General features: G+C 51.8%; 48 protein-coding genes and 2 tRNA genes (2 of these 50 only partly in view). 23 read left to right on the forward strand and 27 right to left on the reverse strand.

Going from position 1 to position 57,671, the window contains the following annotated elements:
• A protein-coding gene (locus HND56_11180) for a nitric-oxide reductase (GenBank protein ID QKK06216.1) crosses the window boundary here: on the forward strand, positions 1-1,541 show its 3' portion. It extends 826 nt beyond the left edge of the window; only the last 1,541 of its 2,367 coding nucleotides appear in the window; its start codon lies beyond the left edge, outside the window; it ends in the stop codon at positions 1,539-1,541.
• Positions 1,542-1,669: 128 nt separating this feature from the next.
• Here HND56_11180 and HND56_11185 read toward each other — a convergent pair whose 3' ends face one another.
• From HND56_11185 to HND56_11205, 5 genes are all read right to left on the reverse strand, one after another.
• Positions 1,670-2,479 (reverse strand): ankyrin repeat domain-containing protein, encoded by an 810-nt coding sequence (locus HND56_11185; protein ID QKK06217.1) that lies wholly within the window; start codon positions 2,477-2,479, stop codon positions 1,670-1,672.
• A 445-nt stretch (positions 2,480-2,924) separates the two neighbouring features.
• A complete protein-coding gene (locus HND56_11190; GenBank protein QKK06218.1) occupies positions 2,925-6,092 on the reverse strand; it encodes an efflux RND transporter permease subunit in 3,168 nt (1,055 codons plus the stop codon).
• The gene (locus HND56_11195; GenBank protein ID QKK06219.1) at positions 6,076-7,269 is read right to left on the reverse strand and encodes an efflux RND transporter periplasmic adaptor subunit; all 1,194 of its coding nucleotides are present in this window, start codon (positions 7,267-7,269) and stop codon (positions 6,076-6,078) included. The genes HND56_11190 and HND56_11195 overlap by 17 nt, the downstream gene beginning before the upstream one ends.
• Positions 7,270-7,323: 54 nt before the next feature.
• Positions 7,324-7,716, reverse strand: coding sequence for a hypothetical protein (locus HND56_11200; protein ID QKK06220.1), 393 nt, complete (start codon positions 7,714-7,716; stop codon positions 7,324-7,326).
• Between the two features lie 202 nt (positions 7,717-7,918).
• Positions 7,919-8,008, reverse strand: a tRNA-Ser gene (locus HND56_11205).
• 171 nt (positions 8,009-8,179) lie between these two features.
• Between HND56_11205 and HND56_11210 the strand changes: the two genes are divergently transcribed.
• The 3 genes from HND56_11210 to HND56_11220 all read left to right on the forward strand — a co-directional run bounded on the left by HND56_11210 (position 8,180) and on the right by HND56_11220 (position 11,474).
• Positions 8,180-10,480, forward strand: coding sequence for a fused MFS/spermidine synthase (locus HND56_11210; GenBank protein QKK06221.1), 2,301 nt, complete (start codon positions 8,180-8,182; stop codon positions 10,478-10,480).
• Positions 10,481-10,592: 112 nt separating this feature from the next.
• Entirely contained in the window at positions 10,593-11,042 is a 450-nt protein-coding gene (locus HND56_11215; GenBank protein ID QKK06222.1) for a hypothetical protein, read from the forward strand.
• Positions 11,043-11,474, forward strand: coding sequence for a hypothetical protein (locus HND56_11220; protein ID QKK06223.1), 432 nt, complete (start codon positions 11,043-11,045; stop codon positions 11,472-11,474).
• Here HND56_11220 and HND56_11225 read toward each other — a convergent pair.
• The 7 genes from HND56_11225 to ffh form a co-directional block, all read right to left on the reverse strand.
• Positions 11,469-11,906 (reverse strand): ankyrin repeat domain-containing protein, encoded by a 438-nt coding sequence (locus HND56_11225; GenBank protein ID QKK06224.1) that lies wholly within the window; start codon positions 11,904-11,906, stop codon positions 11,469-11,471. The genes HND56_11220 and HND56_11225 overlap by 6 nt on opposite strands.
• A 22-nt stretch (positions 11,907-11,928) precedes the next feature.
• The gene (locus HND56_11230; protein ID QKK06225.1) at positions 11,929-13,806 is read right to left on the reverse strand and encodes an ABC-F family ATP-binding cassette domain-containing protein; all 1,878 of its coding nucleotides are present in this window, start codon (positions 13,804-13,806) and stop codon (positions 11,929-11,931) included.
• A 93-nt stretch (positions 13,807-13,899) separates the two neighbouring features.
• The gene (locus HND56_11235) at positions 13,900-14,517 is read right to left on the reverse strand and encodes a hypothetical protein (GenBank protein ID QKK06226.1); all 618 of its coding nucleotides are present in this window, start codon (positions 14,515-14,517) and stop codon (positions 13,900-13,902) included.
• Between the two features lie 176 nt (positions 14,518-14,693).
• A tRNA-Ser gene (locus tag HND56_11240) sits at positions 14,694-14,785 on the reverse strand.
• A gap of 83 nt (positions 14,786-14,868) precedes the next feature.
• On the reverse strand, positions 14,869-15,507 hold the full coding sequence (gene rimM / locus HND56_11245) for a 16S rRNA processing protein RimM (GenBank protein QKK06227.1): 639 nt from the start codon (positions 15,505-15,507) through the stop codon (positions 14,869-14,871).
• Between the two features lie 11 nt (positions 15,508-15,518).
• Positions 15,519-16,025: a 30S ribosomal protein S16 gene (gene rpsP, locus HND56_11250; protein QKK06228.1), complete on the reverse strand. Its 507-nt coding sequence runs from the start codon at positions 16,023-16,025 to the stop codon at positions 15,519-15,521.
• 73 nt (positions 16,026-16,098) lie between these two features.
• Positions 16,099-17,727, reverse strand: coding sequence for a signal recognition particle protein (gene ffh / locus HND56_11255; GenBank protein QKK06229.1), 1,629 nt, complete (start codon positions 17,725-17,727; stop codon positions 16,099-16,101).
• Positions 17,728-18,014: 287 nt separating this feature from the next.
• On the opposite strand from ffh, the gene HND56_11260 reads away from it, so the two are divergent.
• Together HND56_11260 and HND56_11265 are read left to right on the forward strand one after the other, a co-directional pair.
• Positions 18,015-18,407 carry a diacylglycerol kinase gene (locus tag HND56_11260; GenBank protein ID QKK06637.1) on the forward strand — a complete coding sequence of 131 codons (393 nt, stop codon included), beginning with the start codon at positions 18,015-18,017 and terminating at the stop codon, positions 18,405-18,407.
• A gap of 14 nt (positions 18,408-18,421) precedes the next feature.
• Complete coding sequence (locus tag HND56_11265) at positions 18,422-20,047, forward strand: phosphoethanolamine transferase (GenBank protein QKK06230.1); 1,626 nt, start codon at positions 18,422-18,424, stop codon at positions 20,045-20,047.
• A 12-nt stretch (positions 20,048-20,059) separates the two neighbouring features.
• Here HND56_11265 and HND56_11270 read toward each other — a convergent pair whose 3' ends face one another.
• The 6 genes from HND56_11270 to HND56_11295 form a co-directional block, all read right to left on the reverse strand.
• A complete protein-coding gene (locus HND56_11270; GenBank protein QKK06231.1) occupies positions 20,060-20,755 on the reverse strand; it encodes a hypothetical protein in 696 nt (231 codons plus the stop codon).
• 18 nt (positions 20,756-20,773) lie between these two features.
• Complete coding sequence (locus HND56_11275; GenBank protein QKK06232.1) at positions 20,774-21,511, reverse strand: hypothetical protein; 738 nt, start codon at positions 21,509-21,511, stop codon at positions 20,774-20,776.
• Between the two features lie 21 nt (positions 21,512-21,532).
• A complete protein-coding gene (locus HND56_11280) occupies positions 21,533-22,171 on the reverse strand; it encodes a hypothetical protein (GenBank protein QKK06233.1) in 639 nt (212 codons plus the stop codon).
• Positions 22,168-23,226, reverse strand: a complete 1,059-nt coding sequence (fliM, locus tag HND56_11285; GenBank protein QKK06234.1) for a flagellar motor switch protein FliM — start codon at positions 23,224-23,226, stop codon at positions 22,168-22,170. The genes HND56_11280 and fliM overlap by 4 nt, the downstream gene beginning before the upstream one ends.
• Positions 23,223-23,831: a flagellar basal body protein FliL gene (locus HND56_11290; protein ID QKK06638.1), complete on the reverse strand. Its 609-nt coding sequence runs from the start codon at positions 23,829-23,831 to the stop codon at positions 23,223-23,225. The genes fliM and HND56_11290 overlap by 4 nt, the downstream gene beginning before the upstream one ends.
• A 170-nt stretch (positions 23,832-24,001) precedes the next feature.
• The gene (locus HND56_11295; GenBank protein QKK06235.1) at positions 24,002-24,208 is read right to left on the reverse strand and encodes a hypothetical protein; all 207 of its coding nucleotides are present in this window, start codon (positions 24,206-24,208) and stop codon (positions 24,002-24,004) included.
• Positions 24,209-24,292: 84 nt separating this feature from the next.
• On the opposite strand from HND56_11295, the gene HND56_11300 reads away from it, so the two are divergent.
• The 7 genes from HND56_11300 (at position 24,293) to HND56_11330 (ending at position 33,287) form a co-directional block, all read left to right on the forward strand.
• Positions 24,293-25,507, forward strand: a complete 1,215-nt coding sequence (locus HND56_11300) for an acyl-CoA dehydrogenase (GenBank protein QKK06236.1) — start codon at positions 24,293-24,295, stop codon at positions 25,505-25,507.
• A 208-nt stretch (positions 25,508-25,715) separates the two neighbouring features.
• Positions 25,716-26,198 (forward strand): single-stranded DNA-binding protein, encoded by a 483-nt coding sequence (ssb, locus tag HND56_11305; protein ID QKK06237.1) that lies wholly within the window; start codon positions 25,716-25,718, stop codon positions 26,196-26,198.
• Between the two features lie 106 nt (positions 26,199-26,304).
• Positions 26,305-27,006 (forward strand): alpha/beta hydrolase, encoded by a 702-nt coding sequence (locus HND56_11310; GenBank protein QKK06639.1) that lies wholly within the window; start codon positions 26,305-26,307, stop codon positions 27,004-27,006.
• Between the two features lie 40 nt (positions 27,007-27,046).
• Positions 27,047-28,030, forward strand: a complete 984-nt coding sequence (locus tag HND56_11315) for a slipin family protein (GenBank protein QKK06238.1) — start codon at positions 27,047-27,049, stop codon at positions 28,028-28,030.
• 86 nt (positions 28,031-28,116) lie between these two features.
• Entirely contained in the window at positions 28,117-29,196 is a 1,080-nt protein-coding gene (locus tag HND56_11320) for a hypothetical protein (GenBank protein ID QKK06239.1), read from the forward strand.
• Positions 29,197-29,308: 112 nt separating this feature from the next.
• Complete coding sequence (ettA, locus tag HND56_11325) at positions 29,309-30,991, forward strand: energy-dependent translational throttle protein EttA (GenBank protein QKK06240.1); 1,683 nt, start codon at positions 29,309-29,311, stop codon at positions 30,989-30,991.
• A 61-nt stretch (positions 30,992-31,052) separates the two neighbouring features.
• Positions 31,053-33,287, forward strand: a complete 2,235-nt coding sequence (locus HND56_11330) for a M3 family metallopeptidase (GenBank protein QKK06241.1) — start codon at positions 31,053-31,055, stop codon at positions 33,285-33,287.
• Positions 33,288-33,423: 136 nt separating this feature from the next.
• Here the strand turns inward: HND56_11330 and HND56_11335 are convergent, their stop codons facing one another.
• Entirely contained in the window at positions 33,424-34,530 is a 1,107-nt protein-coding gene (locus HND56_11335) for a DUF2336 domain-containing protein (GenBank protein QKK06242.1), read from the reverse strand.
• Positions 34,531-34,771: 241 nt separating this feature from the next.
• Positions 34,772-36,112 (reverse strand): glutamate--tRNA ligase, encoded by a 1,341-nt coding sequence (locus HND56_11340; GenBank protein ID QKK06243.1) that lies wholly within the window; start codon positions 36,110-36,112, stop codon positions 34,772-34,774.
• A 201-nt stretch (positions 36,113-36,313) separates the two neighbouring features.
• On the opposite strand from HND56_11340, the gene HND56_11345 reads away from it, so the two are divergent.
• Positions 36,314-37,399, forward strand: a complete 1,086-nt coding sequence (locus tag HND56_11345; protein ID QKK06244.1) for a hypothetical protein — start codon at positions 36,314-36,316, stop codon at positions 37,397-37,399.
• Between the two features lie 77 nt (positions 37,400-37,476).
• Here HND56_11345 and HND56_11350 read toward each other — a convergent pair whose 3' ends face one another.
• Positions 37,477-38,397 carry an elongation factor Ts gene (locus HND56_11350; protein QKK06245.1) on the reverse strand — a complete coding sequence of 307 codons (921 nt, stop codon included), beginning with the start codon at positions 38,395-38,397 and terminating at the stop codon, positions 37,477-37,479.
• Between the two features lie 58 nt (positions 38,398-38,455).
• A complete protein-coding gene (gene rpsB / locus HND56_11355; protein QKK06246.1) occupies positions 38,456-39,364 on the reverse strand; it encodes a 30S ribosomal protein S2 in 909 nt (302 codons plus the stop codon).
• A gap of 679 nt (positions 39,365-40,043) precedes the next feature.
• Here rpsB and HND56_11360 point away from each other — a divergent pair.
• Entirely contained in the window at positions 40,044-41,783 is a 1,740-nt protein-coding gene (locus HND56_11360; protein QKK06247.1) for a hypothetical protein, read from the forward strand.
• 164 nt (positions 41,784-41,947) lie between these two features.
• On the opposite strand, the gene HND56_11365 is transcribed toward HND56_11360, so the two are convergent.
• Positions 41,948-42,436, reverse strand: coding sequence for a glycine zipper 2TM domain-containing protein (locus HND56_11365; protein QKK06248.1), 489 nt, complete (start codon positions 42,434-42,436; stop codon positions 41,948-41,950).
• Between the two features lie 80 nt (positions 42,437-42,516).
• Between HND56_11365 and pdxH the strand changes: the two genes are divergently transcribed.
• From pdxH to HND56_11395, 6 genes are all read left to right on the forward strand, one after another.
• Positions 42,517-43,155 carry a pyridoxamine 5'-phosphate oxidase gene (gene pdxH, locus HND56_11370; protein QKK06249.1) on the forward strand — a complete coding sequence of 213 codons (639 nt, stop codon included), beginning with the start codon at positions 42,517-42,519 and terminating at the stop codon, positions 43,153-43,155.
• Positions 43,156-43,163: 8 nt separating this feature from the next.
• On the forward strand, positions 43,164-44,162 hold the full coding sequence (locus HND56_11375; GenBank protein QKK06250.1) for a threonylcarbamoyl-AMP synthase: 999 nt from the start codon (positions 43,164-43,166) through the stop codon (positions 44,160-44,162).
• Positions 44,163-44,180: 18 nt separating this feature from the next.
• Positions 44,181-45,356, forward strand: coding sequence for a phosphoglycerate kinase (locus tag HND56_11380; GenBank protein QKK06251.1), 1,176 nt, complete (start codon positions 44,181-44,183; stop codon positions 45,354-45,356).
• A 69-nt stretch (positions 45,357-45,425) separates the two neighbouring features.
• A complete protein-coding gene (locus tag HND56_11385; GenBank protein ID QKK06252.1) occupies positions 45,426-46,049 on the forward strand; it encodes an ankyrin repeat domain-containing protein in 624 nt (207 codons plus the stop codon).
• 119 nt (positions 46,050-46,168) lie between these two features.
• Positions 46,169-46,786 (forward strand): thymidine kinase, encoded by a 618-nt coding sequence (locus HND56_11390; GenBank protein ID QKK06253.1) that lies wholly within the window; start codon positions 46,169-46,171, stop codon positions 46,784-46,786.
• Positions 46,787-46,870: 84 nt separating this feature from the next.
• Positions 46,871-48,181, forward strand: a complete 1,311-nt coding sequence (locus HND56_11395) for a hypothetical protein (GenBank protein ID QKK06254.1) — start codon at positions 46,871-46,873, stop codon at positions 48,179-48,181.
• 78 nt (positions 48,182-48,259) lie between these two features.
• Here HND56_11395 and HND56_11400 read toward each other — a convergent pair whose 3' ends face one another.
• From HND56_11400 to HND56_11415, 4 genes are all read right to left on the reverse strand, one after another.
• A complete protein-coding gene (locus HND56_11400; protein ID QKK06255.1) occupies positions 48,260-49,396 on the reverse strand; it encodes a bifunctional 2-methylcitrate synthase/citrate synthase in 1,137 nt (378 codons plus the stop codon).
• A 310-nt stretch (positions 49,397-49,706) separates the two neighbouring features.
• Complete coding sequence (locus HND56_11405) at positions 49,707-50,228, reverse strand: hypothetical protein (GenBank protein QKK06256.1); 522 nt, start codon at positions 50,226-50,228, stop codon at positions 49,707-49,709.
• Between the two features lie 80 nt (positions 50,229-50,308).
• The gene (locus tag HND56_11410; GenBank protein QKK06257.1) at positions 50,309-50,914 is read right to left on the reverse strand and encodes a DUF4402 domain-containing protein; all 606 of its coding nucleotides are present in this window, start codon (positions 50,912-50,914) and stop codon (positions 50,309-50,311) included.
• A 359-nt stretch (positions 50,915-51,273) separates the two neighbouring features.
• Complete coding sequence (locus HND56_11415) at positions 51,274-54,117, reverse strand: carboxypeptidase regulatory-like domain-containing protein (protein ID QKK06258.1); 2,844 nt, start codon at positions 54,115-54,117, stop codon at positions 51,274-51,276.
• A gap of 355 nt (positions 54,118-54,472) precedes the next feature.
• On the opposite strand from HND56_11415, the gene pgi reads away from it, so the two are divergent.
• Together pgi and HND56_11425 are read left to right on the forward strand one after the other, a co-directional pair.
• Positions 54,473-56,053 carry a glucose-6-phosphate isomerase gene (gene pgi, locus HND56_11420; protein ID QKK06259.1) on the forward strand — a complete coding sequence of 527 codons (1,581 nt, stop codon included), beginning with the start codon at positions 54,473-54,475 and terminating at the stop codon, positions 56,051-56,053.
• A gap of 54 nt (positions 56,054-56,107) precedes the next feature.
• Positions 56,108-57,671: the 5' portion of an alpha-glucosidase gene (locus tag HND56_11425; GenBank protein QKK06260.1), read on the forward strand. The gene runs 59 nt beyond the window's last position; only the first 1,564 of its 1,623 coding nucleotides appear in the window; it begins with the start codon at positions 56,108-56,110; the stop codon falls past the right edge of the window.

The raw sequence follows: 57,671 nt of genomic DNA on the forward strand, positions 1-57,671 counted from the left end.
AAAAACTTCTGACCACAACGGCACTGGAAGAAAAGCATATTCTGCCGACACAAAGATCCACCTATAAATTTTTTGTGCTGGCCATGATTTTATTCGGCCTGCAGATTACGGCCGGTATTGTTTGCGCGCTGGATTTTGTCCGGCCTTACGGAATTTTTCTGGGCGATATTCTGCCCTTCTCCGTCGCGCGCAGCTATCATACATTACTGCAGATTTTCTGGTTTTTCATGTGCTGGGTCGGCTATACGATTTTCTTTCTTCCCGGCCTTGCCGGTATCCCGAAAAAACAGCGCCTGCTGATTGATGTCATGTTTTCCATGTGTGTTTTTGTCGCTTGCGGCGCGCTTGTCGGCATCTATCTGGGGCAGACAGGGCGTATCACCGGAGACACGGCTTACTGGCTCGGCAGTCAGGGCTGGGAATATATGGAACTTGGGCGTCTGTTCCAGATCATTCTGCTGGCAGCCTTTATGCTGTGGATTTTCATTATCTATCGTGCTGTCAAACCTTGGCTGACCGCTAAAAATCTATGGTCGGTACCGGCATGGCTGTTATACGGCAGCGGCATCATGGTCTTCTTTCTGTTCTTTGGTCTCTTTATCCTCCCGGAAACAAATTTTGCCATCGCCGATTTCTGGCGCTGGATGGTTGTGCATATGTGGGTCGAAGTCACCTTCGAAGTTTTCACCACCGTGATCGTGGCCTATATGATGGTGCAGATGAAATTTATTCCGCGCATCATGGCTGAAAGAGTGATTTTTCTTGCCGTGATGATGTTTCTTTTTACCGCGACAATCGGTGTTGCGCATAATTTTTACTGGATTGCGAAACCGACAGGTGTGATCGCCTTGGGAAGTGTGTTTTCAACATTGCAGGTACTGCCTCTGCTGCTTTTAACCATTGATGCCTGGCAGTTACGGCGAAAAGGTCAGCACGCCGCATATCTCAAATCGGAAGGCCGGCAAAATACCGCCATGGAAGAAGTCTGGCTGTTTATTCTGGCCGTTAATTTCTGGAATATTTTCGGGGCAGGCGTTCTGGGTTCGCTGATTAATCTGCCTATTATCAATTATTTCGAACATGCGACCTATCTGACCAATAACCATGCCCATGGTGCTATGTTCGGTGTCAAAGGCAATATCGCCATCGGCGGGATGCTGTTCTGCTGTCAGCACCTTTTACCTGCCGCGCGTTGGAACGGAAAACTGGTACGTGTGATTTTCTGGTCGTTGAATACCGGTATTGCCTTGATGATGTTTTTAAATCTTTTTCCTGCCGGTCTTTATCAGCTCTTCGCCGTCTTTGAACACGGCTTCTGGTATGCCCGTTCTGCAGAAATTGTGGAAGGCCCGGTTTTCAAAACACTTGTCACATTCAGAACTTTGGGCGGTATCGTCTTCGTCTGCGGCGGCGTCATTCCTTTAATATGGTTTATCCTGTCAAGACGGCGGGATCTCTTGCCGGAAAGTGATGACACGGCATATCGCGACCAAGGCAGTGCGCAAAAGAATTGGGCACAGGATAAGCTGTTTCAGGATTAGACCGCAGGCCGACGTATTCTCAACTATGACGGCCACAAACCGTATTTTGCCCGCAGCCCCCACCGTATTCTCCTTTGACACGTTCAAAACGAGCCTGAAAAAATCGCAGATAAGTATGGAGTGTCAGACTAATTCTGAAATTTGTTCGGTTTAATACCTGCGGGGGATTTTCTTCTATTGATGCTTCTGGGAATTTTTATGAAGGGATGTTTCGCATTTCCCCCGTTAGCCTGTAACCATTCATATGCCGAAAGTATTTCACGGGGATTATCGTGAAAGGCTGAGAAGGGGCTCTCACTTCCCGCGTATTTATCGTCTATGACATATGCAACCGTTTGCGCATAAAAGTCAAATATCCGGGATAATTTCCCCATAGATCCGACACCAAGTGACTTGATCACAACATGCTCGCCCACTCTTCCATAAGTGCCGTGATCCGTTAATGGGGTAATCCGCTTCTGCTTCAAAATGTCGATACATTCCGCCAGATGCCGCTCCTCGGCAATATCCATAGGCGTATGTCCGCTCACGTCTTTCTTTTCAATGTCGGCACCGTGGTTTTTTAGGGTCATCAAGCACACCGCATGCGCTCCCAGACACGCCCAATGCGCGGCAGTCTTTCCATTTATATCGCAGGCATCAATATTGGCGTTAAAGTTGATAAGAGTTTGCACGCAGTCTGCATGGCCTGCTGCGGCGGCATAATGAAGCGGGGTGTGATGTGACTTTAAAGTCACCTGGTTTACACTCATGCCTTCACCAACGAAGTATTCTATGATTGCGCATTGTCCCTCTTTAGCTGCCCAATGCAAAGCCGATGCCCCATAGCTATCGGTATAGCGCAAAAGATAGGGATTTTGCTTAATTGTCTCGGAGATCAGATTAATATCCCCCTCCAAAATACCCAGCTTTAAAATATCTAATGGTGTTGTATGCATTTTTGTCGTGTATTTGCTAATCTAATAAACAGTACTTTATTTACATATATAATATAACGCCCGCGCTGTATACATGCAATTGCGCAGACTAATCCTGCACCATTGCAGTTACCAAACAAAAAGGAGTGTTTCCTCTATCTCTCTTGTCTGCGATATGCCCAGGCTCTTTTGGTGCAGCGTAGATATCAAAAAGAAAACGGCCTATTTTGAAAAATAACAGCCTCTTAAAAAGATACTGGCGTAGAGGGAGGAAAAAGAACGCCGGATTTTAAGTGATTGATCTGATTGAAACTCCCGTTTCCAATGCCTTCTACTGGTACATCCTATGTACTCGTTTTTGTACCGCAGCGCTAGCGTAGTCAAATTGTTGATTTATGGCGATATGCCTACAGTCCTTCTGGCTATTTTTTCTTCTCAGAGTGATGAGCGCAATGGAGATGATCTGTCATTTCTGCAATCTCCGTTCCTCATCAAAATTTAATGTTTTCTGCATATAAATGGCGTAAATCACAGGCAAAAACACAAGTGTTAGCAGCATGGTCGATGCCATACCGCCAACCATCGGCAATGCAATCCGGCGCATAACATCCGCACCGGGGCCGTCGGTCAGGAAAACCGGTATCAAACCAAGAATGACTGTGCCGACAGTCATCAATTTTGGACGAAGCCTCTGGACAGCACCGCGGCGAATATTGTCCAGTAGTTCTGCTATCGTCGTTGGCGGCGCTATGCGCATCTCATGATCAATGTATATCATCATAACCACAGCAGTTTCCGTTGCAATACCAGCCAAAGCAATAAAGCCGACAGCTACGGCCACGGACATATTATATCCCGCAAACCAAACCCACCAGAACCCGCCAATCAGACCGAACGGAACAGACAGCATCAGCATCCATGTACGATCCCAGCGTCCGAAATACAGATACAGCAAGGTTAATATCGTCAGCAGTGCTGCGGGAATGGCTATGCTTAAACGATGGTTTGCCTCCTGCATCTGTTCAAACTGGCCTGAAATTTTCAGACTATATCCCTGCGGCAGGGCAACTGTTTTTAACGTCTTCTGCAAATCAGTGACATAAGCACCAATATCGCGGTTTTCAATATCGACAAAGACCCAGCCGTTTAAACGGGCATCTTCCGAGGTAATCATTGCGGAGCCGTCATTAACTTTAATCTCCGCAATATCCGTCAACGGTATCTGTGCACCCGAGGGGGCTGCGACCAGAATGTTGCTAAGGTCGGTGATATGTTCGCGATACGGTCTGTCATAGCGCAACATCACCGGATAACGTTCGCGCCCTTCAACAACTTCATCCAGCATCATGCCGCCCAGCACAGTCTGTACCGTCATTTGCACATCCGTCATGGCAATGCCGTAGCGTGCGATTTTTTCCCGGTCAGTGATAATTTCAACAAATTTTCCGCCCTGCACACGGTCCGCAACCGCACTTCTTGTGCCGGTAACTTTCAGTGCGACGGCCTCAATTTCCTTTGCCAAACGGTCTATAATTTTTAAATCCTGCCCGGAAATTTTAATCCCGACCGGCGTGCGAATACCTGTCGTCATCATATCCGTGCGGATTTTAACCGGATAACCCCAGACATTTCTCATACCGGGCAGCCGGACATGTTTATCCATTTCGGCGATCAGTTTCTCCGTTGTCATGCCCTTGCGCCATGTCGAGGGCGGCTTCAGCTCAATCCATGTTTCGATCATCGCCAAAGGCGCCGGATCGGTGGCCGAATTTGATCGCCCCGCTTTCCCAAAAGCCTGTTTTACTTCGGGGATATTCATCAACTGTCTGTTGGTCACTTGCAAAATTTCACGCGCCTTTGCGGGGGACACACCGGGCAAAGTCATCGGCATATAAAGCAGACTGCCCTCGTTCAGCGGCGGCATAAATTCCGATCCGATTTTACTGATCGGCCAGGCTGTGCTGATCAACGCACACAATGCCAGCAACAAGGTCGTTTTGCGAAAACGCAAAGCCGTATTCAAAACGGGCCGATAGCAGAAGATGAAGAAACGATTCAAAATATTCTTTTCTTCGGGTTTGATTTTTCCGCGCATAAAAAACAGCATCAGGACGGGAACCAGCGTAATCGACAAAATACTTGCCGCCGCCATCGCATATGTTTTTGTAAAAGCCAAAGGCGCAAACAGGCGGTAAGACTGCCCCGTCAGCGCGAAAACAGGCAGGAAAGAGGCGGTAATAATCAGCAGAGAGAAAAACAGCCCCGGCCCGACTTCTTTCGCGGCCTGTAACAGCGCAGTCCGGCGTGTTTGTTCCGTTGCGCCATCGGGCAAAGCGGCAAGTTTCCTATGGGCGTTTTCAACCATCACGATCGCCGCATCCACCATCGCGCCGATGGCGATGGCAATACCGCCCAGCGACATGATATTGGCGGTGATGCCTTGCGCCTGCATAACGATAAAGGCGGCAAGAATACCCAAAGGCAATGTGATAATAACGACAAATGCGCTGCGCAAATGCAGGAGGAAAAGAAAGATGACAATCGCAACCATCAGGCTTTCCTCCAATAACTTGCGCTCAAGATAACCGACCGCGCCTTCAATAAGCGTATTGCGGTCATAAACGGTCACAATCTCCACACCTTCCGGCAGGCCGTTTTTGATAAATTCCATGCGTTCACGGATTTCTTTAATCACATTATGTGCATTTGCACCGGGACGCATCACAACAAAACCGCCGACGGCTTCGCCTTCACCGTTCAGCTCCGCAATACCGCGGCGAATAGACGGTGCTTCAACCACGCGTCCTATATCGGCGATAGTGACGGGAACGCCGTCCGTCCCGACCGCCAGAACAGCCTGCTCCAGATCCGTCACGGAATCTATATAGCCGAAGGAACGGATCATATACTCGCTTTCCGCCATTTCAATCGTGCGCCCGCCCGTTTCCTGATTAGCCGCACGAATGGCACTTATAACCTTTTGCAACGGGATACCGTAAGCGTGAAGCTTGTGAGGGCTGATGAGTACCTGATATTCTTTTACAAAGCCGCCGACGGAGGCGATTTCGGCAACGCCGTCAATGCTTGCGAGTTCAAAACGCACAAACCAGTCCTGCAGGGAGCGTAATTCCTGCAGATCATGCCGCCCCGTGCGGTCTATCAAAGCATATTGAAAAACCCAGCCGACACCGGTGGCGTCAGGACCCAATTGCGGCCGGACAGCTTCGGGAAGCTCACTTGAAACCTGTGATAACGCCTCCAAAACGCGGCTGCGCGCCCAATATAAATCCGTTCCGTCCTTGAAGACGATATAAAGAAAGCTGTCGCCGAACATCGAAAATCCGCGAACGGTTTTCGCCTGCGGCAGACTTAACATACGCGTGGAAAGCGGAAAGGTGACTTGATCTTCTATGACCTGCGGTGCCTGTCCCGGCCATGATGTGCGGATAATCACCTGCGTATCCGATAAATCAGGAATGGCATCCAGAGGCGTGTTTCTCACGGCGAATATTCCGGCGATTAGCAGTACAAAACTGCCCAGCAAAACCAGAAAGCGGTTGCGTGCCGACCATCCGATCACACCGGCAATGAATGATTGTGACGGATCATGCGGGCTGTCAGTGTTTCTGTGCATGGGTGCCATCCTCTGCGCTCATGGCGGCAAACCCGCCGCGCAACGTGCTTTCCGCATCAATCATGAACTGCCCCGTGACAACAATATTTTGTCCTTCATGCAAGCCTGATGTGATTTCGGTCATTCCTTTGGCGGTGATACCTGTTTGTACACGCACAGGCCGGAAATATCCCTCTCCCATATCTTCGATAACATATGCGGTGTCTTTACCGTATAAAACAGCCTCAGCCGGAACGGCAAGCCGCATTTTGCTATCCGCCTCAAACATGATATGGACGAGCGTATCCGTTTTGAGCCTGCCATCCGTATTATCGAGCAAAAGCCTGACCATCGCCGTACGGCGCAGCGGATCGGTTGCAGGCAAAACCGTTTCTATGGTCGCGGCGAAACGCTCTCCGGTTTCGTCAATCATCACAACCGCCTTTGCATTTTCATGCAGCATTTGCGTATCCCGCAAAGGCACATGCGCCATCACCCAGAGCTTTTGATAATCCTGCAAAACCAAAACGGTTTCCCCCTCTTTCGCAAATGAGCCCTGACGCATAGGCAAAGCAGAGAGGACACCGTCCGCAGGAGCGTGAAACGGTGTTTTTTCCATGGCACGGCCTGATTTTTGCAGCGCTTTAATCGCCTGATTATCCATACCGTATAAACGCAGCCGCCCTTCCGTATCGCCGATCGGGCGACCGGTGCGCCGTCCGACAAGATAGTCGGCCTGTGCGCTCATCAAGTCAGGGCTGTAAAAGGAAAAAAGCAGATCGCCTTTTTTGACGGTATCGCCAACAGCATCTTTCTCCAGCGCCGTAATCCAGCCGGATGTGCGCACAGCGATAACATGCTGGTCACGCGTGCTGGGCGCGATATGACCATGCGCGTCAATCCGTTTTCCGAATTCGTGACGACCGACCGTCTCCGTTTTCACACCCAATGCCTGCCGGTATGTCGGGGAAATTTTTACCGCCCCTTCCGGTTCAGCACTTTTGTCCTCTTTTTCAGTTTCCGTTGCGCTTTCACTCTCTTGCGGGACAAGGAACATACCGCAAACCGGACAGCTCTCCCCCTTCTGTCCGTGAATATGCGGATGCATCGGACAGATATAGGTTTTTGCATCCTCTGCCTGCACCGCCGGGATCGGCAGGCAAAGCAAGAACATGACAGTCAATAGAATAATACGCATAAAACGACTCCTTAAAAATTCCAAAATTATTCACAAATTGGAAAAGAGTCGTTCTTAAAGGCGCAGGCGGCCTGTTTTCAAAAAGACGGGGGATGAGGACGGGAAAGCGGATAGAGCCGCATAGGGCGGCCCGTGACTGTCATAAAAACGCGCCGGACGCAGAAGGTCATTTGCGGCGACAATCATCCACGGGAATGAAATTTTTTCGACCTTCAAATCAGGTTGGGAAAGAACACTGTCCGTATCGGCCTGTTGCAGCTCGACATTGTAGCAGTCTTTGAAAAATTTGAGCCCGTGATCATCAGCGGGTTGTTTCTGTTCATGGCATTGCGCCGACATACCGCCGCCCATACCGTCGCCGGCATGCGCCACACGCATAAACGGCCCGCACGCCATTGCGGGCGTCAGCATCAGGGCAATCAGTATGGCGCATAAAAATCTTCTCACAATTTCATTCTAACATAAAAATCCGTAATACTTCGCATCTATCTGTTATCCGCAAAGCCGTATCGTAACCACCTACCATTATATACCTGAATTCATTAAAATAAGTTTAAATACGGCGTCGATACCCTTGCCGGAGATGTAACGATAAAGGGAGGGATTACTTTGCTGCGATACACCCGCCAATCCTGTCGGCGTTTTATTCTGGCGGAGAGGGAGGGATTCGAACCCTCGATACCGTTGCCGGTATACCGCATTTCGAGTGCGGCGCATTCGACCTCTCTGCCACCTCTCCTCCATGTGAGGAATATACATACAAAAGAATAGACGGCGGCGCAAGCCGCTTTCGAACCGGGCATAAAACCATTTGGGCGCGCCGTTCATTTCTGCTTGAACTCACTCATCCGTATGCCGTAAAATATTTCAAAATACGCCTGTTTTCAAACAGCCTTCAAGGCGCAATATAATGACAATCCTATCTGCTGCATCCCGGCGTTCCCGTATATCCTACGACATACGCCTCCTCGTGTTTTTATCCGGCTTTGCTGCATTGTCATGGGAGGTCGTCTGGCAAATAAAATCCACATTGGCGCTGGGGGTTTCCGCATGGGGAACAGCGCTGACTCTGGCCACCACAATGGGCGGTATGTCACTCGGCGCCTTGCTGACAGGCCATATTTTAAAAGAAAAAAGCCGCCTGCGCCCCGTACGGCTTTACGGCATATTGGAAATCCTGATCGGATTATCCGGATTACTTCTGCCCGTAGCCTTTCAGACGATTAACCAGTTTGATATCTGGGTTTACGCAAAACATCCTGATTATGCGGCACTGGTTCATATTCTTAGTATTACCGCCGCACTTGGCGTACCGACCTTTTGTCTGGGTGCCACCCTGCCGGTGATCGGCCTTGCCGCACAGCAATATAAAATGTCGCTGGCCCTGCTTTACGGATTGAACACGCTGGGCGCAGCCTGCGGTGTTTTGATCGCCGCCTTTATTTTAATCCCGCTGCTTGGCGTTTCCGGCACAATTACGGCAATTGCCGCCATCAATATTCTGGTCGGCATCACCGCAATCGCCGTCATGGATAAGGGTGTCCTGCAACAGAAAAAAGCGAAAACCGCCGCCAAGAAAAGTAATCCCGCCGCCACCTCTTCCATATCCTGGCCGGCTGCTCTGGTAACGGTTTTTGTAACAGGTTTTGCTACTTTCGCTCTGGAAGTTGCATGGTTTCGCTCCCTGACATCCGCTTTCCTTAGCACAACCGATGCTTTTGCCATCATGCTCTCCGCCGTATTGATTGCGCTGGGAATCGGCGCACAACTGGTCGGTTATTGTAAAAGAACAAACATTCCCATCGGAGCGACCGCTGCCTGGGCGGGCATACTGATTTTACTGGCAACACCGCTGATTGAACGGTTTGACCGTCTCAATTTTTTCTTCGGCACACCGGCCTTAGGCGTTCTGAACTGGTTTAACATGACATTACTCGTGGCCGGCGGCCCCATCCTGTGTCTTGGTATTGCGCTGCCCTGGCTGCTGGACGACCAAAGCTCCGCAAAACGCTGGGGATGGCTTTACAGCCTGAACGCCTTTGCCGCCGTTCTTGGTTCCGTCATCGCAGGCTGGGTGCTGCTGCCCTCTTTCGGTTTTGCCCGTACGGCATGGTTTGTCGGCGGGCTGGTTTTCCTGACCGGATTATGGCTGCTGCCGTCCATCCGCCGCAAAGTGTTTCTGGCGGCAGGTGTCGGCGCTTTGCTGATCGCCGTCTTTTGTGAAAGCGGTATCGGCAGAACACGCGTACAGGGCTGGCCGGAGCAACGCGGGTTATCGGGTGAAATTCTCGCCTTTCACGAAGGGCCGGATGCCACGATTTCGGCGATGGATTACGGTAACGGACGGCGCGTCCTGATTATCAACGGTTTTTTGACGACATCGGAAAGCAGCACCGATAACTGGATCGACTCTCTTCATTATATGCCGTGGATGGGGCATCTGCCGATGCTGATGCATCCCGACCCGAAAAAAGCGCTGGTCATCTGCTTCGGCACGGGGCAGACCGCTCATGCCGTTCGCGTGGAAAAACCGGAAGCACTGCACATCGTCGATCTGAACAAAGAGGTTTTAAAGATGGCACCCGTCTTTACCTCCAATAAAAACGTTCTGGAAGATCCTATCGTGAACACCACCGTAATGGACGGACGCGCCTATCTGCGCCGGACACAGGAAAAATATGATGTCATCACGCTGGAACCGATGCCGCCGAATTTCGCCGGAACAGGCGCCCTTTATTCGCGGGAATTTTATCTGGCCGCGCGTGAGAAAATGACCGAAAACGGCATTATCGCACAATGGATGCCGTTTCACCTGATGTCTGATGTCTCCTCCGCCTCGATTGCCGCCGCGCTGCAATCGGTCTTTCCCAATACCGTTCTTTGGGTTGATCCCCCTTCCACAACGGGAATTCTGATCGGCGCCGTTGATGAGACGATTGATCTGACAACAAGCCTGCCCGGATATGACCGCGCGGGAATAGAACGTGATATGAGCATGGAGGACGTTCGCAAAGCCTTCATTCTTGACCGCAAAGCTGTCGAGACCTATAGCCGTTTCGGGGAAATTGTCAGCGATGATAACCAGATTCTGTCCTACGGCAAGGAAATTCTCGCCACACGCCGCGGCGGTTATTTCAATACACAGGAAAATTTCCGCCTGCTTGAAAAAATCACGGGGCGCAGCCTATACCCTGCCGCTGCGGAAAATTGATGTCAAATCCGCCCGCTTTTTATCCGCAATATCCATATTTCTGTTGACATAAAAAATATTCTCCCCTATGATCGCACGATTATTTTTTAAAATCGGTTAAGGAGATTTCATCATGGCAAAACCCGTAAACTCTTTTTATGACGCTTTTGAAAAAGCCGCAAAACGCAGCGAGGTCTTCAGCGAAGACCATCAGACGCAGCTTGATGCGCTGGCCGAGATCGTGGCGGAAATCAATACGGGCGATACGTTCAGCGCCGAAATCAAAGGCATGAGCGAACAGGTCCCCGTCCTGAAAGTCACACAGAAATCCGACGGTAACGGCCAGACATTTTTTATCGGCTTTGGTTATGACGCGTTCGGCGGTTCGGCAACGCTGCTGCTCTCCACCGGTATGGATAAAAAACCGCTGGGCGGAAAAGAGGACGGCTACAGCCTACAATACGACAATGATCGTGAAGAGTTCCTGAACAAGCTCGGCGCGGAAACGGCGCAAAAATGTGCGAAACTGGCTCTTGGCGCGGAAGCCGTCAAATATGCAGGCAGCCGCAAAGCGGCAAAATAAATGCCGCAAGTTATCGGCGAGAGAATTTTAAACCACAGCCGCGAAAAAGTATTCGCCTGCGCCATCGGTATTGAAACCTATCCGCAGTTTTTATCCTATATCCAATCCGTCGATATTCTCTCACGCACGGAGGACTGTATTGCCGCACGCTTTCATATCGGTGTCGGCAAACTGACTTTTTCCTATAACTGCGAAATCCATATGGAAGAAAACACACTGACCCGCGTCACAACGGATGAGGAGATTTTCTCCGCTTTCAAAGCCGCATGCCGTTACGAGGAGCTGGCGGACGGGCGCTGCAAAATCATTTATGCGCTGGATTGTAAATTCGCCAGCCGCACTTTGGAAATGCTGGCACGCGCCGTTCTGCCCTTTAATACGAAAGTGACCATCAATGCTTTTGAAAAGCGCTTGAACCAAATGGATTTATGACGGTTTATTGCCACGCTTCACAAATTGGCGCAGATTGCGGTGGCGGTTATTATGACGCAGGATTTTTTCGCGCTCTTTCGCGCATTCCTCCCATGCTTTTTCTTCACGGCAGCGGTTCCACTCCGCGCGAAAACGCGTTTGCAGCATTTTCGGAATCTCGTCAAAATCCGCACCGTTCTCCAGCAATAAATAAACAACTTCACTGCGGTTATCCTGCGCCGCCCAGCGCAAGGCATCGGGATCGGTCGGATCGGCACCGTGTTCCACCAGGAGTTTGACAACACCGGCATGACCGTTTTTCGCCGCCAGCCCCAGAGCCAGATTATGCGCATGATCAACATCCGCCCCCTGCTTCAGACAGTCTCTCACTTTCTCTTCATCGCCGCTGCGTGCGGCTTTCAAAAAGACGGAGGATAATTTTGCGGGTGACATCTGTTCTTTATCCTGTCGGTTTTTACGCACCGGCTTCCATTTCGCTTTGGATATCCAGCCAGAGTTTTTCCTGCTGTTCGATATCATTTGAAACCGTCTGATATTGTTGCTGCACATCCTGCGATTTTTGCGCATCCGCATACAGGCTTGCATCGGAGAGCAGTGTCTCCAGCTTTTCTTTTTCCTGCTGCAAAGCGGCAATCGCCTTTTCAATTTTTTCGCTTTTTTTCTGCAAAGCGGCAGGAGTCGCTTTTTTTGCAGGCGGCGCGGTTTTGGCGGCGGATTTTTTCGGCGCTTTTTCTTTCTCTTTCTTTTTGTCTTCGTTGCGGGATTTCACCACAAATTTACGGTAATCATCCATATCGCCATCGAATACGCTGCAGCCGCCGTCTTTAATCAGCCACAGCCTGTCCGCCACGCGTTCCACCATGCCGGGATCATGGCTGACCATGATAATCGCGCCTTCATAATCATTCAGCGCCTGCACCAATGCTTCGCGGGCATCAACATCCAGATGGTTTGTCGGCTCATCCAGCAGCAGCATATGCGGCGTATCAAAACTCATAAAGGCAAAGAGCAAACGCGCCTTTTCCCCGCCGCTCAATTTGCCGATCAGATTATCGGCAAGCTCATGCGAAAAACCGAACTGGCCGAGCTTCGCACGGATTTTCGACTCCCGCGCCTCGCCCGTCTTTTCCCGCACCATACGCGTCATGGCCTGTACGGGTGTTTCATTCACATCCAGCTCTTCCGTCTGATGCTGGGAGAAATAGCCGATTTTCAATTTTCCCGACCGCGTCATTTCACCCGACATCGCCGGCAAACGCCCCGCAATCAGTTTCATCAAAGTCGATTTACCGTTGCCGTTTGCCCCCAGCAGGGAGATACGGTCGCCCGGTCCGATATTTTCAAAAATATGCTGCAAAACAGGTTGGCCTTCCGTATAGCCGACCGCTACGTCACGGAAGGAAATCAGCGGCGGTGCCAGTTCTTTCGGATGCGGAAAGCTGAAACGCACGGCGCGGTCGGCAATGACGGCATCAATAATATCCATACGCTCCAAAGCCTTGATACGGCTTTGCGCCTGCCGCGCCTTGGTCGCTTTGGCACGAAAACGGTCGATAAAGGATTGCATATGGGCGCGGTGCGCCTGCTGTTTTTCATGCATTTTCTGCTGCATGCCCAGCTTTGCCGCACGTTCGCGCTCGAATGTATCATAATCGCCTGTGTACATGGTCATCTTCTGGCGGTCGATATGGATAACGTGATCGATACATTTATTCAACACCTCGCGGTCATGCGAGATAATCAGCAGCGTATGCGGATAATTCGCCAGATAACCTTCCAGCCAGATAATCGCTTCCAGATCCAAGTGGTTTGTCGGCTCATCCAGCAGCAGCACATCGGGCTGTATAAACAGCGCCGCCGCCAAAGCGACGCGCATCCGCCAGCCGCCGCTAAAGGAGGAATAAGGCGCGTGCAATTCCTCTTCCTGAAAGCCGAGGCCTTTCAGAAGAATGGCGGCGCGTGACGGGGCGGAATAGGCGTCCAGCTCCGACAGGCGCATATAAATATCGCCCAGCTTATTGGGGTCGGCTTCGGTTTCCGTCGCTTTCATCAAGGCGGACATTTCCTCATCCGCCTCCAGCACCATATCGATCAGCGGCGTATCGCATTCGGGAATATCCTGCCGCACCTGTCCCAGACGGCGGCGCGCCGAAAGCTGAATATCGCCGCGGTCGGCGCTCAGCTCCCCCGCGATCAGTTTGAACAGCGTCGATTTCCCCGCCCCATTGGCACCGACCACGCCGACCTTCCAGCCATCCATGATATTGGCGCTGCACTCTTCCAGAATCGTGCGCGCGCCGATGGTATAGGTGATGTCGTTGATGCTGAGCATGTGTTTTTTTCATTTTTATAGGGTTTGTGCTCTTCCTTATAACGGGTGGATGGCGGGAGGACAAATGGAATGTGGGGGAAGGTATTGCATGTTCTAAGATAAGTAGTTTATCTCATTTCTGATACTATGCAGAATTTCATAACCTATCTGGCGCACGGATACGCACTCGGCGCTCTCTAAAGGTATTTTCCCACCAGGAGTGCTGACAACCCATCCCATAGAGTTGTTTTTCTTAAGGTCATTATATGTAGACCCAATTTTCGGATCTACATGCGCTCCCCCATCTTTATCTGCCATATTTAAAATTAGATCTCTTCTAGTCATTATTCTAGCTTGATTATCTTTTAAAACGGGTTTCGACCACCATGTTTCAAAATCGGTTTCGCTTTTGTAGTTTCCTTCTCCCAACCGAGCTTTATATAATACTTCACCTCTATTAAATGCTAGAACCATCAAAGGATGAGAAGTAACCAAATTATCAGGATCGATATCCTTCGCAGTATCCAAGAATGGTATGCACTTTTCTCCTAACTGAGACAATAACGATTGCGAATTACGAGTATCATGAACAAGCACTCTCACCGCCACAGCTATTCTCTTAGCTTCGCTCATCATACCTTGATCGAACGCGCTAGATGATGCCTCTAAGAAGCCAATTTGCTCTTTTAGATGGTTTTCAAGCTCTACTCTCGAGATTTCTACTTTTTCCACGATATTGCCTTTTATAAAAAAGAGGATGGGATTACTTTGTTGCGGCACTTCGTGCCTGACAAAGTTGCAACCGCTAGGCGCGTTTCACGCGCCAATCTTGTTGTCGAACCCTGTGGGGTCTCGGCCTCATTCTATCCGCCATAACAAAACACCCCCATTTAGGGGGTGTTTTGTTATGGCGGAGAGGATGGGATTCGAACCCACGATACCGGTTTCCCAGTATAACGGTTTAGCAAACCGCCGCCTTCAGCCTCTCAGCCACCTCTCCGGATATAACCGTATTTTATGGCTCTTAAGAAACCAATTTACGGGGGTTTTGTCAAGCAAAAGCGCGGTGCCCCGATCATTTTCCTAAGAGGGTTTTTTCTCCTCGTCCAGATAGCCTTCCGGCAGATGCACAACAACGCGCCGCGCCGTCATATCAACCACCGGAACACATTCTTTGGTAAAGGGCAGGTAAAAGCTGCCGCCCCTTGCGCTTAAAGTTTCGGATTTGCGGATTTCCAGCAAATCCCCCGCGCCGAAATTCTGGACGGAGACAATCTCGCCGATTTCCGCTCCGCCTGTTTCCGCAAAGACGGGAATGCCGATCAGATCGACATAATAGAAACTGTCTTCTTCCTCAATCACGGGCAGAACGGCACGCGGCAGATACAGCTTTTTGCCTTTCAGCGCTTCGGCCGCATCACGGTCGGTAATGCCTTCGATTTCCGCCGTGTAATCATCCTGTTTGCGCCAATGCAATGTATCGACACGGAACAGGAAATTGCCTTTTTCATCCAGCACGCCGTCTTCACGCAGCAACAGTTCGGGGTCATCAGCAAAAAGCGTCAGATGCACACCGCCGCGCACACCAAAGGCGCGGCCAATGCGGGCGACGCATAGCAATGCGTCATCCTGCGCCGCAGTTTTCTGCGGCACGTCCCCGTCTGTTCCGGCGCCGGAGGGCATGCGCCCTCCGCGCTTTTTCTGCGATTTATCAGCGGACATTCCGGTTGCTTTTAAGCGTCTTCTTTCTTTTCTTCTTCAGCCGGTGCGTCTTCCGCAGCAGCTTCTTCAGCGGGCGCTTCGGCGGCGGCTTCCTCAGCCGGCGCTTCTTCTTCTGCGGCAGCTTCGGCAACAGCCTCTTCAGCAGGGGCTTCTTCAGCCGGTGCATTTGCAGCTTCTTCCGCGGCTTTCAGCTTTTCTTCACGCTCTTTCAAACGCTCTTGCGTTTTTTCGCTCGGTTTTGCTTTTTCCGGGTTGTTGAAGACCGGCTTTTCAATGATACCGGCATTACCGAGGAAAATCGCAACACGATCCGTCGGTTGTGCGCCTTGGCCCAGCCAGTATTTGATACGCTCGTCCAGCAGGCGGACACGGTTTTCATCCGTTTTCGGCAGCATCGGGTTATAGGTACCGACTTTTTCGATGAAGCGGCCGTCACGCGGTGCGCGCGCATCGGCAACAACGATACGGTAATAGGGACGTTTTTTTGTACCCGAACGGGTCAGTCTGATTTTAAGCATGGTCTTATTTCCTTTCTGTTTTTTCGTCTTTTATTTTCTGTTGTGTTTTAAAGTTACTGTTTTCGTTTATTGGTTATTTCTTTTTCGCGCGTTTGGCGGCTTGCGCTTTCTTGCGTTTATTCATCGGCTTTTTGGTGCCGCGGGCACCGCCGCCGCCCAGCGGCGGCATTCCGGGCGGAATACCCATTCCGCCACCTAAACCGCCAAGCCCCGGCGGCAAAGCGCCCATTCCACCGGAGTCCGCGCCGTCATCAAACGGGTTCGGTCCCAGCGGTCCGGCATCTTTTCCGGACAGTTCCGGCGGCATATCACCGCCCATACCCATTTGCGCCGCCATAGCCTCCAGCTCCTTGCCGCTGCCGCCCAGCATACCGCCAAGGCTTTTCAGCAGGCCTTTGCCGCCCATTTTGCGCATTTTCTTCATCATGGTCTGCATCTGCTGGAACTGTTTCAGCAAACGGTTGACATCCTGTACGCTGGTTCCCGATCCGCTCGCAATACGGCGGCGGCGCGAGGCGTTGAGAATGCGCGGGTCACCGCGTTCCTGTTTCGTCATCGAAGACAGGATCGCCTCCTGCTGTTTAATGACGGTATTATCCAGATTGGCGTCTTCAATGGCGGATTTCAGTTTCCCCATTCCCGGCATCAATGACATGATGCCCGAAAAACCGCCCATTTTACGCATCTGTTTCAGTTGGGAGGAGAAATCATCAAGATCAAACTTGCCCTCCTGAAACTTTTTCGCCATTTTCTCGGCGTCTTCTTTTTCAATCGTTTCGGCGGCTTTTTCCACCAGTGAAACGACATCCCCCATATCCAGAATACGGTCGGCAATCCGTTCGGGATGGAAAGGCTGCAGCGCGTCGGTTTTCTCGCCCGTACCGATAAATTTGATCGGGCAGCCCGTGACGGCCTTCATCGACAATGCCGCACCACCGCGCGAGTCGCCGTCAATCCGCGTCAGAACAATCCCGGACAGGCCAAGACGCTCATGGAAATTTTTCGCCGTATTCACGGCATCCTGCCCCGTCAGCGCATCGGCGACCAAAAGCGTCTCGCGCGGTTTGGCAAGATCACGCACGGCGGCGACTTCCGTCATCAGCTCTTCATCAATCGACAAACGCCCTGCGGTATCCAGAATAACAACGTCATAACCGCTCAGCTTCGCTTCTTTCAGCGCACGTTCCGTAATTTCGACAGGTTTCTGGCCTTTAATAATCTCCAGCGTATCAACGTCGATTTGCTGTCCCAGAATTTCCAGCTGTTCCTGCGCGGCAGGGCGCTGCGTATCCAGCGACGCCATCAGGACTTTTTTCTTTTCCTTTTCCGTCAGGAATTTTGCCAGTTTTGCCGTTGTCGTCGTTTTACCCGACCCCTGCAAGCCGACCATCAAAACCGGTACCGGCGGCGTATGGGCGATATCGAGGCTTTCATTCGCCGCACCCAGCATTTCCACCAATGCGTCATGGACGATTTTAACGACCTGTTCCCCCGGCTTGACCGATTTCAGGACTTTCTCGCCGACCGCTTCGGCGCGGACATGGTCAATAAAATCCTTGGCAACCGGCAAAGCGACATCGGCTTCGAGAAGGGCAATCCGCACTTCGCGCAGCGCCTGACCGACGGCTTCCTCCGTCAGAACACCTTTACCGAACAGGCCTTGCATGGCGCTGCCGAGTCTTTCCGTCAAACTTCCGAACATCTATCAATATCCTTCAAAACTGTTATCAGCCAACCGCAAAGCACATAACAAAAACAGCCCCCGTGAGCGTAACTTCACCGACGGGGGGGCGCGGAGCGCAAAGAGGACAAATCTGTATTAAGGGAATCTCTTTGCTGCCTGGCTTTTATACCTGCCGCAAAAATACGGAAAACCCGCCGCATTGTCAAGATTTTTCGGCAGCATATAAGAAAGAGCCGTTTCTCCTTGACCAACAGCCGTCAAAGGCGTAATTTCGCAGCCATTCATCAATGATTGGACAGATGAGCATGACAAAGCCCGTTTCACAAAAAAAACAAGAAAAACCAGCTTCTTCCTCCCGGGGCGTTGCCCGCTGGATCTCCGCTTTCAAGAACTCTCTCAGCGCTCTGACAACCGGCTGGAAAACCGAAACCGCCATGCGCGAGGAAATGCTGCTGGTGCTTGTCGCCGTGCCGCTCGCCATCTTGCTGGGGGATACGGCAGGTGAAACCGTCGCCATGATTGTCAGCATCTTGTTTGTCCTGCTGGTTGAAACACTCAATACCGCCATCGAGGCCACGCTTGACCGCATTTCCGAGGAAATCCACCCGCTGACAAAAATCGGCAAGGATATGGGGTCTCTCGCCGTCCTGATCGCGCTGATCATTGCCGCGCTGGTTTGGGGCGTTGCGCTCTTTTAGATATTAGGCACCGTATGAAAAAATATATTACGCATCAATACCGTCTTATTCTGGCTGTTGCCGCGCTGCTGACACTATTTTATAACCGTGTGTTTTTCGCGAAACTGGTCGCGGCTTTTCCGCTGGATCAAGGCAATACGGGCTTCATCATTGCGGCGGGCGTGCTGCTGTTTCTGGCTAATGCGTTGTTTTTCGCACTTCTTGCCGGACGCTATGTGACAAAGCCTTTATTGATTTTCGCCGTCATCGCCGCCGCAGGCTGCAGTTATTTCATGTCGACCTATGGTGTCGTGATTGATGACACGATGCTGCAAAATGTGCTGGAAACGGATGCCGGCGAAGCGGCGGGATTGATTAATACAAGCATGGTATTGCAGATGGTGTTCTTCGGTCTGCTGCCCGCCGTGCTGATCTGGCGGTTAAAGCTGGACTATGCCCCCTTTAAAAAAGAGATCCTCTCAAAAGCCGTAATTCTGGGTGGAACGCTTGTTTTTGCCGCCGTCACGCTGCTGTCTTTCAGCGCAAGCTTCGCCAGCTTTTTCCGCGAATATAAACCGGTGCGCTATTACATCGCGCCGCTTTACGCTTTTTATTCCGGTATTCAATATGCCGTTGCCAGCCCCGCCGTCAACACGGGCCCTGCCAAACCGGTCAGCCCCGATGCGGAAATTATTGAACCGCATGATGATAAAGCCATGCAGGTTCCCGAACGCGAACTGATTTTTCTGGTTGTCGGAGAATCCGCCCGCGCCGATCATTTTCAACTAAACGGCTATGCGCGCGAGACCAATCCCGCATTAAGCAAGATGGACAATATCGTTTCCTTCACGCAATTTCATTCCTGCGGCACGACAACGGCGGTTTCCGTCCCCTGTATGTTTTCCCCCGCCGCACGCAAATCATTCGACAGCGGTGATATTTATGAATATGAGAATGTTCTGGACGTACTGCGCCGCAGCGGTGTCAATGTCATCTGGCTTGACAATAATTCCTCCTCCAAAGGTGTCGCGGACCGCATGGAATATCAGGATTTCCGGCACACGCCGCATCCGGAATGCGGCGAAGAATGCCATGATGATGCCATGCTGCAGGATTTGCAAAACTATATTGATGACCACCCTGACGGCGATATCCTGATTGTTATGCACCAGCTGGGAAGTCACGGTCCGGAATATTACAAACGCTATCCCGAAAGCTTCGAATATTTTAAACCGGCCTGCAAAACCAACAAGCTTGGCGACTGTACGGAAGAAGAGATTATCAATGCCTATGATAACACGATCCGTTACACCGACCATTTTCTGGCAGGTATCATCAATCTGCTGAAAAAGAATGATGATTATTTCGAAGCAGGCATGCTGTATGTCAGCGACCATGGCGAGTCTCTGGGGGAAAACGGCATTTATTTACACGGCATGCCTTATGCCATTGCACCGGAGGCGCAGAAACATGTCGGCGTTATTCTTTGGGGCGGCAAATATTTCGATTTTCCCGTCAAGAAAATTCTTCCTCTCAAGGATAAGGACTACACGCAGGATCAGCTTTACTGCACATTGCTGGCCATGTTCGAGGTCAAGACAGAGGACTGCACAAGCGATATGATGATCTTCCCCCCGGAACTGGCCGCGCATGATGACTGACGCGATGTGCGCCTAACGCCCCGAATAAATGACCAGTCTCAGACGCGGCTCAGGCGCTGCATGGCTGATAATCCTGATCTGCCCCTTATAGCCTTTCGCCGTAAACAACCCCGCCAGAACGCCGGATTGCAGGATTTTGGTTTCCAGCCTGTCGGGCGCACCGAATAAAACAATATCCATGCGGTTTTGCAGATGCCCCAGCGTTCCGGTTAAAAGCGCCATGGTTTCACGACCCGTTGCACTAAGTTCCCGCGGATCATCCGCATCAAACAGGCTGTCATAAGGCAGGGTCAAATGTGTTTCCCGTTCGAAACTTTCGAAATGCGCCGTTGACAAAAGCGCGTTATTTTCCTGCAAGCGTTTCAACACGGCAAAAAGATAATTGGTGCTAAGCGCGGGCTGGCGGCGGATGCGGTCCATATCCACCGTTCCGTAAAGACCTGTGCTTTCCTCTCCTTGCGATGCACTGTTTTCTTTCTGCCCTTGCGACATGCCCTGCACCATTGTGACCCAGACATCCTCGTCGGGTTGGGACATTGCAAACAGCATCACGAAAAAAACCAGCATCAGCGCAATAATATCGGTAAAAGACAACAGCCAGATATTGGACATGCTGCTGTTATACTGACGGACGGAAAGCCCGTCGCCCAGCGACACATCCTGTGCGTTTTCCCGCATATTTTTCATTGTTTCCTGATAAGATGCCATTCTTGCCTGTCCCCCGCCTTACAAAATATGTGCGTGGGGCTGGAAGTAAAGATGCACTTCCCCCCTGATCCGCGGTGTAAACCCGTAGGAAACGACCTCATCCAAAAAGCCGAGATGTTTTAAAGAGCTCTGATATTTTTTCAACGCCTCGATCTCGCTGCGATGCGGTTTGCCCGGATCATCGGTATTGCTTTGCACCGTCATATGATAGCCATATTGCCCTTCGCGCGGCGCCAGCATCACCGAAAGCTGCGTAAACAGTCGCGCATGGCGGGCGTAGATATTTCCGGGTTTCGGCTTCCCCTGCACGATGGCACCTTCGACAGCCTGTGAAAGTGCTTCATCAAAATCACGGCGCGACAGCACGACAATAAAAATATCATCACCGTCAATCTTACGTATTTTAAACGAGATGGATGCGGCGTTAAAAATTCCCGTTACCACATCCAGTGTTGATCCCGGTCCCTCCTGCCCCTGCGCATCCACATCCGACGGTGCCGCACCGGTGCTGAGCTGGAATTGCTGTTCCAGACTGGACATGACAGGACGGACACGTTCCGTATCCACCTCGGAATGCACATTCAACACAACAAAAAAGGCCAAGAGCAGGATAAAAATAGACAGGTTCAGATATTGATGACCATCCGCCGTGCTTGTCGGTGCGTTTTCCGTTGTCACATATAAAACCGCTTCCCGTCCGCCGTTCCTGCGGCGGTCGGATTCCCCGAAATCATCCAGTTTTTTATCATCCGCCATGATGCGTGTTTCCCGCAAATATTATTTCTGGGGCAGGTTCAGTTCCGGCAGTTTTCGCTGTTCGGCCAGCCGTATTGTCACCGCGCGCGCCCTGTCCGGCGTCATATTGGCCAAAATCGGCGCACTGCGGCGTTCGCTCATCCGCCCGATCACATCCAGCAACACACCCATCTCCAGCGTATTCATGATCGTTGCGGCTTCTTTCGGCTTCATATTCTCGTAGATTTTCACAAGACTACGCAGACGGTTTTCCTGCACATCCGTCTGTTTCCCGAGCAGTTTTTCGATTTCCGCCCGCAATGCTTTTAATTCGGAAATTTTATTATCGACCTCTGCCTCGGCAACATTCAGCAGGGCTTCGCGCGTGGCCAGTTCTTTTTCACGTTTTTCCAGTGCTTCGCGGCGTTTGGCCAGCGATTGCAGCACATCAATTTCCGCATCGGAAAAATGGGTCTGCTGCAAAACTCCCGGCGCATCCTGATACGGGCTTTTATAGCTGTCATCCGCCAGCGGATCGGCGTTCTTGACAACAGGCTCTTCAATAGCTGGCGGCTCATCCGTCACGGCTGTCTGCGCCTGCGCCTTTTGCAGCGGCAACGCAAAAGCAGCCAGCATACCCAACAGCACAAACAGAGCCCCGATCTGCCGCATATGCTTCATGAACGCTTGCCTCCGCCGCTTCCCGGTGCGATATAGGTTTCGACATTGACGGCAATACGTCCCTGACGCTGCCCCGTTTTGGCGGTAAACATCGGATGTTCGCCCACACGCAATTCCACGGAATCCTCAACGCGGGTATTGAACATCACCGTCGCCCCCGGCTCCCAGTTCAGAATATCATGCAGGCTGACGGTGGTTTCCCCCAAAATGGCCTGTACTTCGATATCGGTCATATACAGCTCATTCGTCAGGTGATTTTCCCAGATGGAATCCTGACCGAATTTTTCCCCCATAAACATTTGCAGCAGCAGCTCGCGGATCGGCTCCAGCGTTGCATAAGGGATCATCACTTCCACGCGGCCGCTGCGGTCACCCATATCAATGCGCATCCGCACCAGCACACCGGCATTATTGCCCTGCGTAATCGTGGCAAAACGCGGATTGGTTTCAATACGTTCCAGACGGAAATTCACGGGCGAGAGCGGATCAAAAGCCGAGGTCATATCGCCCAGCACCACATTGACCATGCGTTCAATCAATGTCGTTTCAATCGTGGTAAAGGGGCGGCCTTCAACGCGCATCGCCGATGTGCCGCGCCGCCCGCCCAGCAGAACATCCACCACCGAATAAACCAGCGCGGAATCCACAACCAGCAAACCGTGGTCATCCCATTCCTCGGCCTTGAAAATGCAGAGCATGGCAGGCAGCGGGATGGAGTTCAAATAATCGCCGAAACGGACACTGGAAATATGGTCAAGGCTGATCTCGACATTATCCGAGGTCAGATTCCTGAGACTGGTCGACATCAGCCGCACCAGACGGTCAAAAACGATATCCAGCATCGGCAGGCGTTCGTAATTGACCAGCGCCGAGTTGATAAGCTCCATAATGCCGGTGCTTTGCAGCTCATCGGCATCCTCGTCAAAACCGAGGAGCTCGTCAATCTCGTCCTGATCAAGAATGCGGCCTTCTTCATCCGTCATATCCAGATCACCGGGCGCCGGCCCGGCTGCGGATTCAATCTCTTCTGCGCTGTTATCGCTCACGTCACTCATTGCTGTATCAAAATCTCCTGAAACAGAACATCGCGCACATCCACGCCGGGAACGGCGGTCATAACGCGCGCTTTCAGCTCGATCCGCATCCGGTACAGACCGGACGAGCCTTTCAAATCCTCCAGCCGCAGCTCCCGCAAATAGGTCTGGAACTGGTCGACAATCCGCGGCATCGCCGCTTCCAGCTTCGCCTGATCGGCGGCATCAGCGACCTCGATCTGCACACCCAGCTTCAAAAAGCTCGGGCGGCCCGATGAACCGCTGAAATTCACAATAATATTCGGGATTTCAAAAAACGCCCCCGGCGGCAGTGCCGCGCCTGCCTCCCCCTCTTTGCCTCCGGCCAGGCATTCTGCGGGGATATTCATCTCCGCGCCGTCTTCGGCATTACCTTCCTCGATATCCTTCAGGATTTTCTCGCAATTCGGGCCTTTATGCAGAAATCCGTCCAGCATGCCGGTAAAATACAGACCCGCGCCGACACTTCCCAAAAGCAGCACCGGCACGCCGATAAATAGCAGGATTTTCTTTAAACCGCCGGTTTTCGGCGCGTCTTCCGCAACTTCTGCGCCTTCCGCTACAACGGCTTCAAGGTCATGTTCCATTTGCTCTTCGGCCATGGCATCACGCTTTCTTTTTCTCTTTAAGTACCTGTCTTCTCACGCTTTTCCTGCAAAGTAGCCGGAAAGGCGGTCTGCTCCATTTTTAAGAGTAACATTAGATAAGGAGTTTGTTAACAACGGATTGCCCCAAAATGCCGTAATTTTACGGTTTTTCAGGCAATATGGCCTTTTTTGCGCAAAACATATTCCAGACGGCGCAGCGCATTATTTTCCAGCACGTTTTTGGACGCAGCCAGCGGCCCCTGAATGGAAATTTCCGTCAATGTCGCCGTATCCATCGCTGTGACTTTCATCACATTGCCAAGCGGGATGAATTCAAAAATCACTTCACGGCCCTTCATGGGAGAATTCACAGTCATATTCCGGTCTTTACCTCGTCTTCGGCTCTGATGTATGATAGCGCATTCAAAACGGATTGTAACCCAATTGCAAGGATAACGACAATGACAGCACAGCCCGCAGAAAAAGCCGGAAACGCCGCCGCCCGCCGCCCCGATTTCCAATGGGAGGACGCCCTGTTTCTGGAAGACCAGTTAACGGATGAGGAACGCATGATCCGTGATGCGGCGCGCGACTATTGTCAGGACAAGCTGATGCCCCGCATTCTGGAGGCCAACCGCCATGAAAAATTCGACCGCGAGATTATGCGCGAAATGGGCGATATGGGTTTTCTGGGCTGTACACTGGAAGGTTATGGCTGCGCCGGTATCGGTTATGTCGCCTACGGTTTGATCGCCCGCGAGGTCGAGCGTGTTGATTCCGGTTACCGCTCCGCCTTTTCCGTGCAATCCTCGCTGGTCATGTATCCGATTTACGCCTTCGGCACCGAGGAACAGAAACAGAAATTCCTGCCGAAACTCGCCACGGGTGAGCTGATCGGCTGTTTCGGCCTGACAGAGCCGGATGCGGGCTCCGACCCCGCCTCGATGAAAACCCGCGCCAAAAAAACCGATGGCGGTTATATCCTCAGCGGCGCGAAAATGTGGATTACCAATTCGCCGATCGCCGATGTTTTCGTGGTCTGGGCAAAAGATGACGAGGGGAAAATCCGCGGCTTCATCCTTGAAAAAGGCATGAAGGGACTGACCGCACCGAAAATCGAGGGCAAATTTTCGCTCCGCGCCTCGGAAACGGGCGAAATTTCGATGCAGGACGTCTTCGTACCCGAGGAAAACGCCTTCCCTGATATTCGCGGTCTAACAGGTCCGTTCACATGTCTGAACAGTGCGCGTTACGGCATTTCATGGGGAACGCTTGGCGCAGCGGAATTCTGCTGGCATGCCGCACGGCAATATGCACTGGACCGCACCATTTTCGGCAAGCCGCTGGCAGCCACGCAGCTGGTACAGAAAAAACTCGCCGATATGCAGACGGAAATCACGCTCGGCCTGCAAGGCGCGCTGCGTCTTGGACGTTTGAAAGATGAAGGCCGCGGCGCCCCCGAAGCCATTTCGATGATGAAGCGCAATAATTGCGGCAAGGCACTGGATATTGCCCGCACCGCCCGCGATATTCACGGCGGCAACGGCATTGCCGATGAATATCACATCATCCGTCATGTCATGAATCTGGAATCGGTCAATACCTATGAAGGCACGCATGATATTCATGCGCTGATCCTCGGGCGGGCGCAGACAGGTTTGCAGGCTTTCGGATAACCGCGCACCCGTCATTGCGAGGAGCGTCAGCGACGCGGCAATCCATATATCAGGCGATCCGCAGCCGTCATGGATTGCTTCGGCTTTTACAAAGCCTCGCAATGACGCGGGAGCAAACGGCGTTATATCCGCCTACAGGCTTGCATTTGCGCTACGGCTTGATTATTCTGTCTTACAGAATCATCAGACCCCTAAAGGAGAAAACGACATGGCCGGAAGCGTCAACAAAGTCATTTTAATCGGTAATCTCGGGCGTGATCCCGAAGTCCGCACCATGCAGAACGGTGGCCGTGTCTGCAATCTGTCGATTGCGACAGGTGAAAGCTGGAAGGATAAAAACACCGGCGAACGCAAAGAAAGAACCGAATGGCACCGCGTTGTCATTTTCAATGATGCGCTGGTCGGCATTGCCGAACGCTTCCTGAAAAAAGGCTCGAAAGTCTATCTGGAAGGTACGCTGGAAACCCGCAAATGGACGGATAACGACAATGTCGAAAAATACACGACCGAAGTCGTTCTGCGCCCCTATCGCGGTGAGCTGACGATGCTGGATGGCCGCAGTGAAGGCGGCAGCGCCTATGGCGGCGGCAATGATGACAGCTATGGCGGATCACAGCCAATGGCGGCAACCGGCACCGATGGCGGCCCCGCCCCGCAGCTGAGCGATATTGATGACGACATCCCGTTCTAGGCAACGGCTGTTTTAAGCAATGGCTTTACAAAAATTCTCACCCCGAGACGGCGTGGAAATCGCCTATCACAAAACCGCAGCGACGGATGACACGCTGCCGGGCGTGGTGTTCTGCGGCGGTTTTATGTCGGATATGACGGGCAGCAAAGCCGTGTTTCTGGAGGAATTCTGCAAAAAACGCGGACAGGCTTTTCTCCGTTTTGACTATACCGGTCACGGCTCCTCAAGCGGCAAATTCACGGACGGCACCATCGGCAGCTGGACACAGGATGCGCTGGATGCCATCGATAATCTGACCGAAGGGCCGCAAATTCTGATCGGTTCGTCAATGGGCGGATGGGTGTCGATGCTGGTAACGCTGGCGCGCCCCGAACGCATCGCAGGGCTGATCGGCATTGCCGCCGCCCCCGATTTTACCGAGGAAATCTATTACGGCACGCTGACCGATGACCAGAAACGCGAGCTGGATGAAAAAGGCATCATCCATATCCCCTCCGATTACGGCGAGCCATATCCCGTCACCGAAGGGCTGGTCAAGGAAGCCCGCCGCCATCTGCTGCTGGGCGGTGATCTGGTCGATATCCGCTGCCCGATCCGCCTGCTGCACGGCAAAGAGGACACCGTCGTGCCCTGGGGAAAATCCCTGCGCATCAGCAAAGTCGTCGCCTCGAAAGATGTCGAAGTGCGCTTTCTGGACAGCGGCGATCACAGCCTGTCCTGCGAAGAGGGTCTCAAAATGCTCGGTGACGCCGTCGCCGAACTCACCGACACCGCCACCTCCCGCGTTGTCAGCCTGCATAGCGCGTAATATCCTGCTTGCACTTCATAACATGTCTGCTACACTTTGAGTGTTTTTCGGTAAAAAGCACCGTATTACACATCTGTGTTTACTGCGTGCTGTAAAGAAGAACACGGTTCAAAACCGCTATGGAACAGGGGTTCGATTCCCCATTTGCAATGGTATTGTATTGGTTCTGTTCCGAGCGCTATCAATAGAACACGGTCTTGCGGATTTAGATCCCCACCGTCTCTATATGCACTCGGAACAGTTCTTTTCGAAAGGATATACTATGTGGGAATCCGTTCTTTTTCCTCTCATACTTTCTTTGGCACTATTTTGGGGGATTTCTCTTGTCTGGAAATATTTCTTTTCCAGTGTCACCGTCTACGAATACGAAACAGTATTAATGTATAAAAAAGGTCAATTTGCAGGAAAACTGAAAACCGGCAAACATCGGTATAACAAATTCCATACGGAAATTTTTCGCGAAGATAACCGCCTACGCACAATGATTACAGCGGGGCAGGAAATTTTAACCCAAGACCATATCAACGTAAAAGTCAGCTTTGTCATGTCATGGCAACTGGAAGATTTTCAAAAAGCCAGAGAAATCAGTCGTGATTTTTACGGCGATCTTTATACGCAATTGCAAATGGCGATCCGCCAGTCATTGGAAGATTTTACATTGGATGATCTTTTAGAAAAAAAACATGACGCTTCCGAGAAAGTCCTGACGCTGGTTCGCCCCTTTGCCGAAGATTTAGGTTGTTCCGTAAAAACAGTCGGTGTACGCGATATAATGCTGCCCGCCGCTTTGAAACGTGCATATTCCGGTGTCATCGAAGCCAAAAAAGATGCTGCCCGTGAAATGGAAAAAGCGCGGGGGGAACAAGCCGTTTTAAGAAAACTGGCTAATCTGTCCCAAATGGTCAGCAGCAATCCAGGACTGCTGGAGCTGCGCACATTACAAGCCTTTTCCAACAGCGATAATGTCAGTGTTATTCTGGGTGAAAACGCCTTGACAGTTCCCGTCCAAAAGAAAAAAGCTTGACCAGATTAGAAGAGCGCAGAAAACCAATATTCTTAACTATCTCCTCATTTTAACGCGACTTTAACCTTGCTGCGCTATAATTTGCTATGGAAAAAGAAGCCAGCAAATTTCAGTCCCCTTTGGCCCCTGCGGAGATTGCGGAGAAATCCGTGCAAAAGGCCGTCGAATTTGCCGATCAAGGCCAAAGCCCTATTCTGGCATTGGGGGAGCAGCATTACACGTTTTCCCATCAGGTGTCGCAGGCGCTCACCTTAAAGCAGCTGACGGAACAACAGCAGAAAACCACCCTGTTCATGGAATATCCGCATAACCGCATCTCCACCATACTGCTGGATCGCGGCTATGACGCGGGTGACGCGCAAAAACTGGCGGATCATATTCAAAAAAACGACCCGCACGGCCATATCGCCGCCAAGGCGGTGATCGGCGGCAATCCGGAGTCATTGCGCGGCGGCAATTTCCACCGTTTTGAAAGCATGCTGCCGCTGCAGGCCGCCATTCATCACGGCATGGATATCGTTTTTGCCGATGCCGCCCGCGTTTATCCCGATGATTTCTGTATGGATTACGGCGATGCCGCAACGGAAAAAATCGCGCAGGATTTGCATGCGCGCAAAGCCCCCGCAGGTGAATGCGGACCCGATGACATGCTGATCCGCAATACCCATATGGCGCAAAGCATTCAAAATACGCTGGTGAAAAGCGGCGGGATCGGCGTCCTCGCCACAGGCGCCGCCCATACGCTGGGTGTTGAAGATACCGCAAACGGGCAGCATTGCTATCAGGACAGTCTTGCCAAACGCTTTCAGGAAATGGGGCTGCCCGCCATCATCGCCAGATTATGCGGTCACAACGATCTGCCATCCGATTACGAAGCACCGGAAAACGGGCAAATCCATCTTTTTGATAAGCCCGATCCGCAAGTGCTGATTGACGATATGTCCGATAAGGACATCCATGACTGCATGACGAAAAACGGGCTTGACCCCGCCATCTATGACCCGCGCAATTTCGCCGAAAGCTACCGCGCCGCATTCGATACGGTGCTTAGAAAAGCGGAAAAAGATCTGGGCATAAAAACGCCCGCAATGCCGCAAAAAACCGCCACTCACGCCCGTGAAGGCAACAGCCAAAGCGCAAAAGCGGCAAAACCGCTCTCCGTCTAGCATGTCACACCTAAGAAAGCGCGGAAAAGCGCAGATTCTTCTTGATTCCGGCGGCGGGACATACCAAAATAGCCCTTGATGAATGAATCCGTAAAATAGAGGAAAATTACCAATGGCGTCCTACCAATATGTCTATGTCATGAAAAACCTGTCCAAAGCCTATACGGGCGGCAAAAAGGTTTTGACCGATATCTATTTAAGCTTTCTGCCCGGCGTAAAAATCGGCGTTCTCGGCCCCAACGGGTCAGGTAAATCGACGCTGCTGAAAATCATGGCGGGGATCGAGAAAGAATATCAGGGCGAGGCCTGGGCGGCCGAAGGCGTAAAAGTCGGCTATCTGCCGCAGGAGCCGCAGCTCGACCCGACCAAGACCGTACAGGAAAACGTCATGGAAGCGCTGGCCGATATTAAAGGCGTGCTGGACCGCTATAACGAAATCAGCGAAAAATTCGCCGAGCCCGATGCCGATTTTGACGCGCTGCTGGCCGAACAGGGCGAATTGCAGGAAAAAATCGAAGCCGCAGATGGTTGGGAACTGGAACGCACAATCCAGATCGCCATGGACGCACTGCGCTGCCCGCCCGGTGATATGGCAGTGGATAAGCTGTCAGGCGGTGAAAAACGCCGCGTTGCGCTGTGCCGCCTCTTGCTGGAAAAACCCGATCTGCTGCTGCTGGATGAGCCGACCAACCATTTGGACGCCGAATCCGTCGCATGGCTGCAGCGCCATCTCGCCGACTATACCGGAACCGTTGTCATGGTTACCCACGACCGTTACTTCCTGGATAATGTCACGGGCTGGATTCTGGAACTTGACCGCGGCAGCGGCATTCCTTACGAGGGCAATTACACCGCCTATCTTGAAAACAAACAGAAACGCCTGCATCAGGAAGGCCGCGAACAGGCCGCCCGCGAACGCACATTGGCGCGGGAGCTGGAATGGGTACGCCAATCACCGAAAGCCCGCCAGGCCAAAAGCAAGGCGCGTATCACCGCCTTTGACAATCTGGTCAGCGAAAGTGAAAAATACGCCAAGGCCGATAATGCGCAGATTATTATCCCGCCTGCGCCGCGTCTGGGCAATCTGGTTATCGAAGCCGAAAAGCTCAATAAAGGCTATGGCGACCGATTGTTGATCGAAGACCTTGATTTCCGTCTGCCGCCCGGCGGTATCGTCGGTATTATCGGTGCCAACGGTGCAGGTAAAACCACGCTGTTCCGTATGATTACCGGACAGGAAACTCCCGATAGCGGCACAATCCGCATCGGTGACACCGTACAGCTGGGCTATGTCGATCAAAGCCGTGACAGCTTAAATGACGGCAAAACCGTCTGGGAGGAAATCTCCGACGGTGACGACCTGATCTATCTGGGCAAGCGCGAGATGCAGTCCCGCGCCTATGTTTCGGGCTTTAACTTCAAAGGCCCCGACCAGCAGAAAAAAGTCGGCATGTTGTCAGGCGGGGAGCGTAACCGCGTCCATCTGGCAAAAATGCTGCGCAAGGAATCAAATGTACTGCTGCTGGATGAGCCGACCAATGATCTGGACACGGAAACACTGGCGGCGCTGGAAAACGCGCTGGAAAACTTTGCCGGATGCGCTGTCGTGATCTCGCATGATCGCTGGTTCCTTGACCGTCTGGCAACGCATATTCTGGCCTTTGAAGGCAATTCACAGGTTGTCTGGTTTGAAGGCAATTACGAGGATTACGAGAAAGACCGCAAGAAACGCCTTGGTGAAGACGCCGACCAGCCCACGCGCATTAAATACAAACCGCTGCGCAAAGCCGGATAATCTTTATAAGACGTTAAGTTTTCTGCGTTAAGATAAGAAAAAATTAAAGGAGAGAAAAACGATGGCTGTACAAAAACCGCTGAATAATCCGTTGGTTGATAAATCCCCGCACAAGAATGATGTGCCGCCGCTGGATAAAATTAAACCGGAACATTTCCTGCCCGCAATGGATTGGGCAATTGCCGAAGCGGAAAAAGACCTGCAGGCCATCAAAGATGTCAAAGACCCCGATTTCGACAATGTCATCGCCGCATTTGATGATGCGGGCGCGGCATTATCCCGCGTTGCCGGTGTTTTCTTCAGTTTCGACAGTGTTGTTGCGACCGAGGAAATCAAGGAACTGGGCGAGGAAATCAAAACAAAATTCGTCCAGTTTGAAACCAAAAAATCTCTGGATGAGGATTTGTTCAAACAAATCAAAGCCGTCCATGACAAAAAAGACGAACTGCTCCTCTCCCCCGATCAGGAATTGCTGCTGGATGATATTTATAAAAGCTTCACCCGCAACGGTGCGCTGCTGAATGCGGAAGACAAAAAAACCCTCAGCGACATTGACGAAAAACTGGCACAGGCCGGCAATAAATTCGGCAAAAACGTGCTGAATGCCACCAATGCTTTTGAATATTTCGCCGATGAAAAAGAAATGGCGGGTCTGCCCGACTGGTTCAAAGAAAGCGCCGCGGAAGACGCCAAAGCCAAAGGACAGGATGGCAAATATCTTCTGACCCTGCATGCGCCCAGCGTTATTCCGGTACTGACCTATGCCGAAAACCGCGACCTCCGCGAGAAAATCTGGCGCGCCTTTTCCACCCGCGCGAAAGAACCGCCGCATGACAACAAACCGCTGGTCAAGGAAATCGTTGAGCTGCGCCACAAACGCGCACAGCTGCTGGGTTATGATACCCATGCCGATTATGTGCTGGAAGAACGCATGGCCAAAAGCAAAGATGCCGTTTTCGACATGCTGAATAATTACAAAGACACGCTGAAAGATGTCGCCAAACAGGAACATGAAGAACTGAAAGCCTTCGCCCAATCAAAAGGCGGACCGGCTGATCTGAAACCTTGGGATATCGGCTTTTATTCGGAAAAAATGGTGCAGGAGAAATTCGACTTCGACAGCGAAGAGCTGCGCCCCTATTTCCAGTTTGAAAAAGTCCGTCAGGGCGCTTTCGATGTGGCCTCGAAACTTTATGATATCAGTTTCGAGAAAAACGAAGATTACCCCGTTTATCACGAAGATGTCGAAGCCTTTGATGTGATCGACAATAAAACCGGTGATCTGATCGGCACGCTTTATACCGATTACTTCCCGCGCGACACCAAACGCGGCGGCGCATGGGAAAACACCTACCGTTCCCAGGAACGCAATGCCGACGGCAGCCGCAAGCCGCCGATTGTCGGCAATCACGGCAATTTCACAAAGCCGATAAAAGCGCGTAAGCTGACGGAAGAGGAAAAGGCCGAATGGCTGGAAAAAGGTCGGAATCCCGAATTTGACCGCTCATTGAAGGACAAACCTGCGCTGTTGTCGCTGGATGAAGTTCTGACCCTGTTCCATGAATTCGGTCACGGGTTGCACGATCTGATGTCAAATACGCAGTATAAATCACAGGCCGGCACCAATGTGAAATGGGATTTTGTCGAGCTGCCTTCACAGCTGATGGAAAACTGGGCAAAAGACGAGGAAGTCCTCGCCATGTTCGCCAAACACTATCTGGCCGGAGAAACGGTTTATGCTGATGACGGCTCCGACAAACTGGAGACGATCAAAGGAGATCTGCCGAAAGAGTTGATCAAAAAAATGCATGATGCGGATAATTTCCGCGCCGCCTCCGGCTTTATGCGCCAGTTGCAGCTGGCAACGCTGGATATGATGTGGCATACGACCGACCCGTCAAAAATCGACGATGTCGAAGCCTTCGAGCGCGAAGTCTGCAAGGATTTCTATATCCTGCCGCCTGAAGGCGGGCTGACCTCAACCTCTTTCACCCATATTTTCGACGGCGGCTATTCCGCCGGCTATTACAGCTATAAATGGGCGGAAATCCTTGATGCCGACGCTTTTGAAGCCTTCAAGGAAAAGGGGCTGTTTGACGATGACACCGCACAAAAATTTCGCAAGCTGATTTCCAGCGGCGGATCAAAAGACCCGGGAGAACTTTACGAGGACTTCCGCGGGCGGGCCGCAGATCCGAATGCGCTGCTGCGCCGTGACGGGTTACTGCCTGAAAATGATAACGATAACCGGAAAAAGCAGCCGGTGTCTCCTGCCCGGAAGCACCCGAAGCCCTGATTATCTAAATAAGACAAAAAAACACCCGCTATCAAGCGGGTGTTTTACTTTTGCCTTGCGGGCATCTTCACGCGGCACAACCGCAAAAGCGGCTCACTGCGATCTGCCCTTTTCCTGCCCTCTCGCTAGGAACCCGTCAAAAGCTTACGCCTCTGTCCTCATCATCTTCACCGGCATCATCCGCCGCCATTTCTTCTTCAATGGTTTTTTTCCAGCTTTTGATCACCCGTTTTGCATCATCCGCCGACACATTGTCAAAGAAATGGATAATTTTCAAAAGATTGCTTTGGTCAACATTACGCTCTTTCGAGTGCATCGCACCGCTGAGCAAATATAATGTCGCAAATTCCGTTTTCACAATGCCGAGTGACCGGCAGACCAGCGCAAAGGCTTTCCCCGAATCGCGTTCGATAATCCTTTTAAAGACAGGAACATCCATATCCGTCCACACCGACAGAAGTGCCACAAAAAACGGCAACTGGCCGCGGCGCAATGTCCGCGTTAACAGTCCCGTACTCATTTCCTCGCGGTCGCGGAAAGAACGTGCCAGATTCAGCATTTCTTCCGTCACATCCCAGGGACGGTGGCCACCCTTGTGCAATTCGTCCAGCAAGCCCTCAATGGTTTTATCAAGCAGCTGCTGATTAATATTGTAGTCGTTCAGAATTCTTTTACGCAATTCCTGCGATACGAACATATAAAGCGTCAAGGCAATGTCGTTACTGACCTCGGGCCGGTTTAAAAGCGGCATATGCAGCCTGTCGGAGCGCAGTGCCAAGACGCTTAAATCATGCATATTATCCTGTGACAAAGACGCCGTCAGATTACCGACCAATGTGATTGCCGTTTCAATATCTCCCGTACCGATCAGGCTTTCCGCCACAGTGGGGCCAAGATTCTCGCGTTGGGCAATCGTGCGCCAATGTTGCTGGCCTTTGCTTTGCACAACAGCTGCCAAATCCAGCTCACTGATATGTTTGCTTTTCAACAACACATGCGATGCAACGGCGATATCATCATGGGCAACGCGCAAATCAATCTCCGCCTGCTGCAGAAGCAGCATCAAAACATCATTGGCAATCTGCCGTTCAATATTTGACAAATCACCATCCGCATAGATATCCGTGATTTCCTGTGTCAGCTTTGTATAGGATTCTTCGCTTCTCTCCTTGGCGTAATCAAGAAGCCGCTTTGCATCCACTTTGGGCAATTTCTGTTTTACTTCTTCAAAAACGATATCCACATCGTATCCCCTTATGCGTGTCCCGTCGATTTCATTACCTGAAATGCTATAGACCGCATCTCCGGTACACCGATTCTCCTTACACCACTCCTTACAAGCGACTCACAATACTACATTCTCATTATACATAATCTACTTTAAATGAAGATTAAACTTTAACGGTATTTATCTAAAATTTTATCTATTACGCAGAAAGCGTAAAGGAGGGTACGGTCGGCCACTTGTGTTAAAGCGGGGAGCTTTAAGCGGCTGACTGTAAACGTTTGAGAACACGGTCGCGACCGATCAGCAGCAGCAGATCCTTCAGCTCCGGCCCATGATTTTGTCCCGTGATTGCCGCACGCAGGGGCATAAAGAGGTCTTTACCTTTGCGTCCGGTCTTTTCTTTGATGGCATTCGCCCATTCCATCCATGTTTCTTCCGTCCATGGCGTTTGCGGCAGTAATTCCGCAGCAACTGCCGCAAATTCCGTATCTTCGATCACCGGCTCGACAGGACCGTTGGCCACTTGCCACCATTCCTTCACATCAGACAGTTTTTCGATATTCGGACGCACCGTCAGCCAGAATGCTTCATCCGCATCCGTGACTCCCATCGCAGCCAACCGGTCTTTGACATCATCAAATGCCAGCCCGTGCAGAATTTTGGCGTTCAGACGGTAAACATCTTCAATATTGAATTTCGGCAGGCTGCGCGAGAATTTCGAGAAATCGAAATTGGCAATCGCCTCATCCAGCGTTTCCACGGCCTCAATCGGGTCAGAGGTACCGATCCGCGACAGCAGACTGACCAGCGCCATCGGCTCCAACCCTGTTGTTTCACGCAGATCGCGCAAATTCAGGGAACCGATGCGTTTGGACAGCTTCTCGCCCTCTTTCCCCGACAGTAGCGTAATATGTGCAAATCCGGGCGGTTTTGCCCCGAAAGCCTCAAACATCTGGATATGGCAGGCGGTATTGGCGACATGGTCTTCGCCGCGCACAATATGCGTGATGCCGAAATCAATATCATCAATGACCGAGCAGATGTGATAAAGCGGCGTGCCGTCTTCACGCAGCACAACCGGGTCGGACATTGTCGCGCCGTCAAAGGCCACATCACCGCGCACGTCATCTGTCCATGTAATCGGCTCATGCAGCAGTTTAAAGCGCCAATGCGGCTTGCGGCCCTCTTTCTCATAAGCGGCAATTTTCTCATCGCTCAGCGACAAAGACGCGCGGTCATAAATCGGCGGCAATCCGCGTCCCAGCAGGGATTTCCGCTTCAAAGCCAGTTCTTCCGGTGTTTCATAACAGCGGTAAATACGGCCTGACTCTTTCAGGGTTTTAATGGCCTCTTCATAACGGTCAAGGCGTTTGCTTTGATATTCCAGCCTGTCCCAGTCCAGTCCCAGCCATTTCAAATCTTCAAAAATCGCTTCCGTGCATTCATCGCGGGAGCGTTCGACATCCGTATCGTCAATCCGCAATAAAAACGTGCCGCCGGTTTTACGGACATACAGCCACGTAATCAACGCGGTTCTGGCATTACCGATATGAAGAAAGCCTGTCGGGCTGGGGGCAAATCGCGTAGCGGCGCTCATTTCTTGCTTTTCCTGTTCTTATCCTGTAGGGTGCATGTCCTGCGTTGACGCTGGCACCGTGATAGCATAAGCCATTATAAAACAAAAGCAAGATGTAAGGTAAAGTGCCGTTTTTGCACAGAAAACCCCTGCCGGCCGTGAAGCGCACTTAAGCTTTTTGCAAAACTATGCTATAGTGCAAAAGGCGACATAGATAAAACAATGAAAAAATTGATAAAAAACATACGCCACCTCTTCGGAGGGCTGGCATCGAAAAAGAAGAAAACCGATCCGCGCGCGGAGCTGGAAAAAGCCATCGCCCGCCTTCCCGGTCTTGCACAATCCCTGAAACTGCACAATCTTGACCTGTCGAAAGAGGATGCCGTCCATGTTTTCGGCTATGGCTCCCTGCCCGGAAAGCCCCATTATCCGCCCACGGAAATGAATACCGCCTATCTGCCCGGATACCGCCGCGATTTCTGCTGCCGTAGCATTCGCTCCGGCACAAACGAGTTCAGCGGCTTGACGCTTGGCCTTGTCAAAGACAAGGAAGCCGCCGTTAAAGGCAAAATTATGAGCTATCGCGGCTTAAAAACATCCGAACTGATCGATATGCTTAACGAATTCGCTTCCCGCGAAGTGCCCTCCACCGCGATTTACGTCTTCCAAATCAAAAAAACAGTCGATGAAAACGGTCAAAAAGCCCTCGCCATTACCTGCGTTGCCGATACAAAGGCACCGGGATTTGTCGGCGATGCGCTCGGTAAGGAAGTACGCGAAGTCCTGAATGAAGAGGAACGCAAAGAAGCCAGCCTGTGGAGAAAAGCCTCGATCATCTCGCAGGCCGCAGGTTATCTGACCCAGGGCAAGCGCCACACGACCAATAAAAGCTATATGGACCGCTTTGTGCGCTACAATCTTGATAACCATCCGACAGAAATTGATGAAAATGCCGATCCGGTGCAAAAAGAACTGCAGAAAAAAGTCATTCACGGCGAAAAGCAAATGCGTGAACTGATTGATGCCGTGGACAAAATGCGCGGCATGCTGAAACCCGCCACACGAAAATGGCTGGAAAAAATAGAAGCAAAACAATGGGATCACTTCCTGAAAGACCAAAAAATTCTGGATGAAAAAGCCGCAAAACAAGCCGCAGCAAAACAGGCCGCCGCCGCGAAAGCCGCCGCCGAAAAAATCAAAAATGATCCCGACGCCCCTGAAAACAACGTGCCGCCGCCGCTGATCCCCGATGATAAGAAACTTAATCTCAGCACGCGCACGAAGGATTCCTTTTTTCCGTCTTTATAATCCCCCTTTTAAAGGCAGCATAAAAAAAGCCGCGGACAATGCCCGCGGCTTTCATATTCTATTGTTTTTCGGGGCGATCAGCCGGCCATAGAGGCCACTTCCGCTGCGAAGTCATCTTCGCCGCCCTTTTCAACGCCTTCGCCCAGCTCGTAACGGACATAACCCGTCAGCTTGACATCAGCGCCCAGATCTTTACCGGCTTTTTCAAGCACAGCCGAAACTTTGCTTTCGCCGTCGATCACATAGGTTTGCTCCAGCAGAACAACCTGCTCGTAATATTTACGGATACGGCCATCCATCATTTTCTCAACGATATCAGCCGGCTTTCCGCTGGCCAGTGCCTGTTCTTTCAGAACGGCACGCTCGCGATCCAGTGCTTCGGAATCAACATCCGCGATATTCAGTGCTTCCGGACGGGCTGCGGCAATATGCATCGCCAGTTGGCGTCCCAGCTCGGCCAGTTTATCGGCATCGGCTGTGGATTCCAGCGCAACCAGCACACCGATTTTACCGGCACCGGGGATCAGCGCATTGTGCATATAGCTGGCAATCACGCCGTTTTCAACGGACAGTTTTGCCGCACGGCGCAGCTGCATGTTCTCGCCGATTGTCGCAATCAGATCCGTCAGGCGGGATTCAACCGTTTCACCGTCCATATCAGCTGTTTTCAGCGTCTCAACCGTCTCGCCATTCGTCAGCGCCAGTTTTGCCAGCGCCACAACGAATTTCTGGAACTGCTCGTTACGGGCAACGAAATCGGTTTCGGCATTCAGCTCGACAACGGCACCGGATTTACCGTCCGTTGTAATCGCAACCAGACCTTCGGCTGCAACACGGCCGGATTTCTTCGCCGCTGCCGCCAGACCTTTTTTGCGCAGCCAGTCAATTGCCGCTTCCATGTCACCGCCGGCTTCGCCAAGCGCCTTTTTGCAATCCATCATACCCGCGCCGCTTCTTTCGCGCAGTTCTTTGACCATTGCTGCTGTAATTTCTGCCATTTTTCTTTAACCTTCCTCTTTATATATATGTATTGATCCGACTGCCGCGCCTTTAAAATCAGGCGCTGGCGGTTTTGGCTTTCACTTCCTCACCGTCTGCGGCGGGAACGGCAGCTTTGGCATCTGCGTCATCAGCAGGCTTTTCTTCGGAAGCCGCGTCTTCAGCAACCTTCTTTTCTTCTTTTTTCGCCTTTGCCGGAGCTTTCTTGCCTGTCAATACACCACCGTCTTCACGGGTACCGGTATCTTTGCCCGATGTTGCCAGTTCCATTTCCAGACCTTGCAGAATAGCCGCCACGAACAGGTCGCAATACAGTGCAATCGCGCGGGAGGCGTCATCATTGCCCGGAACCGGGAAGTCGATCTGGTCGGGATCGCAATTGGTGTCAACAACCGCAAAAACCGGAATACCCAGTTTACGCGCTTCGGCAACAGCCAGATCTTCTTTATTAATGTCCAGAATGAACAGGGCATCCGGCAGACCGCCCATTTCTTTAATACCGCCCAGCGCACGTTCCAGCTTTTCGTATTCGCGGGTCAGCTGCAGCAGTTCTTTTTTGGTCAGCGCTTTGCGCATCTCGTCATTGGCAAGCTGTGCATCCAGCTCGTGCAGACGTTTGATCGAATTGGAAACCGTTTTCCAGTTCGTCAGCATACCGCCAAGCCAGCGGTGATTGACGAAGTACTGGCCGCTGCGTGCGGCAGCTTCGGAGATTTTTTCCGCAGCCTGACGTTTCGTGCCGACGAATAATACGCGTCCGCCCGCGGCAACGATCGTGCGCAGCGCGGTCAAAGCTTCGTTGAGAAGCGGAACGGTTTTTTCAAGATCAAGAATGTGAATGTTGTTGCGGGTACCGTAAATGTAAGGTTTCATTTTCGGGTTCCAGCGGCGGACATGGTGTCCGAAATGGACGCCTGCCTCTAAAAGCTGGCGCATCGTAAAGGGAGTCTGTTGTTTTGTAGCCATTGTTCGGTTTTCCTTTCTTTACCGGTTCTCTTGAGGGTTTCCCCTCATCCTCTGCGGGAGCGGTTGTCAGTTTCCCGTGCGAATCGTTGATCTTTCGCACAAAAAACACCGGAACGGTCATAGACATTGCCTGTTTTGCAGGAATGTCAGGCCGCTTATGCGCCCGCATGTGTTTTGCTAATATAAAGGAAAGGGGCTTAATACCCCTTGTCCCGTGCGCATTATGTAGCGCAAAAAGCGGTTCTTGTCTAATGTTTTTTAAGGAAAATCACCCTTCCGGCGCGGTTTTTACGCTTTTTACCGGCGATTCTCTCCGCCATATATATCCTCCGGCACGATTCGCCTCTGCCGGGCGGCGGCAGGGGTTATGAATGATTATCGCAATACAATCTCAATAATATCTTGTGCAAGCCGCAGATTTATTATATAAATCGGGCATCTGACCCATTGACTGACGATCCTTTTTCATATTTTTTGTTGACATAATCACAAAAAACATGTAAAACGTTAATAGATCGTTAACAAGACGATTTGTTCGTCGGGATATGGATGTCCATATATTAAGGGCACAGCACCCGCACAGCAAAACGACCTTCAAAAGCGGATGATTCGCGATGCGAGCTGCGGGTGGAGGGGGAGTGAACAAGATTTCTTATTTAAGGAAAAGAGGAGAAGAGTAATGGCTGATAAAGACGATTTCGATTTTGACGAGAAAGACACCGACGCTTTTGATATGAGCGATGATGAGCTTTTCGGTGATGACGCCGAAGAACTGAAAGCGGATACTGACGATGACGAGCCGTCAGGTTCCAGCGATGAAGATTTTGGCGATGATGTCGAAGGACGCCGCGCCGAACAGGAAGCCCGTAAAAATCAATCTGTTCAAGCCCGCGAAAAAATGGGCTGGACGATCCCGAGCTACCAGCAAATGAACACCGAGCTTGCTGAAAAAGAGCCGACCCTGAAAACACTTATTCAGGATTATAAGGCGCTTCAGGCAAAGAAAAACCCGTCTGATGAAGAACAGGCAAAAATGGATGAATTGAAATCCGAAGTTGCCAATATCCGCCGCCTGCAAAAAGACATTCAGGCGATGGATGCGCATATTGATACGATTTTGGCCGCACCGGCTGATTTTGACAATATTATCAATTACGGCAGCTCGGTCACCGACCAGCTTGGCGAATTGACCGACAAGCTTTTGGAAATCCAAAGCAAATCCACGGATAAATTCACCGTCTTTAATGACACAATGTCGCAGGTTCGCGGTATTGTCGAAGACCGTGACTTTGAACAAGGCCTTGCCTTCCTGAAAGACCGTACGCTGACCAACGGTAAGCGCGTTCTGAACCAGGCAGGTGATGCAGCCAAGGAAGTCGGAAAAGTCGGTAGCGGCATTCTGAAAAGCACATGGCGCGCTTTGACATCCAAAAAAGCCGACCGTGAAGAAAAAGAGCGTACGGCAGAACTTGAGCGTGAAAACGCCCTGCTGAACGAACTTCCGGAAAAGCGGAAACAGCTGCAACAAGCTGCCGACGCCATTGAAAAACTGGAAAGAAGCTTGGTGAACCACGCTATTCAGGTTGAAAACCTCGGTAAAACAAACCTGAATGCCGTTAACGAGCTGCGCCTTTACATTGCCGCAGGTGATGAAATCCTCCGCATTTATGACGAGGAACTGATCCCGGCTGCAAAAGACCGCTTCCAACGTGAAAAAACGCCGGATTCGGAAACAACGCTGAAGAACCTGCAGACCTCTGCATCGGATTTCTTCGATCAGGTTCTTGAACTTGAAGTCGTTATGTTCCGTGCACGCCGTGACGTTCTGGAACTGGCACAACAGGCCAAAACGAACCGTGAGTACATCAAAACGATTAAAAAGATGCGCAAAAACGGTATCAACCAGTGGAAAACGGCTCTGGCAAAAGCTGCCCTGCAAGGTCAGTCGATGAAACAAGGCCGCGCAATCCTCGAACATTCACGCTTCGGCGCCGAAACGGACGATCTGTCGATCGAAATCCAGCAGGCTTCGGCAAAGAGCGCGAAAGCAATCCAGGAAAGCCGCCTGAACGAAATCAGCAACCTGCTGGACAACCAGCAAAAGCTGAAGAAAATCATCGAAGGCTCTCTGCAGAACGACGCAGATTTCGAGAAAAAACGTCTGGCCGGTCGCCAGCAACTGAAGCAGGCCGAGGAGGAATTGGCGGAACTGACGCACAAATCCAACAAAGCTCTGGCTTCAAAAGGCGACAATGTCAGCCACAAAACAGAGCGCGATACCGCGAAAACGAAAAAAGACGACGATTTCGATACCACACCGGCAACGGACGGTACGAACGACAACAACGATACGGGCGTCGACGATATCGCAGCTCAGGTTCGCAGAAACCGCAAAACCGGTGCCGGACCGAAGAAATAAGACAGACACTCCTCTGTACCGTAAGCGACCGGTTCTTGCAAAAGAGCCGGTCGTTTTCTTTGAGAGCACCCATCATTCAATCTGGGCTGCGGTGTTTCATCAAAAAGAAAAAACGGACGACATTGCTGCCGTCCGCTTTCTTAATTTTTCCGGATTACACGGTCTTAATTGACCAGAACCCATGTGCCGTCAGCCTGTTTGCAGGCTGTGCCATAGGCCGTTTCAGCCTGACCGTCCACAACGATGGTCTGCTGGTATTTACGGCAGTAATCACCGGCATTGGTATAGCCTTCTTTCACCGGCGTGATCGACCCGCGGTTACCGCTTTCCGGATTTTCCCATGTAATGGTTTCACCCATCGGCGCGGTGTAAGCCTGTTCCGTTGCGCGGCTGGCATATTGCATATCGGCACGGTCCAGAGATTTTCCGACTTCACTGCCAAGGAAGGCACCCAGAAGCGTCCCCGCACCTGTTGCCCAAAGCTGGCCTTTACCGCCGCCGACATTTGATCCGAGGATACCGCCGATCACCGCACCGCTGGCGGCACCGACCGTTTGTTTCGTTCCCATGCCCCATTGGCCGTTTTGCGTACAACCTGCCGCCGGCAAAGCCAGCGCAGCGACAAGAGCGACTGTCATTAAAGATTTTTTCATTCCTTCATTACCCCTTTTTTCAAGACAACACTGAGCATATAGTATTAAACTGATCGCGGTTTCGCAAGGGAATTTGAAAAATGTCACAGCAGACGCATAATGAAATTTTTGAGGCAAAAGGCGCAGAGCTCGACCCTTTTGCCGTCTTTGGTTTATGGCTGGAGGAAGCGAAGGAAAAAGACGGTTTTTTCGACGCCACCGCTTTTGCATTGGCCACTGCCGGAGAAAACGGCCTGCCCTCCGTACGCATGGTGCTATTGAAGGATTTTGACGCAGACGGTTTTGTTTTTTACACCAATACGCTCAGCCAGAAAGGCCGCGAACTGGCTGAAAATCCGCAGGCCGCACTTTGTTTTCACTGGAAAAATCCCGGCCGCCAGTTCCGCGCCCACGGGCCCATCATTCCGGTCACAGAGGCGGAAGCGGATGATTATTTCGCCTCCCGCCCCTATGGCAGCCGCATTGCCTCCGCCGCATCGGATCAATCCGCCCCGCTGGCGCAGCGGCAGGATTATCTGGATAAAATCGCCGCACTGAAAAAGCAATATCCCAAGGAAGACAACAACGTGCCGCGCCCGCCGCATTGGTCGGGCTACCGCATCGCACCGCTGGAAATCGAATTCTGGGAGGAAGGCAAATACCGCGCCCATCAGCGCCGCATCTTCACCCGCAGCGATGTCACCGCCACAACATGGCAATCAACGCTGCTTTACCCTTGAAATAAGTTATGAGCAAAATCTTCCCCGCCACAAAAGACGCGATTGAAAAGGCCGCCACCCTCCTGAAGGATGGTGCTGTCGTTGCTTTCCCGACCGAGACGGTTTACGGCCTTGGCGCAGATGCGACATCGGAAGAGGCTGTTTTGGGGATTTTCGCCGCCAAAAACCGCCCCGCCGTCAATCCGCTGATTGTCCATGTCACGGATTGGAAAATGGCGGAAGACTATGCCGAAACCAATGCCCGCGCAAAATTGCTGGCGGCAAGTTTCTGGCCGGGGCCGCTCAGCATTATTTTAAAACGCAAAAAAGACACAAAACTGGCGCAAGCCGTCAGCGCGGGGCTGGACTCCGTTGCCCTGCGCGCCCCCGCCCATCCTGTCGCGCAGCAATTAATCGCCGCGCTCGGGCGGCCTATTGCCGCGCCCAGCGCCAACCGCTCCGGCACGCTAAGCCCGACAAGCCCGCTGCATGTTGAAAAAAGCCTCGGTGATGCCGTGCCGATGATTCTGGCAGGCGGAAAATGCGCCATCGGGCTGGAATCAACCGTCGTTGATATGACGACGGAGACCCCCACCGTGCTGCGCGCAGGCTTTATCCTGCCCGAAAGCATTACCGCTGTTCTGGGGGAAGAGGTTCAGACAGCTTACGAATATGTCGCCGATGAAAACACCGCTGCGCCGCATTCCCCCGGACAGCTTCTCCGCCATTACGCGCCGGATACGCCGCTGCGGCTGAAAGCCGTTGATATTACAGAAGGCGAAGCCCTGCTCGCCTTCGGATCGACACGGTTTATGAGCCTGCGCGACACAGGACATGTGCCTGAGCAGGATATTTTCAATCTCAGCAAAACAGGTGATTTAACCGAAGCGGCGGCAAATCTGTTTGCCATGCTTCACGAAATCGATCAAAAAGGGTATAAAGGTATTGCCGTCATGGATATTCCCGCAACGGGGCTGGGCATTGCCGTCAATGACCGTTTGCGCCGCGCCGCACGCGCCCAACAATAAGGAAGAGGATGCAGAAAAATGACCATCAAAACACTTGAAGATCTTGGTGATCTGGGCGGCAAAACCGCAGTTTTACGCGCTGATTTCAATGTCCCGCTGAAAAACGGCATTATCGGTGACGATACCCGCATCCGCGCAACGGTGCCGACGATCAAAACCCTGCTGGAAAAAGGCGCACGTGTTGTCATTCTGTCTCATCTTGGTCGCCCTGACGGCAAACCCGCGCCGGAATATTCGCTGAAACCGCTGGTCTCCCGCCTCTCCGATCTTTTGGGCGAAGATGTCGGCTTTACCGCTGACTGCATGGATCCGCCCGCCGGACAAAAAGTCGTGCTGATGGAAAATCTGCGTTTTTACGCCGAGGAAGAAGAAAATGACCGCGCCTTTGCCGAGCGACTGGCCGCGCATGGCGATATTTTCGTCAATGACGCCTTTTCCACCGCGCACCGCGCCCATGCCTCCACCCATGCTTTGGCGGAACTGATGCCTGCCTATGCCGGACATCTGATGGCGGAGGAAATCGCCGCATTGAATGCCGCGCTGGAAGAACCAGAACGCCCCGTTGCCGCCGTTGTCGGCGGTGCGAAAGTTTCCACCAAGCTCGATGTCTTAAACCATCTGATCCATAAAACCGATGTGCTCGTGCTGGGCGGCGGCATGGCCAATACTTTTCTGGCCGCCAAAGGTTTTGCCGTCGGCAAATCCCTGCATGAACCAGATATGCTGGACACCGCCCGCAAGATCATGACGGCGGCACATGCCGCAGGCTGCAATATCGTGCTGCCCGAAGATGTCGTGGTTGCCGCGGAATTTGCCGAAAACGCACCGTCAGAGACGGTCACGGTTGATGCCATCCCCGCCGATAAAATGGCACTGGATATCGGCGAAAAATCAATCACCCATATTATTTCCGTCCTCGAAGACTGCAAAACCGTGCTGTGGAACGGCCCGATGGGAGCCTTCGAGATTCCTCCCTTTGACAAAGGCACGGTCAAAGTCGCGCAATATGTTGCCGAACGCACCGAAGACGGCACATTAACCAGTATTGCAGGCGGTGGTGATACCGTTGCGGCACTGGCGGCGGCAGAGGTGAAGGACAAATTCAGCTATGTCTCCACCGCAGGCGGCGCGTTTCTGGAATGGATCGAGGGCAAAATCCTGCCCGCCATCGCCGCGCTGGACAAAGCAGCTTAATATTGACATAACCATAATATTTGTGTAGTCTCGGTCTTCCCTGACACGAAGAAAAGACCGGACCCGTCAATGGTAAACACCTTAAATATGGCGCTTTTAAGTGCCGTTAAAAACAACGACCCCGCCGCCATTCACACGGCGTTGCAGAACGGCGCCGATCTTGAATTCCGCGATATTTCCTTTTACACGCCGCTGATCTGGGCGGCACGCGAGGGCAATGCCAAAGCCCTGCAATATCTGATTGAGCAGAATGCGGAACTGGATGCCCAGAATGAATATGGCGAAACCGCACTGATTTTCGCCACCACCACCCGCCATACGGATTGTGCAAAAATCCTGATTGCATGCGGCGCTGATCTTGACGTCAAAACTTTCAGCGGCTGCACGGCGCTGATGTGGGCGGTACAGCGCGATGACGCGCCGCTGGTTGATGCGCTGATTGCCGCAGGTGCGGGGCTCGACATCACGGATGACAGCGGCGGCACCGCCCTGACATGGGCGGCGGAGCAGAACAACCACCGCATGATTGCCAAATTACTGACCGCCGGAGCTGACCCGGAAGCGGCATATCCCGAAAAAACCGGCAAATATGCCGCCGTCTTTGCCGAAGTTGCCGCCAGAACCCTGCGCGAGAAGGCACAGAAGCACGAGAATCTGCGCAGCTATATCAAAAGACACAAACCCTCTCCCTGATTTTACCGTGCTAAAAACCGCTTTTTTACCCCCTGCCGCGGCGTTTACAGCTGTGCGCAAATATGATTGAATAAATCTGCTTCAAATCGTCACATGCAACACAAAACCAAAGGCAGGTCATGGCTTCTCTCTATTTCAAATATTCCGCGATGAATTCAGGCAAATCCACGCAATTGCTGCAAGCGCATTACAATTACCGCGAACGCGGCATGACACCGCTGGCCGTCACTGCCGCCATTGATGACCGTTACGGTATCGGCAAAATCACCGCCCGCATTGGTCTGGAGCTGCCTGCGGAGCTGTTTGCAAGCGATACCGACCTGTTTGCGATGGTCGATGATAAAATCACCGCAGGCGAGAAAATCCACGCCGTACTGGTGGATGAAGCGCAATTCCTGAACGAAGAACAGGTCGCGCAATGTGCAAAAATCGTTGATGAAATCGGCATTCCCGTCATGGCCTACGGGCTGCGCACCGATTTTCTGGGAAAATTCTTCCCCGGCTCGGAAGCGCTGATGCGTATGGCGGATAATATTGAAGAGATCAAGACCATCTGCTGGTGCGGAAGCAAAGCCACCCATACCGCCCGTATGGATGAAAACGGTACGGTCTTGAAGGAAGGCGAGCAAATCAGCATCGGCGGCAATGATGTTTATATCGCCCTGTGCCGCAAGCATCACACGGCGGGACAAAGCCATCCGGAAGAAAAACAAAGCGTTTTAAACACCGCTGCCTGATTCCGCAATATATTGACATAGTGGCAATCTATCCTTACAGTAAAACCGCTTTACAAGTAATTTTACGATAGAAGGAGAGAGCAAATGGCTGATAAGCGGGAACGCAAAACCTATACGGTTGCCCAGATCAAAGAGGAATTCTTTCAGGAATTTCCCGAACTGAAAAATACGGTCAAAATTCTCGACCCCCGCGATTATGACGGCATTGACGACATCATCGCCGATGTCCGCCCCGATTTTCAGGAAGAGGCAAAAATGCCCGGCCAAAACCCGATGCTGCCCGCCATGCGCGAAAATATGCTGCGTCAGGTGCTGAAAATGGGCGCGCCCGTTGCCATGATGCTGGGTGTTGACCCGAATGCCGATACGATCGGCGGCACAAAACGCCTTGTTTTCGGCGGCAATGAAGATTTGCATTTCGATACGCTGGTCTGGCGCGGCTTGTCCCCCGGAACAGCCAATCTGATCGCCCAGTTCGATAAGGATTTCGAAGAAAAACTGCAGGAAAAGGTCAAAGGCACCTATCACCTGCCGCCCGAGCTGGATGACCCGAATATCCTGCAAAGCTTCGTGCTCGATCACGAGCTGGGTCACGCCGCCACCGCGCATATGATCAAACAGGATAAAGCGCTGACCCATGACGTGCCGCAATATTGGGAATGTATCGCAGACAGCTATGCGCTGATCCGCCATTACCAGCGTTACGGTGAAGACAGCCAGTTCGGTGAATATTGGGCGGCTTTCCGTTCCTCTGCCGCCGTGATGGTTCCCGACCCCGTGCATTGGACGGCGGAAGCGATGGAGAAAGTCATTGATCTGAACAAACAGGGTAAAATCAAAGACCTGACCCCGAAAGAGGCGATTGATCTGGCGGTGAAAATCGCTGATGAATGCGGTTTCGGTCTGGATGAAAGCCCGAATATTTCCAAAGCTTTCGGTACCTCGCCGTTAAAAGACGCCTTTATTGAAAGCGTCGGCAAAGGTGTTGTCAACACCTTGAAAGATTTGTGGAAAAAATCGAAAAATCCCGAGATCATTCCGGTCGAACAACCGGCCAATGACAAGGAAGAAGGTCTGTTTGACGGTATCCAGAAAAACTTTTTCAAACATTGCACCGACCGTCTGGACAATAAAGACAACACCGTGCGTAAAATCGGTGATATCGCGATGAAGACGCAATCTTCCGTCGTTTACCGCGTTGCGAAGGATTTCGTCAACACGGTCGAGAGAATCTGGCCCGAACTGGATGCGCAGAAACTCGCCGCTGTGAAAAAAGCCGTTAATACCCGTACGGATATCCCGAAAAGCGAACCGGGACGCTCGATGGCGGAACGCATGGCGCATGACATGAAAACGAAACATCTGCGTAACAAGAAATTCGGCAACGGTTCTTAAAAGCCGTCGTTTTTCAACAAGACAAAAAGAAACAAGCCCCGCAAATAACGGGGCTTGTTTTTTTATAATATCACCGTTTTATGCGGCTTTTTTGCGTTCTTCCGGCAGATCGCGCTGCGGCAAGCCACTGTAAAGGCTTAAAGGACGCATCAGCTTGTTATCGTCCAGCTGCTCCATAATATGCGCTGTCCAGCCCGTAATACGGCTCATCACGAAAATCGGCGTAAAGATCGGAATATCAAAACCCATCATGTAATAGGTCGGACCGACGGGAAAATCGAGATTGGGATAAATGCCTTTGCGGTCAACAAAGGTTTTTTCGAGAATATCGGAAATCTGTACCCATTTCTCGCCGCCCTTGATTTTGGCAACATCGTGATAAACCTCCGTCATATAAGGTACGCGGCTGTCACCGTTGCGGTAAACGCGGTGACCAAAACCCATAACGACTTTCTTGTTTTCCAGCGCATCATCAATCCAGCCCTGCGCCTTGGCGGGGTCATCGATTTCCAGCAGCATATGCATCACGGCCTCATTCGCACCGCCATGCAGCGGGCCTTTCAGGGAACCGATCGCCGCCGTCACCGCAGAATAGATATCCGACAATGAGGAAATCACCGTCCGTGCGGTAAAGGTGGAAGCGTTAAAGCTGTGTTCCGCATAGAAAGTCAGGGACATATCAAAGGCTTTGACGATTTCCGGCTCCGGCACTTTTTCAAAACACATATGGAAGAAATTCTCCGCCAGCGACAAATCATCGCGCGGCGCAACCGGCTCTTTACCGTTCCTGATGCGGAAATCGGCGGCAACCAGTGTCGGCAGCTGCGCCAGCATTCTCAGCGATTTCTGCAAATTGGCGGCGCGGCTGTTATCCACCCATGTCGGGTCATTTGCACCAAGAAAGCTGATGGCAGTACGCAGCGTATCCATCGGATGCGCGTCTTTATCCATCAGGCGCAGCACGTCAAGGCAAGCCTCGCTGACAGGGCGCAAAGCGCGCTCTTCTTTTTCCATTGCGGCCAGTTTCCCCGCATCGGGAAGTTCGCCATACCACAACAGATAGGCGACTTCTTCAAAACGGCAATATTTGGCAAGTTCCTGCACGGCATAGCCGCGATAGGTCAGCGTATTGGTATCCATCACAACGGTTGAAACGGCGCTGTAATCGGCATAAACCCCGGCGAGGCCTTTGCAAATAGCATCAAGTTCCGACATGGGCGTTCTCCTTCATATTTTATGATTATTTTGGCGCTAATATCGCAAGGAATCACGGTTTTGTCGAGAAAAAACGCCCCGCCGCTTCTGCGCAAGCGTAACGGAAGTAGATGACGGTGACAAACAAAAAGCCGTCATTCCCGTGCAAACGGGAATCCATCAGCCCTTGCCGTTTTCATACGCCCTATGGACTCCCGCTTTCGCGGGAGTGACGGAGAATATGGTCGCAAGCCACGCAGTCATTCCCGCGAAAGCGGGAATCCATTCGGCAATGGCGGTTTGCACGGAAATAACAGTAAAGCGGAAAAAATTAAATATAGGCGACTTCCAGAGAGATATAACGGTGTTCGCCGTTTTTCGGGAACATATCTTTTGTCATCGCAACGCCGGTATTGGCACTGTTACCGGAGCCGAATGCCTGCGGCTTGCTTGGCCCGCTACCGTCGCAGGCCAGAGATGCCGAGGCGGCGTTGCGGCGACCGGGGAAGAGCGCCTGTTCCGGAACAACATCACAGAACAAAAACGCCGTTTCACCGTCGGCACCGTGTAAAGAAACCGCCGCCTGCCGGAAAAAGACTCCGTTATCGGTGCCTTCATCCTGCGTCAGCGGCATTTGGAACTTTTCATGTTCAACTGTAATGAAAACAGCACCGCGGAACTTTGCCCGCACATCAATCTGCACAGTATCGCGGGATACAGTAATTTTTTGCGGTTGATGCCCTTTGAAATCGGCAGCATCCGTCACATGCGGCGGCAGCAGGGAAAGGAGAATACCCGTTGCCAACGCGAGAGCCGCGATTTTCGGTTTAATTCCTGTTAAGGCGCGTCGCATATTACTTACCACCCTCTCAGTCGGTTAAAGGAAGGACAAGGAAGGCATAAAACCATGCCTTTGCCCTCTTTTAATTCTGATCAAGGATAAACGACCTGAACATTAAACGGTGTACCGCCCGTTGCCGTTGAGTAATCACCATCTGTAAAAGCGACCGCCGCACCACCATCAATCCGTCCACCGAATTTGAGCTGATCCGTTCCCGATCCCAATACGTAAATATGAGGCGTTACGCTGGCAAGCCCATCACAAGCCGTAGCCGTACCAAATGCACCCGCATTATCGGTATCCGTAACTTCCAGTGAATCGACTTCAATCGAAGCACCGGCACCGTTACTCATAATTGCCGTTAAATCGCATGTGACATGAACGGTTTCGCCGGACGTACCCGTTGCGATATCAACACTACCCGCCGTTCCAGAACCTGCGGAGCTGGAAAACACACCTGCCACCGCGATACTACCATCGGTTCCCATACTAACCGTATCAGCACCGCCCGGTGCTGCAGAATATTCAATGGTACCGAAAGCAATTGGTGTCGCATTTGCCAAGGTAATCGTTTGTAAAAACTTTGCCGTCGCATCAATCGTTGTCGAGGCGGCATTTACCGCGAGAGGGAATGCCACGATTCCTGTCGCAGCGAGCATCATCAGCTTCTTGCTGTGTTTCTTGATAAACATTTCCACGGGTCTCCTTTCCGTTATATGGATTTGGTAAGACGTAAAAGACACTATATTTAAAGACTGTTTTGCCGGAAGGGGCTTAGATGTGCTATTTGGTGTCGTATTCTTCGCACCCATCCTGACAAAAGCGGCTTTACCGTCTTGCCTTTTCGGGTACTGCCCTACTATTGTATGCCAATACCCTATCTTCATTCAAGCATGGAATCCCTTTAAAAAGAGTTAATTTTTATTAACACAGCCTAAAAAATATGAAAAATTTTATCTAAATTTCAGGCAATTTTACCGCGTTTTTTATCTATTGGCGGTTTTCCGCGGTTTATAAAGGGTTTCATAACAAATAACCGCCGTATTTTTCACCTGTGTCAGGGCATGCGTTCCTCCGTATTCAGCCCGATAAAGCCGAGTTTTTCACCCGCGGGGCGTTCCGCAGCGCTGCTGCGCTCCATGATTCGCTCGCTTTCGGGAAAGCTTTGATAAAAATCAATACGATGCGGTGCAATAAACACATCACCGTCAAACCAGTCGGGCTCTTCTGACGTAAGTTTGAAAACAGGCCCCGTCCCTTCCCCGACATACCATTTGTCGCGGGTTGTGTTTTTTGGGAAAAACATCTCGTATTCTCCGATGGGAAGGGACGGGAAGACGTAAAATCCGTCATACTCCGTATAGACGCGGGCAACTTCTTCACCCTGCTTGTTTTTCAGGACAATCAGCAGATTTTCAACAGCTGTTTCCTCCTGATCGATATGGTTATAGGCTGTGACCGTCCCGCTGATTTCTCCGGTTTTCACAAGCGGGAAGTCAATCGGGCCGCTGATGCCTTGTTTACCCAGCACACGCAGCTCGTTTTTCGGTGCGCGCATATAAATATCGGGCAGGCTGGCCTCTTTCAGCAAAATACGGTTGATCGCATTGGGGGAAATACCTTTCATCGACAGCATACCGTCCGGTCCCGCCGCCATTTCGATGCCGCGCTGGGCATTGCGGAAGGCCACGCCGGGGATCAGCTCTTCACCCTCATCGCGCACGCCGTTGCCGTTACTGTCAAGGAAGGGCTGAATCATCAGATTACCGCTGGACAGATCGGCGGCATCACCGGACATTTTGTAATCGCCTTTCAGGCTTTGCGGTACAAGATTATAGGCAACATTCACCCCCGTGCGGACATCACCGTCATCATTCAGCGAGGCCGTCACACCCAGACGGTATTTCTTGAAAGTCATATCCAGTGTAGAGCTGAGCGTATTCAGCGGCGTATCACCGAAAGTACTGTTCAGGATCGTGTTCAGGAACATTTTATCGCTCAGCTGGTTTTGAAACTGGATTTCGATACTGTCCAGCGTTTGCGCATCGCTTAAATTGTAATTCAGCCTGCCGCGGAAATTCCCGATCGGCAGGCGGCGGCGGATGGTCAATGTCCCCAGCACATTATCCTGCGCATTGCTGCTGACAATATTATATTCGATTTCATTGGTCAGGCTGAAACCGAGGAACCCCGCAGAAAGGCGGTTGGTCAACACGGTTTCCGTTGTGCCGTTTTCACGCAGCTGGCGGCGGACATCAAAGCCGTAACTGCCGCTGGATAATGCGGGCAGGGAAAAATTATGCGAGAAACCCAGAAAACTCTCCCGCAGAATTTCACGCTGATTCATTGCATAGCCGCGATGTTCGGTATGACCGGCATTCCAGATAATCTGCTTGCTGAGATTCCCTGTCAGAGTAACGCTGGCCGAATGCCCGCCATCCAGACTTTGAAAGAAATTCCCCTGCGCAAACATACTTGCCCCCGACATACGAATACCGCCACCGACCCCCTGCATATCATCGGCAGCGAAAGGACCGGTGAAAAAGCCGAGATTGGCGGACAGGTTTTTGCGGATACCGTATTCGCCGATCACCGAAAAAGTCGGATCGGTATCCGGCTGCGGATTTTTGCTGGGGTCAAACAGCGGGCTGGATGATTCCAGCGCGGACACCTCGTAAACGAGCTTTCCGGGTTCCACCATATTCGCCCCCAGATAAACGCGTTCGAATTTCTCGCGTTTCTGGCCGTTCGGGCCGTAGAAAACCAGACGGAACAGGTTAAAACCCTGCCTAAGCGGCAAGGCTTGAAAACTGTAACGCCCGTCACTGCCGATGGTAAAGAAATCCACCAGCCGCTCATCCTGATAAACCTCCATATCCCAGCCGACTTCACCAAAACCTTCCAGCAGGTAACGGTCAGGGTCACGGACAAAATTTGCCGGACGGTTGCTCAGCGTCACGCCGCGCCCGCGCTGGCTGCCGCCGGCCAGAGGAAAATTATAGGCGGTCGTATCGCCGATTTCGATCTCCGTAGCCTTCAAAGGGCCGAGAAGATTTCCGTCCAGATCGGTTTTTGACAGCGTGAATTCGGCATTCTGCAGCTGGTTATCCCCGTCGGAAGCGGTCGTCAGCCCGATACCGCTGCGCATATCCATATAAAGAAAATCGCCTTGCAGCTGCAGGGAATGGTTGGAATTATGTGTGGACACACCGCCGGTTTTTGCCGCGCTCATATTATGATTAACGCTGATATTCGGCGGCGCGAATTTGCGGTGCGGCAGGCGGATAACGCTGTCATCAAGTTTCAGGGTCGGCGGTGCCGATACCATTCTGGCGCGTTCCCATTTTTCACGGCGGGCGGCTTCCTCCTGAAACGGCAGTGCCTCCTCCGTGGAAAGATACAGCGCCAATTCGTTGAATTTGAAAATCAGATTGATCGGGAACCATTTTTCCAGCAGCCTTTTATTGACGTAAATATCATCTTCATGCAGCTCGACCTTATCCTGCCCTTCCAGCACAATTTCCTGCCCGCCGATCGTGATGCTGCCGAACGGGTATTTCAAGGAAAATGTGTTTTCCTCCCGCACGAACCAGCCTTGCGCCCGTCCCGTTGCGGGCGTGACCTCAATCGGGAATCCGAGCATCTCCGACAAAACACCCAGCGGTATCAGAATATCGTCTTCATCAAGATAAACCAGAAAGCCTTCATTCAGCAGCTGGTCATCCACCACCAGCGCCACAATCAGTAACTGGTCATCGGGCCTTTCGGTAAATTGCAGCTTTCCGGGTTTTTCCTCCACAGCGGTAATACTGTCAAGATCCCGGTAGGCTTCCGTACTGTCATCGGTGTTAAAACCCAGAAAACCGCCATTCTGCTGCTGCGCCGCCGGTGTTTCAGGCAAAAAAGGGTCCTGTGCCGTTGCAGATGTTGCAAAGGCGCAGAACAAGGCTATCATCAGCCCGAATGCAAGGACGGACCTAACGGCGCATGAAACGCGCCCGGTCCCGCACAGATATGTCATCGTCTAAAACAGACTTTGCTTCGATATACGATTTTTAAAACCGCAGAACGCGGCTTTAAGATATTTTTCCCGCAACCAGAATAACAAAAAAGCGAATCGAATACAAATATATGTTTTTTCACAGTCTTTCCGCGAAAAAAACAGGCCGTAAAATATTTCCGCTGGAAGCAGGAGGAAAGCTGCGCTAGAGTCTGCTCTCAAGAGTAACAGCGACAAAAATCTGCGGGAGTGTGTGATGAACAGTAAAAAAGAAATCTGGCGGAATTTATCCGCACATCAGAAAAAAATGCAGGATATCCGTATGGGTGACCTGTTTACGCAGGATTCCGCACGGGCGGAGAAATTCACCATATCCTATGATTCCCTGACGCTGGATTATTCCAAAAACCGTATCACGGAAGAAACGCGCAGCCTGCTGCTGGAACTGCTGGAAGCGTCGGGATTTGAAGAAAAACGCGCCGCCATGTTCGCAGGCGACCGTATCAATACCACCGAAAACCGCGCCGTTCTGCATACGGCTTTGCGCAATGTTGCCGAACGCCCCGTGCTGCTGGATGATGAGGATGTGATGCCCGAAGTTATCGCCGTCTGGGAACAGATGCAGGCTTTTGAAGACTCCGTGAATTCCGGTGACTGGACAGGCTTTTCCGGTAAAAGAATCACCGATATCGTCAATATCGGTATCGGCGGCTCCGTGCTTGGTTCGGATATGGTGATTGACGCGCTGAAGGATTTTCATACCGGAAAGCTGCGCTGCCATTTTGTCACCAATGTCGATGCGACGGAAATCAGCGATGTGATGCAATCCCTGAACCCTGAAACAACCCTGTTCCTTGTCGCTTCGAAAAGCTTTACCACGCAGGAAACCATGGCCAATGCCCGCACGGCGCGGGACTGGCTGGTCGCGCATTACAACGGTAAGGAAGAGGCTGTCGCCGACCATTTTGTCGCCATGTCCACCAATGAAGATGCCGTCAAAGCTTTCGGCATTGATATTGATAACATGTTCCCTTTCCGTGACTGGGTCGGCGGACGGTACAGCAGCTGGTCATCCATCGGCCTTGCCACTTGCCTGATGATCGGTTTTGACCATTTCAAATCATTGCTGGAAGGCGCCTATATGGCGGATATGCATTTCCTGAAAGCCGCTCCCGCGGAAAACATTCCTGTGACGCTGGCGCTGATCGGCATCTGGTACCGCAATTTCTGGGATGCGCCCTGTTACAGTGTCGTACCGTATTTTTCACGGCTGAAAAAACTGCCGCTCTGGCTGCAGCAGGTGGATATGGAGAGTAACGGCAAATATGTCACCGCAGCAGGCAAAACCTCCGAAACCGCCACAGGGCCGATCGTTTTCGGCTATCCCGGCACCGATGCGCAGCATTCCTATTTTCAGCTGATGCATCAGGGTACGGATATGATTCCGGCGGATTTCATCGGCATCCTCAAACCCGGCCATAAAATATCCGCACAGCATGATATGCTGATGGCCAATATGCTGGCACAGGCCGAGGCGCTGATGCTGGGACAGGAAAGCCCGAATGACCCCGCCCGTTATTTCCCCGGCAACCGCCCGACCAATACGATGCTGCTGGAAAAACTGACACCCTATACGCTTGGCCTGCTGATGGCGGTTTATGAGCATAAAATCTTTGTGCAGGGCATCGTGTGGGAAATCAACAGCTTTGACCAGTTCGGGGTCGAGCTGGGTAAGGTTCTGGCCGACCGCATTCTGGGCGAGGTCGCCGCAGATGCGGTAGGGGCGCATGATTCCTCGACAATGGAACTGTTTGCGCGCTGTTTCAAAAAATCGTAACATTTTGCTTTCCGGTTCTCCGGTATCAAAGCCGATATGAAGAAAGGACAATCTATGAGTGAATGGTGGCGCGGCGCAGTCATGTACCAGATTTATCCCCGCAGTTTTTGTGATGCCCGCGGTGACGGCGTCGGCGATCTGAAAGGGATTACCGGAAAGGTTCCCTATATCGCCGCACTGGGCGTTGACGGCATCTGGCTGTCACCTTTCTTTCAATCGCCGATGAAGGATTTCGGTTATGACGTCTCCGATTACCTCAGCATCGACCCGCTTTTCGGGACGATGGAGGATTTCGAGGAAATGCTCGCCGAAATGCACAAGCACGGGCTGAAACTGATTATTGATCTGGTTTTAAGCCATACCTCCGACCAGCATGAATGGTTCAAGGAAAGCCGCCGTGATACGCATAACGCAAAAGCCGACTGGTATGTCTGGGCCGATCCGAAGCCCGACGGCAGCCCGCCGAATAACTGGCTCAGCATTTTCGGCGGCGTGGCATGGGATTATGAAGGCCGCCGCGGCCAGTATTACATGCATTCCTTCCTGTCCTCCCAGCCCGATTTAAATGTCCGCAATCCCGAAGTGCAGGATGCGCTTTTGGATGTTGCGAAATTCTGGCTGGAAAAAGGTGTGGACGGCTTCCGCCTTGATGTCGCGAATTTCTACATGCATGACGAACAACTGCGCGACAACCCGCCGCAAACCGAGTTTGAACCGGGTAAGGTTTATAACGGGCTTTACACCAAGCCCTTCCCTTATGATATGCAGCAGCATCTCTATGATAAGTCACAGCCGGAAAATCTGCTGTTTATCGAAAGGCTGCGCGCCCTGACCGACCAGTATGACGGCAAAATGATGGTGGCGGAAATCGGCGATGATAACAGTATGAAAACCTGCACCGAATATACCAAAGGCGATAACCGCCTGCATACGGCTTATAATATGGAGCTGCTGGGCTGGCATGACGGCGCGGAGGAAATTCACGAGCTGTTCACCCGCTATAACAGCTATGAAGGCGGCTGGCCGGCATGGGCTTTTTCCAACCATGATGTTTTGCGTATTGCCTCCCGCGGCAAACAGGATGATGCGGCGCTGCAAAAACAACGCGTCAAAATGCTGACGGCGCTTCTGACCAGCCTGCGCGGCACGATTTTCCTGTATCAGGGCGAGGAGCTGGGACTAACCGAAGCCGATGTCCCTTTTGAAAAACTGCAGGATCCTTTCGGTATTTTTCTGTATCCCGACAGCAAAGGCCGCGACGGCTGCCGTACGCCGGTTCCCTGGACAAGCGCAGAGAAAAACGCCGGTTTCTCCACGGCAGAGGAGACATGGCTGCCTATCCCGGAAGAGCACCGTCTTGCCGCTGTTTCAGCGCAGGAGAATGACCCGGATTCCGTGCTGAATTTTGTCCGCCAGTTTCTGGAATGGCGTAAAAATCATACGGCGCTGGTCACGGGTGAAATTGATTTTGACATCGCCAAAAACAATTTGCTGGTGTTCCGTCGTCAAACCGGTGATGAAACCGTGATTGCCGGATTTAATCTGGGCAGTGATGTCAAAACACTCGACAAGGATGAAAGCTGGCAATTGCTGGACGGGCACGGACTGCCCGTCACCG

The organism is Pseudomonadota bacterium (assembly GCA_013285465.1).
Taxonomy (GTDB): domain Bacteria; phylum Pseudomonadota; class Alphaproteobacteria; order Micavibrionales; family CSBR16-224; genus CSBR16-224.

Coding starts and splice junctions, on each gene's coding strand:
- HND56_11210 (QKK06221.1), top strand. CDS start 8,180: ATGACAATCCTATCTGCTGCATCCCGGCGTTCCCGTATATCCTACGAC.
- HND56_11185 (QKK06217.1), bottom strand. CDS start 2,479: ATGCATACAACACCATTAGATATTTTAAAGCTGGGTATTTTGGAGGGG.
- HND56_11385 (QKK06252.1), top strand. CDS start 45,426: ATGGTAAACACCTTAAATATGGCGCTTTTAAGTGCCGTTAAAAACAAC.
- HND56_11215 (QKK06222.1), top strand. CDS start 10,593: ATGGCAAAACCCGTAAACTCTTTTTATGACGCTTTTGAAAAAGCCGCA.
- rimM (QKK06227.1), bottom strand. CDS start 15,507: ATGTCCGCTGATAAATCGCAGAAAAAGCGCGGAGGGCGCATGCCCTCC.
- HND56_11295 (QKK06235.1), bottom strand. CDS start 24,208: ATGACTGTGAATTCTCCCATGAAGGGCCGTGAAGTGATTTTTGAATTC.
- HND56_11395 (QKK06254.1), top strand. CDS start 46,871: ATGGCTGATAAGCGGGAACGCAAAACCTATACGGTTGCCCAGATCAAA.
- HND56_11350 (QKK06245.1), bottom strand. CDS start 38,397: ATGGCAGAAATTACAGCAGCAATGGTCAAAGAACTGCGCGAAAGAAGC.
- HND56_11375 (QKK06250.1), top strand. CDS start 43,164: ATGAGCAAAATCTTCCCCGCCACAAAAGACGCGATTGAAAAGGCCGCC.
- ettA (QKK06240.1), top strand. CDS start 29,309: ATGGCGTCCTACCAATATGTCTATGTCATGAAAAACCTGTCCAAAGCC.
- rpsP (QKK06228.1), bottom strand. CDS start 16,025: ATGCTTAAAATCAGACTGACCCGTTCGGGTACAAAAAAACGTCCCTAT.
- HND56_11270 (QKK06231.1), bottom strand. CDS start 20,755: ATGGCATCTTATCAGGAAACAATGAAAAATATGCGGGAAAACGCACAG.
- ssb (QKK06237.1), top strand. CDS start 25,716: ATGGCCGGAAGCGTCAACAAAGTCATTTTAATCGGTAATCTCGGGCGT.
- HND56_11275 (QKK06232.1), bottom strand. CDS start 21,511: ATGGCGGATGATAAAAAACTGGATGATTTCGGGGAATCCGACCGCCGC.
- HND56_11260 (QKK06637.1), top strand. CDS start 18,015: ATGACAAAGCCCGTTTCACAAAAAAAACAAGAAAAACCAGCTTCTTCC.
- HND56_11320 (QKK06239.1), top strand. CDS start 28,117: ATGGAAAAAGAAGCCAGCAAATTTCAGTCCCCTTTGGCCCCTGCGGAG.
- HND56_11280 (QKK06233.1), bottom strand. CDS start 22,171: ATGAAGCATATGCGGCAGATCGGGGCTCTGTTTGTGCTGTTGGGTATG.
- HND56_11265 (QKK06230.1), top strand. CDS start 18,422: ATGAAAAAATATATTACGCATCAATACCGTCTTATTCTGGCTGTTGCC.
- HND56_11340 (QKK06243.1), bottom strand. CDS start 36,112: ATGAGCGCCGCTACGCGATTTGCCCCCAGCCCGACAGGCTTTCTTCAT.
- HND56_11330 (QKK06241.1), top strand. CDS start 31,053: ATGGCTGTACAAAAACCGCTGAATAATCCGTTGGTTGATAAATCCCCG.
- ffh (QKK06229.1), bottom strand. CDS start 17,727: ATGTTCGGAAGTTTGACGGAAAGACTCGGCAGCGCCATGCAAGGCCTG.
- HND56_11400 (QKK06255.1), bottom strand. CDS start 49,396: ATGTCGGAACTTGATGCTATTTGCAAAGGCCTCGCCGGGGTTTATGCC.
- HND56_11220 (QKK06223.1), top strand. CDS start 11,043: ATGCCGCAAGTTATCGGCGAGAGAATTTTAAACCACAGCCGCGAAAAA.
- HND56_11290 (QKK06638.1), bottom strand. CDS start 23,831: ATGGAACATGACCTTGAAGCCGTTGTAGCGGAAGGCGCAGAAGTTGCG.
- pgi (QKK06259.1), top strand. CDS start 54,473: ATGAACAGTAAAAAAGAAATCTGGCGGAATTTATCCGCACATCAGAAA.
- HND56_11300 (QKK06236.1), top strand. CDS start 24,293: ATGACAGCACAGCCCGCAGAAAAAGCCGGAAACGCCGCCGCCCGCCGC.
- HND56_11195 (QKK06219.1), bottom strand. CDS start 7,269: ATGCGTATTATTCTATTGACTGTCATGTTCTTGCTTTGCCTGCCGATC.
- rpsB (QKK06246.1), bottom strand. CDS start 39,364: ATGGCTACAAAACAACAGACTCCCTTTACGATGCGCCAGCTTTTAGAG.
- HND56_11190 (QKK06218.1), bottom strand. CDS start 6,092: ATGCACAGAAACACTGACAGCCCGCATGATCCGTCACAATCATTCATT.
- HND56_11230 (QKK06225.1), bottom strand. CDS start 13,806: ATGCTCAGCATCAACGACATCACCTATACCATCGGCGCGCGCACGATT.
- fliM (QKK06234.1), bottom strand. CDS start 23,226: ATGAGTGACGTGAGCGATAACAGCGCAGAAGAGATTGAATCCGCAGCC.
- HND56_11360 (QKK06247.1), top strand. CDS start 40,044: ATGGCTGATAAAGACGATTTCGATTTTGACGAGAAAGACACCGACGCT.
- pdxH (QKK06249.1), top strand. CDS start 42,517: ATGTCACAGCAGACGCATAATGAAATTTTTGAGGCAAAAGGCGCAGAG.
- HND56_11225 (QKK06224.1), bottom strand. CDS start 11,906: ATGTCACCCGCAAAATTATCCTCCGTCTTTTTGAAAGCCGCACGCAGC.
- HND56_11345 (QKK06244.1), top strand. CDS start 36,314: ATGAAAAAATTGATAAAAAACATACGCCACCTCTTCGGAGGGCTGGCA.
- HND56_11365 (QKK06248.1), bottom strand. CDS start 42,436: ATGAAAAAATCTTTAATGACAGTCGCTCTTGTCGCTGCGCTGGCTTTG.
- HND56_11380 (QKK06251.1), top strand. CDS start 44,181: ATGACCATCAAAACACTTGAAGATCTTGGTGATCTGGGCGGCAAAACC.
- HND56_11390 (QKK06253.1), top strand. CDS start 46,169: ATGGCTTCTCTCTATTTCAAATATTCCGCGATGAATTCAGGCAAATCC.
- HND56_11405 (QKK06256.1), bottom strand. CDS start 50,228: ATGCGACGCGCCTTAACAGGAATTAAACCGAAAATCGCGGCTCTCGCG.